General features: G+C 62.3%; 47 protein-coding genes and 2 pseudogenes. 21 read left to right on the top strand and 28 right to left on the bottom strand.

Annotated elements, in window-relative coordinates; all coding sequences use genetic code 11:
- Positions 1-142: 142 nt before the first annotated feature.
- On the bottom strand, positions 143-1,549 hold the full coding sequence (locus ACQQCD_RS12445; protein ID WP_364275826.1) for an IS1380 family transposase: 1,407 nt from the start codon (positions 1,547-1,549) through the stop codon (positions 143-145).
- Between the two features lie 91 nt (positions 1,550-1,640).
- On the opposite strand from ACQQCD_RS12445, the gene ACQQCD_RS12450 reads away from it, so the two are divergent.
- Together ACQQCD_RS12450 and ACQQCD_RS12455 are read left to right on the top strand one after the other, a co-directional pair.
- The gene (locus tag ACQQCD_RS12450) at positions 1,641-2,060 is read left to right on the top strand and encodes a protein kinase domain-containing protein (RefSeq protein WP_430268700.1); all 420 of its coding nucleotides are present in this window, start codon (positions 1,641-1,643) and stop codon (positions 2,058-2,060) included.
- A 195-nt stretch (positions 2,061-2,255) separates the two neighbouring features.
- Positions 2,256-2,939, top strand: a complete 684-nt coding sequence (locus ACQQCD_RS12455) for a hypothetical protein (protein ID WP_364274754.1) — start codon at positions 2,256-2,258, stop codon at positions 2,937-2,939.
- 69 nt (positions 2,940-3,008) lie between these two features.
- On the opposite strand, the gene ACQQCD_RS12460 is transcribed toward ACQQCD_RS12455, so the two are convergent.
- The 6 genes from ACQQCD_RS12460 to ACQQCD_RS12485 form a co-directional block, all read right to left on the bottom strand.
- Entirely contained in the window at positions 3,009-5,492 is a 2,484-nt protein-coding gene (locus ACQQCD_RS12460; RefSeq protein ID WP_364274751.1) for a DEAD/DEAH box helicase family protein, read from the bottom strand.
- Positions 5,489-7,246 carry a site-specific DNA-methyltransferase gene (locus tag ACQQCD_RS12465; RefSeq protein WP_364423107.1) on the bottom strand — a complete coding sequence of 586 codons (1,758 nt, stop codon included), beginning with the start codon at positions 7,244-7,246 and terminating at the stop codon, positions 5,489-5,491. Before ACQQCD_RS12465 ends, ACQQCD_RS12460 begins: the two co-directional genes overlap by 4 nt.
- A gap of 349 nt (positions 7,247-7,595) precedes the next feature.
- Positions 7,596-7,910 carry a hypothetical protein gene (locus tag ACQQCD_RS12470; protein ID WP_364275770.1) on the bottom strand — a complete coding sequence of 105 codons (315 nt, stop codon included), beginning with the start codon at positions 7,908-7,910 and terminating at the stop codon, positions 7,596-7,598.
- A complete protein-coding gene (locus ACQQCD_RS12475; RefSeq protein WP_364275772.1) occupies positions 7,891-8,223 on the bottom strand; it encodes a hypothetical protein in 333 nt (110 codons plus the stop codon). Before ACQQCD_RS12475 ends, ACQQCD_RS12470 begins: the two co-directional genes overlap by 20 nt.
- Before the next feature lie 205 nt (positions 8,224-8,428).
- Positions 8,429-9,445, bottom strand: coding sequence for an ATP-dependent DNA ligase (locus ACQQCD_RS12480; protein ID WP_364275774.1), 1,017 nt, complete (start codon positions 9,443-9,445; stop codon positions 8,429-8,431).
- Positions 9,446-9,491: 46 nt separating this feature from the next.
- A complete protein-coding gene (locus tag ACQQCD_RS12485; protein WP_364275776.1) occupies positions 9,492-9,797 on the bottom strand; it encodes a hypothetical protein in 306 nt (101 codons plus the stop codon).
- 758 nt (positions 9,798-10,555) lie between these two features.
- On the opposite strand from ACQQCD_RS12485, the gene ACQQCD_RS12490 reads away from it, so the two are divergent.
- Together ACQQCD_RS12490 and ACQQCD_RS12495 are read left to right on the top strand one after the other, a co-directional pair.
- Complete coding sequence (locus tag ACQQCD_RS12490) at positions 10,556-11,653, top strand: IS110 family transposase (RefSeq protein ID WP_364423094.1); 1,098 nt, start codon at positions 10,556-10,558, stop codon at positions 11,651-11,653.
- Positions 11,654-11,841: 188 nt separating this feature from the next.
- Positions 11,842-16,281: an RHS repeat-associated core domain-containing protein gene (locus tag ACQQCD_RS12495; protein WP_430268701.1), complete on the top strand. Its 4,440-nt coding sequence runs from the start codon at positions 11,842-11,844 to the stop codon at positions 16,279-16,281.
- Between the two features lie 254 nt (positions 16,282-16,535).
- Here the strand turns inward: ACQQCD_RS12495 and ACQQCD_RS12500 are convergent, their stop codons facing one another.
- Positions 16,536-16,676, bottom strand: a complete 141-nt coding sequence (locus tag ACQQCD_RS12500) for a hypothetical protein (RefSeq protein WP_430268702.1) — start codon at positions 16,674-16,676, stop codon at positions 16,536-16,538.
- 388 nt (positions 16,677-17,064) lie between these two features.
- Between ACQQCD_RS12500 and ACQQCD_RS12505 the strand changes: the two genes are divergently transcribed.
- Both ACQQCD_RS12505 and ACQQCD_RS12510 read left to right on the top strand, forming a co-directional pair.
- Positions 17,065-17,661 (top strand): recombinase family protein, encoded by a 597-nt coding sequence (locus tag ACQQCD_RS12505; RefSeq protein ID WP_166841821.1) that lies wholly within the window; start codon positions 17,065-17,067, stop codon positions 17,659-17,661.
- A 451-nt stretch (positions 17,662-18,112) separates the two neighbouring features.
- Positions 18,113-18,793: pseudogene (locus ACQQCD_RS12510) on the top strand (DNA-processing protein DprA); the annotation flags it as partial.
- Positions 18,794-18,833: 40 nt separating this feature from the next.
- On the opposite strand, the gene ACQQCD_RS12515 reads toward ACQQCD_RS12510, so the two are convergent.
- From ACQQCD_RS12515 to ACQQCD_RS12525, 3 genes are all read right to left on the bottom strand, one after another.
- The gene (locus ACQQCD_RS12515; RefSeq protein WP_430268703.1) at positions 18,834-19,406 is read right to left on the bottom strand and encodes a hypothetical protein; all 573 of its coding nucleotides are present in this window, start codon (positions 19,404-19,406) and stop codon (positions 18,834-18,836) included.
- A gap of 86 nt (positions 19,407-19,492) precedes the next feature.
- Positions 19,493-21,658 (bottom strand): tyrosine-type recombinase/integrase, encoded by a 2,166-nt coding sequence (locus tag ACQQCD_RS12520; RefSeq protein ID WP_430268704.1) that lies wholly within the window; start codon positions 21,656-21,658, stop codon positions 19,493-19,495.
- Between the two features lie 221 nt (positions 21,659-21,879).
- Positions 21,880-23,082 carry a tyrosine-type recombinase/integrase gene (locus tag ACQQCD_RS12525; protein WP_430268705.1) on the bottom strand — a complete coding sequence of 401 codons (1,203 nt, stop codon included), beginning with the start codon at positions 23,080-23,082 and terminating at the stop codon, positions 21,880-21,882.
- A gap of 80 nt (positions 23,083-23,162) precedes the next feature.
- On the opposite strand from ACQQCD_RS12525, the pseudogene ACQQCD_RS12530 reads away from it, so the two are divergent.
- A pseudogene (locus ACQQCD_RS12530) lies at positions 23,163-23,399 on the top strand (DNA-processing protein DprA); the annotation flags it as partial.
- Between the two features lie 607 nt (positions 23,400-24,006).
- On the top strand, positions 24,007-25,362 hold the full coding sequence (locus ACQQCD_RS12535) for a ParB/RepB/Spo0J family partition protein (protein ID WP_400635662.1): 1,356 nt from the start codon (positions 24,007-24,009) through the stop codon (positions 25,360-25,362).
- Positions 25,363-25,481: 119 nt separating this feature from the next.
- Here ACQQCD_RS12535 and ACQQCD_RS12540 read toward each other — a convergent pair whose 3' ends face one another.
- From ACQQCD_RS12540 to ACQQCD_RS12550, 3 genes are all read right to left on the bottom strand, one after another.
- Complete coding sequence (locus ACQQCD_RS12540) at positions 25,482-25,619, bottom strand: hypothetical protein (protein WP_430268706.1); 138 nt, start codon at positions 25,617-25,619, stop codon at positions 25,482-25,484.
- A gap of 151 nt (positions 25,620-25,770) precedes the next feature.
- Positions 25,771-26,079: a hypothetical protein gene (locus ACQQCD_RS12545; RefSeq protein WP_364274843.1), complete on the bottom strand. Its 309-nt coding sequence runs from the start codon at positions 26,077-26,079 to the stop codon at positions 25,771-25,773.
- 17 nt (positions 26,080-26,096) lie between these two features.
- The gene (locus tag ACQQCD_RS12550) at positions 26,097-26,351 is read right to left on the bottom strand and encodes a helix-turn-helix transcriptional regulator (RefSeq protein ID WP_364274841.1); all 255 of its coding nucleotides are present in this window, start codon (positions 26,349-26,351) and stop codon (positions 26,097-26,099) included.
- Between the two features lie 420 nt (positions 26,352-26,771).
- Here ACQQCD_RS12550 and mobC point away from each other — a divergent pair, with 420 nt between their 5' ends.
- The 3 genes from mobC to ACQQCD_RS12565 are packed head-to-tail and all read left to right on the top strand — an operon-like array spanning position 26,772 to position 29,529.
- Positions 26,772-27,164 carry a plasmid mobilization relaxosome protein MobC gene (gene mobC / locus ACQQCD_RS12555; protein ID WP_364274839.1) on the top strand — a complete coding sequence of 131 codons (393 nt, stop codon included), beginning with the start codon at positions 26,772-26,774 and terminating at the stop codon, positions 27,162-27,164.
- Entirely contained in the window at positions 27,164-28,723 is a 1,560-nt protein-coding gene (locus tag ACQQCD_RS12560) for a relaxase/mobilization nuclease domain-containing protein (protein ID WP_364274837.1), read from the top strand. The genes mobC and ACQQCD_RS12560 overlap by 1 nt, the downstream gene beginning before the upstream one ends.
- A 17-nt stretch (positions 28,724-28,740) precedes the next feature.
- On the top strand, positions 28,741-29,529 hold the full coding sequence (locus tag ACQQCD_RS12565; protein WP_364274835.1) for a hypothetical protein: 789 nt from the start codon (positions 28,741-28,743) through the stop codon (positions 29,527-29,529).
- 206 nt (positions 29,530-29,735) lie between these two features.
- Here the strand turns inward: ACQQCD_RS12565 and ACQQCD_RS12570 are convergent, their stop codons facing one another.
- On the bottom strand, positions 29,736-29,879 hold the full coding sequence (locus ACQQCD_RS12570) for a hypothetical protein (RefSeq protein WP_430268707.1): 144 nt from the start codon (positions 29,877-29,879) through the stop codon (positions 29,736-29,738).
- 64 nt (positions 29,880-29,943) lie between these two features.
- Between ACQQCD_RS12570 and ACQQCD_RS12575 the strand changes: the two genes are divergently transcribed.
- From ACQQCD_RS12575 to ACQQCD_RS12590, 4 genes are all read left to right on the top strand, one after another.
- Complete coding sequence (locus ACQQCD_RS12575) at positions 29,944-30,639, top strand: DUF6338 family protein (protein WP_364274833.1); 696 nt, start codon at positions 29,944-29,946, stop codon at positions 30,637-30,639.
- A 254-nt stretch (positions 30,640-30,893) separates the two neighbouring features.
- On the top strand, positions 30,894-31,379 hold the full coding sequence (locus ACQQCD_RS12580; RefSeq protein ID WP_364274831.1) for a TIR domain-containing protein: 486 nt from the start codon (positions 30,894-30,896) through the stop codon (positions 31,377-31,379).
- On the top strand, positions 31,360-31,809 hold the full coding sequence (locus ACQQCD_RS12585) for an HIT family protein (RefSeq protein ID WP_364423112.1): 450 nt from the start codon (positions 31,360-31,362) through the stop codon (positions 31,807-31,809). The genes ACQQCD_RS12580 and ACQQCD_RS12585 overlap by 20 nt, the downstream gene beginning before the upstream one ends.
- On the top strand, positions 31,806-32,306 hold the full coding sequence (locus tag ACQQCD_RS12590) for a hypothetical protein (protein ID WP_364274827.1): 501 nt from the start codon (positions 31,806-31,808) through the stop codon (positions 32,304-32,306). The genes ACQQCD_RS12585 and ACQQCD_RS12590 overlap by 4 nt, the downstream gene beginning before the upstream one ends.
- Positions 32,307-32,362: 56 nt before the next feature.
- Here the strand turns inward: ACQQCD_RS12590 and ACQQCD_RS12595 are convergent, their stop codons facing one another.
- Positions 32,363-32,950, bottom strand: coding sequence for a hypothetical protein (locus ACQQCD_RS12595; protein ID WP_364274825.1), 588 nt, complete (start codon positions 32,948-32,950; stop codon positions 32,363-32,365).
- 196 nt (positions 32,951-33,146) lie between these two features.
- Positions 33,147-33,788, bottom strand: a complete 642-nt coding sequence (locus ACQQCD_RS12600) for a plasmid pRiA4b ORF-3 family protein (RefSeq protein WP_364274823.1) — start codon at positions 33,786-33,788, stop codon at positions 33,147-33,149.
- Between the two features lie 344 nt (positions 33,789-34,132).
- Between ACQQCD_RS12600 and ACQQCD_RS12605 the strand changes: the two genes are divergently transcribed.
- From ACQQCD_RS12605 to ACQQCD_RS12620, 4 genes are all read left to right on the top strand, one after another.
- Positions 34,133-35,092, top strand: a complete 960-nt coding sequence (locus ACQQCD_RS12605; protein WP_364274821.1) for a hypothetical protein — start codon at positions 34,133-34,135, stop codon at positions 35,090-35,092.
- A 91-nt stretch (positions 35,093-35,183) separates the two neighbouring features.
- Positions 35,184-36,614, top strand: a complete 1,431-nt coding sequence (locus tag ACQQCD_RS12610; protein WP_329864246.1) for a beta strand repeat-containing protein — start codon at positions 35,184-35,186, stop codon at positions 36,612-36,614.
- A gap of 590 nt (positions 36,615-37,204) precedes the next feature.
- Positions 37,205-38,014 carry an HAD-IIA family hydrolase gene (locus ACQQCD_RS12615; RefSeq protein ID WP_329864309.1) on the top strand — a complete coding sequence of 270 codons (810 nt, stop codon included), beginning with the start codon at positions 37,205-37,207 and terminating at the stop codon, positions 38,012-38,014.
- 110 nt (positions 38,015-38,124) lie between these two features.
- Entirely contained in the window at positions 38,125-38,562 is a 438-nt protein-coding gene (locus tag ACQQCD_RS12620; protein ID WP_364274819.1) for a MaoC family dehydratase, read from the top strand.
- 73 nt (positions 38,563-38,635) lie between these two features.
- On the opposite strand, the gene ACQQCD_RS12625 is transcribed toward ACQQCD_RS12620, so the two are convergent.
- The 5 genes from ACQQCD_RS12625 to ACQQCD_RS12645 all read right to left on the bottom strand — a co-directional run bounded on the left by ACQQCD_RS12625 (position 38,636) and on the right by ACQQCD_RS12645 (position 42,699).
- Positions 38,636-39,097 (bottom strand): 6,7-dimethyl-8-ribityllumazine synthase, encoded by a 462-nt coding sequence (locus ACQQCD_RS12625; RefSeq protein WP_430268708.1) that lies wholly within the window; start codon positions 39,095-39,097, stop codon positions 38,636-38,638.
- A 216-nt stretch (positions 39,098-39,313) separates the two neighbouring features.
- Positions 39,314-40,309, bottom strand: coding sequence for a dihydroxyacetone kinase subunit DhaK (gene dhaK, locus ACQQCD_RS12630; RefSeq protein WP_329864153.1), 996 nt, complete (start codon positions 40,307-40,309; stop codon positions 39,314-39,316).
- Positions 40,310-40,356: 47 nt separating this feature from the next.
- A complete protein-coding gene (dhaL, locus tag ACQQCD_RS12635) occupies positions 40,357-41,004 on the bottom strand; it encodes a dihydroxyacetone kinase subunit DhaL (RefSeq protein ID WP_329864155.1) in 648 nt (215 codons plus the stop codon).
- 19 nt (positions 41,005-41,023) lie between these two features.
- Complete coding sequence (locus tag ACQQCD_RS12640; protein WP_329864156.1) at positions 41,024-41,818, bottom strand: HAD-IA family hydrolase; 795 nt, start codon at positions 41,816-41,818, stop codon at positions 41,024-41,026.
- On the bottom strand, positions 41,815-42,699 hold the full coding sequence (locus ACQQCD_RS12645) for a class II fructose-bisphosphate aldolase (protein ID WP_329864158.1): 885 nt from the start codon (positions 42,697-42,699) through the stop codon (positions 41,815-41,817). Before ACQQCD_RS12645 ends, ACQQCD_RS12640 begins: the two co-directional genes overlap by 4 nt.
- Positions 42,700-42,851: 152 nt before the next feature.
- Between ACQQCD_RS12645 and ACQQCD_RS12650 the strand changes: the two genes are divergently transcribed.
- Positions 42,852-43,589, top strand: coding sequence for a GntR family transcriptional regulator (locus ACQQCD_RS12650; protein ID WP_329864160.1), 738 nt, complete (start codon positions 42,852-42,854; stop codon positions 43,587-43,589).
- A gap of 96 nt (positions 43,590-43,685) precedes the next feature.
- Here ACQQCD_RS12650 and ACQQCD_RS12655 read toward each other — a convergent pair whose 3' ends face one another.
- From ACQQCD_RS12655 to ACQQCD_RS12680, 6 genes are all read right to left on the bottom strand, one after another.
- Complete coding sequence (locus ACQQCD_RS12655) at positions 43,686-43,985, bottom strand: antibiotic biosynthesis monooxygenase family protein (protein WP_329864162.1); 300 nt, start codon at positions 43,983-43,985, stop codon at positions 43,686-43,688.
- Positions 43,986-44,231: 246 nt separating this feature from the next.
- Entirely contained in the window at positions 44,232-45,164 is a 933-nt protein-coding gene (locus ACQQCD_RS12660; protein ID WP_329864164.1) for a transketolase family protein, read from the bottom strand.
- Positions 45,161-46,015 carry a transketolase gene (locus ACQQCD_RS12665; RefSeq protein ID WP_329864166.1) on the bottom strand — a complete coding sequence of 285 codons (855 nt, stop codon included), beginning with the start codon at positions 46,013-46,015 and terminating at the stop codon, positions 45,161-45,163. The genes ACQQCD_RS12660 and ACQQCD_RS12665 overlap by 4 nt, the downstream gene beginning before the upstream one ends.
- Positions 46,012-46,461, bottom strand: a complete 450-nt coding sequence (locus ACQQCD_RS12670) for an RpiB/LacA/LacB family sugar-phosphate isomerase (protein WP_329864168.1) — start codon at positions 46,459-46,461, stop codon at positions 46,012-46,014. Before ACQQCD_RS12670 ends, ACQQCD_RS12665 begins: the two co-directional genes overlap by 4 nt.
- A 524-nt stretch (positions 46,462-46,985) precedes the next feature.
- The gene (dhaL, locus tag ACQQCD_RS12675) at positions 46,986-47,615 is read right to left on the bottom strand and encodes a dihydroxyacetone kinase subunit DhaL (RefSeq protein ID WP_329864169.1); all 630 of its coding nucleotides are present in this window, start codon (positions 47,613-47,615) and stop codon (positions 46,986-46,988) included.
- Positions 47,616-47,774: 159 nt separating this feature from the next.
- Entirely contained in the window at positions 47,775-49,040 is a 1,266-nt protein-coding gene (locus ACQQCD_RS12680; RefSeq protein ID WP_430268709.1) for an MFS transporter, read from the bottom strand.
- Between the two features lie 310 nt (positions 49,041-49,350).
- Here ACQQCD_RS12680 and ACQQCD_RS12685 point away from each other — a divergent pair, with 310 nt between their 5' ends.
- Positions 49,351-50,757 carry an IS1380 family transposase gene (locus tag ACQQCD_RS12685; protein WP_364275826.1) on the top strand — a complete coding sequence of 469 codons (1,407 nt, stop codon included), beginning with the start codon at positions 49,351-49,353 and terminating at the stop codon, positions 50,755-50,757.
- Positions 50,758-50,899 lie beyond the last annotated feature (142 nt).

The raw sequence follows: 50,899 nt of genomic DNA on the forward strand, positions 1-50,899 counted from the left end.
AGCCTCGATCCACCGATGAGCCTTCGGCTGGCCGTCCTGGCGTGACCGGTGCGAGATGATGCGCCGCGGGCAGGGGTGTGTTCCGGGCGTCGCATCCCGGTCGTCCACTTGGTCCTTGGTCGTGCCGCGGGCGCGGCGGTGGTCAGCTGGTCGCGGCCGGTGGTGGTGCGTGCGTCGCGGTGAAGAGCTGCTCGAACGGGGCCTGCCAGGGCCAGGCCTCGGGCAGGTGCAGTGTGACCCGGCGCGCGGACCGCGCCAGCCGCGCGGGCACGGAGATGAGAGTGCGGCGGATCGTCGCGGTCGTCGCTCTGGCGAGCCGGCCGGCGTGGTCGGCGATGATCCCTGCTGCGCGGGTGAGGTTGAACGCGATCACCGCGAGGACGAGCCAGGCGCTGTTCGCGGTGAACACCCCGGAGGGCAGGTGAGCGAGCGGGCCGCTCTTCAGGTCGGCGTGGACTTGCTCGATGATCGCGTGTGCCCGGTGGGTCTTGTCCGCCACCACGGTGCCCATCACTGTCTTGTCGGTGGTTGTGAAGAACGCGTGGTGCCGGTAGATGTCGAACAGTGTCGGCTGCTCGACCTGCTTCGGGTTCAGGTCCGGGATCCGCCGCACCACCAGACGCCCTTCGATCCGTTCGGCGATCTTCCGGGACCGGAACGCGACGAAGGGCACTTCGGCGACTTCTGCTTTGGAGATCAGTCGCCCGGTGGCCTCGTCACGGATCGAGTCGGTGTACTCGATCATCTCCCACGCATCCTCGGGGATCGTCGCGATCGCCGCCTTCACCGCGGGGTCCATCCGGACGGTGACCGATACGTCCGCGCCGGCCTTGATCGCCGTGCCGATGGTGGCGTGTCCGTAGAACGCGGAGTCCGCCCGCAGCAACGGCCGGGAACTGCTTCCGGGGTTCAAGCGGCGCAGCGTCGCGAGAGCGTCGCCGACAATCCTGGCGGCACCCTTCGGGGAACCGGTCTTCCCCTGCCGCAGCCGCTGCCCCACGATCACCGGCGCCGACTGCGATGTCGACGCCGTGGCGAACAGGGCGTTCAGGCCGCGGACGCCGGAGTACCCGAACGACGCGCCCTGCTTCTGGTATCCGTGGACTTCGATGATCGTGTCGTCCAGATCCACCATCACCCGCTCACCATCCCGGACCTGCAGCAGTGGCGCGGATTGCGCGACGTTCACCAGGGTCCGGGAGGCGACGGCGTCGAGCTGGCGGACGTGCCCGAACCGGAACTCCCGCAGGAACGAGCCCAGCGTCGACGGCGCATACGTCCGATCGAACAACCTGCCCATCCCGCCATGACGCAGCACGTTCATGTCGTCGATCGAGTCCGCCCCGGCGAGCATCCCCGCCACCAGCGCCATCACCTTGCTGCCCGCGTTCGCGCCCTTATCCGACGGGACCGTCAACCGGACCTGCGCGAGCTGATCGAGCCCTGCGGTGCGGGCCAGGCGGAGCATCGGGACCAGCCCTGCGGCCGACACAAGATTCGGGTCATCGAACTTCGCTGACACCGCAGCGGGAGCATGCTTGAATTGCACCTACGAGATGCCTCTCGGATCGGTCGAACAGCGGTCTAGACAATCACTATTCTTCCTGATCAGAGGGGCATTTCTGCGTCACGGCACCCGCTTGTCACCCAAGCTCATCGGTGGATCGAGGCTAAGCGACCAAGGCATTCTCCACCGCGACTTGAGCCTGACGAACGTCTTGGTCAAGGAGTACGACGCTGGTTTGGTATCACTCAAGATCTCCGACTTCGGCCTCTACAAGGACAAACAAGTAGACCGAACCCGCACAGGCACAGAAATCAAGGGTTCACTCATCGATCCCGCTCTCGAGAACTACAAGGACTACGCGCTGGTCAACGAGGTCTACTCCATCGGCCACGTCCTTGCCTTCATCTTGACCGGGCGTCGAAATTTCAGCGGCCTCACTACAGAGGAGCAGGCCATAATTTACAAGTGCACTAATCCCGACGTTGCCGCCAGATACCAGTCGATAGCGCCCATCACGAGGGCAGTCAGCAAGCTGTCACGATCATCGGAGTAGGCACGCGCTCACCGCTTCAACACTGCTAGAACCGTCTGCTCAGATGAATCGTGGCACCTACACACGGGTGCGTCAGTGCAGAGGCCTTGAACATCGGCCGCGGACTAGAGCAATACCTAAGTGCATCACGCCCCTGCTACGAAGATCATCCTTCGCCGCTAAGCTCGTCGGCAGAGACGACAGGGGAGGAAAGACATGAACGGGACAACATACGCGGCTCAAGAGAGGGAACGTGCGGCATCCAGGGCCCTTTACGAGCAAGAAAACTTTTTGCGGCGCCTAGGCCACCTCAGCGATGAGGAGCTCACCGAGCAACTCGTGGCTACACTCCGGAGCGAGAAGGCGACTGTGGAGCGGTGGCTCGATTCTGGTGATTGTTTTATCCTCTCGTCGGCCGGCAAGGTCCATCTGCCGCACTGCCCGAGCATGCGTCAGTTTATGGACCGTGACGCAGCTTGGGCTCCTTACCTCAGGCACCTAGAGAGAGTGCGTGACTGGCACGGCAGTGACAACGCACCTGCAATGCCCACCATGCTTACCCGCGCCCAGGTTGAGGGCATGAAGACCTACAAGACTTGCCCCTTATGCGCCCCGACGTTGGACCACACGGATAAGCGTCGTGGCATCCGAGGCTGGACGACTTTGAAGGCAGGCAGCTTGGGGACCAAGCACTTTGGGAAGGACTTCAGATTGGTAGACGGCACCAAAATTGGAGCGCTGACCAAGATTTCAAGAGTAGAAACGACGGACGGCCTGGAGTTCAAGGCGGAGTTTGACGGCCTCGACTTCCCTGTCACGGACCCATCTATAGAAATGATGTATTCGACACCCCGCGCCGAGCCAGCGCTAGACCCAAAGTCACAGCCTTGGCGCGTTTGATTGCAGGGGACAAATGCTAGGGAGCACGGTCCTCGCGCTAGTTCCTGTAAATCTAGGTCGGACCTTGCGCTATTCCGGGTTAGTTACCGTCAGCAGGCCATTCCAGGAGCCAGATGACCGCTTGACATCTGTCTCAGTGACGAACATGTAGCGCCACAGGCCAAACCGTTCGTCATCTTCATCTCGGACGGAACGTGCCCACTCCTGAGCTGCATGCTTCTTATGGAGTACGGCCGGATCGTTGGATTCCTTATCGGATTTTCCTTCGATAACCCAACGTGTCCCTTTGGCGTCGATGACTATGAAATCAGGGAAGTACCTTCCTGCCTCTTCAGTCGGAATCCACACTGGGCCCTGCGATTCAACCCGCAACCACCAGGCAACCCCGGGATCGTTGTCGATTATGTGAGCAATTTCCCATTCTGTTGACTTCGCGTCGAAGGAGGCAATTGGCATGATGTTCCGTCGCCATCCTTTGTACTGTGCGCGGCGGATGAACCCGCCGTCATAAGCACCCGGAATTGAAGGATCAACCAGCACCGGTTCCAGGGGAAGTGCCACCGCTTCCAATGTGCGCTGCCGCTCCATGGTCCGCCGGCTCACTGCGTCCCGGATCAAACCCCGCAGTCCCTCAACTGCCATCTTTTTGCGGTTTTCAGACCAGGAAGCGGTCTCATCCCCGTCACGCGCACCGGCCCCGACCAGAAAAGCCTCGACAATGCGCTTGGCAGCACCACGCTGTGCCCGCGTGGCCTCGACCTCTGGCCGAGCCATCACTGCGGCTATGAGTTCTTCCCGAACGGTATCCAGCGCTGCCATGGCTTGTACGGCTTCCACGTGTTCCTGGGGAGTCGCGATGACGCCGACGTTTTCGCCGCGGCGCTCCGCTTCCAAGGCAACACGACGCATGAATAGCGGAAGTTCACGTGAGTACCTCTGACCGAGGGATCTTGCGTCCTCGTCTGCAACGGATGAAAGCGTAAACCTCGACTGAACCAGTCGTGATCTTTCCAGGGGGAAGTAGAGTGTCGGTGCGCCTGCCACCCTGCCCCTTTTCTCGGGACCAGGCGTCGCTAGTTTTCTATCCAATTCACTGGATTGCAGTCCACTGCCAGGGGTAGCTAAGGGATCATTTGCAGGCGGAGAACTTTGACTGGGTAGTCCGGCCCCGGGGGACAGCGGAAACAACGCGGACTGTCCGGCTGACTCATAATCTGGCAGGTCCTCCGGGACGGCAGCAGGCTGTTCCTCGGGCGGCTTCGACCAATCGAACGGCAGGGTCTTTTCGAGCTCCTCGCGTGGCTTAGGTTGCAGCCTGGCGTTGAGTACATCCTTCTTGGCCAGCAGCTTTTGGTAGGAGTCGTGGGCTACAAGGTCGACTTGATCAATTTCAGCGACTCCGGTGCGCTTGCCGAAAGGTAGGCGCAGTCCGCGACCAAGAACCTGTTCGGTCAGCATTTCGGAATCGAGTTTCCGCAAGGCCGCGATAACGGCAATGTTTTTCACGTCCCAGCCTTCGCGCAGCATGTTCACTGAAACGATCGCCCTGATGGGAGAACCCGGATCCTCAACTGCATCCAATGCTGCCAAGGCTTCGTCGGAGGACTGGGAAGTTATTTCCAGTACGGCTGCGGGGTCCCCGATAAATTCGGGACCTGCCAGCAATTGGCCGACCTCACCTGCATGGTCAATGTCCTGGCACACAACAAAGAGAGCCGGCTTCACAACTGCCGCGCCGGGAAATTCATCCCTGTATAGCCTGTAGGCGCCATCTTTGCGCCGCAGTAGGTGACATGCGTCGGCCAACCTAGTGCGTTCGTCCTTCATGCCGTCTTGGCGATAGACGAGAACGGGAACCTTCACCAGGCCGTCAGCAATAGCCTCGGCCAGGGTGTACTGGAATATCACCTTGTCTTCGTCGGCCTTTGCCGGCGTTGCCGTCAGGCCAACTAAAGCGCGGGGCGAGAGGCTGCGGATTGCGGCAGAAAAGGACACCGCTTTGTCATGGTAAACGTGGTGCTCATCAGTGATGACGACAAGATCTTCTTGGCTTTGGAGATGATCGTATAGGGCATCACCAAGGTTTTCGTCGACCTCGTAGACCCGGCGAGAGTTGGTGGCTTTCGGGCGAATGAGCTGCTGGACGTTGAAGACAAAGAGCTTCAGCTGGTCCTTGTCGTGGAGTGCTGCCCCCATGGTGGACGTGCGGAAATTGTCCGGGGTGATAACGAGTGGCGCGTAGTCTGCGCCGGCAACAAACTTCGGGGACGCACGGTCAAAGTTTGCAAGTGTCTTCTTCTGGATGGTTGATCCCGGAGTTACCACCAGGACGTTGCGAACACCCTGTGCTGCAAGATACTCCACCAAGGCAGCCATTAGAAATGTTTTGCCCACGCCCGTGGCTAGGTCGTTGACGAGCTCGACGTACTCTCCGTCGGCGTGGGCAAGATGTTTGACTGTCGCCGCCAGGCCGGTGCGGTTGGGCAATCGCAGATCGAACCGAGAGGAGATGTCGTCCAGAAGTTCCCTGTTGACGGTGATGGAAGGGTTCACTTCACTGTCCCCTTCATAAAGATGTCGTCGGGAGCCTTGCGGATTTTAGATCCTGGGGACAACTCACGTAGAAGCGCTGCTGCGCCATCCTGAATGCCCTTTGCTACCACAACCGCCCTTTCATCTTCCCCCAGTGAAGACACAACGGCCCGGACCACCCGCTCATCTGCCATCCCATCAACGACAGCCAGTCGCATGCGTCCTTTACGGCCGCAGAAAACGGGCTCAGTGGCGTCTTGTCGGAAACCAAGCTGGCCACAGACGGCGCGCGCGAAGGTCTCACCTACTGCCATCTCGGAGAGGTAAATTGTTCCGTCTTCGTCGTCGACTTCGTACATGGACGGCCCCACACGTGCAACGGTGAAGCCTCCACCGCCCTCCCATCGGACAGTGGTGGTTTCCTTCGTTCTCGTGGCCGCACGAAGGGCTTTCATCGTCGTTTCGTCCAATCCCTGAATGGTTTTGGACAGTTTTCCGATTACAGAAGTGAACGCCTGCGCTTCATCGGCAGAAATACCGTCTGCAAGCTCGTTTGCTGGGACACGTGTCTTAGCCGATGTGATCCCCCCGGGATCCCGGCCCTCCACAACCTTGGTGAGGCGAGGGATTATGAAGTCCGTAACTGTGGATTCTTGCAATTCAACGGATACCCAGCGGCGGTTCATCTTGTGAGCTGCTGCGGCAGTCGTGCCCGAGCCGGCAAAGCAGTCGAGTACTAGGTCTCCTGGCTTGGAACCTATGTGCAGGACCCGCTCCAGGAGGCGTTCGGGCTTGGGGGTAGAGAAGGAAGATACGCCTGGGAACAGCGCACGCATTTCATTCTTAGATGATCGGTTGCTGCCGACTTCGGAATGTTTCCAGAGTGTTCTGGGAACCATGCCTGATACGTCGTCCAGGAAACGTTTGATGCTCGGTCTTGCATCTCCGGCTGGGCCCCACCAGATTCGCCCGTCGCTATCAAGTTCACGGAACTTGGATTCACTGATCCGCCAGTAGCGCCCTGGCGGGGGAGCGAAGAAGCGCCCGGTGGGACCTTCTACTTTGTATAGACCCAGGGAGTAGGGCTTGTTAGCGAAAGGGTCTCCCGCGTACCAACGTCCGCGAGGATCCTTATCGGGGTTTTTGTATATTGCGTCGACGGCCGCTGTGCGAGGGAGCTTATTTGGTCTCCACAATCTTTTGTCTTTTGCATAGACAAGTATGGTGTCGTGGTCAGTGCTCAGAAACTGCGCGCTGTTGTTGGGGGAATCCGCTTTTTCCCAAATGACTTCGGCAATGAAGTTGCCTGCTCCTAGCAGTTCGTCCATCAAGGAACGCATTCGGTGAACCTCGGCATCATCCAGGTGGACCCAGACTGAACCGTCGTCACTTAGGAGAGGGATGATGTAGCGCAGTCGATCCCGCATCATCGTGAGCCAAACGGAGTGCTCCAGTTGGTCGGCATAGTGCTCAAATGACTGTTCAGTATTAAAAGGCGGATCGATGTAGACCAGTTTGACCTTGCCAAGGTACTGGTCACCCCACTCGGGATTTGTACCGAGGGCGCGCAGAGCATCGCCTGAATCGCCGGTAATTAGCAGGTTAGAACTCGACTCTTCACCGACAGTCCGGACTGTCTCGATAAGTTTCACTTCCGTTGCGCGAGGATCGCGGGGGGAAACCCATTGGTAGTCGTAGCTGCCTTCCGTGGACGGAATCAAGGCCATGTCCTTGCCCATCCACGTCAGCTCCAGCCGCCCCTTAGGGTTGCCCATGTCTCTAGTCCTTTGTCTCTCCCACGAAAATCGGCCTTCCCGAGTCTATCCGGGGAGGTCATCCAGTCCTGAAGCATTAGCAGCGGGGGCAAGACTCCGGGGGCGGAAAGGAATTTGAACCGCCCCAGTAGCTCAGACAGGCTTCATGTGCCCGACCAGAACCACCAAAAATGCACAGTTGTACCCAATTGGTAGCTGATGGCTTGGCAGACTCCTTGAATCAGCGCTTCTGAGCCGATGCGGATGTGTCGTGCCAGCAAGCTTTCGGGCCTGTCCATGGGGTTCTTGCACATGCATTTCTTAGTAGCCGAACCCCCTTTATGCAGAAACGACGGCGCTCCCTGGGAATTCAGTTGTCCGTGATAGCTTCCAGCAACCACTGTTCCGACAACGGATCCCGGCGCAGCTCAAAGGTTCGTAGCGCCGAGGTAGAGGCCCCGAGGCGGACCTGGAGACGCCAATGCTCGATATCAACGACATTCCCAACACCCACAGGAACCGTCCGCTGGGTCTCCCACCAGGAGTCCCTGGTGAACCAGTGCAGTGGCTCCGCCGCGACCGCCCATACGCGCCCGTCGTACCGGACGGCCAGAGGAGTGCCGGCCGCGGTGAACCGCACGTCTACGGGGGCGTCGAGGGTTGTTTCACTTACTGTTGCTGTCACGGTTGGTCCGCTCTCCCAAATTCCTGTTCATCATTTCTTCCCGGCGGGTGACCGCCGAACTCCACACCCACGTCCGGTACGTCACCGGCCCGTCCTTCCACGTCACTTCGGCCGCTTTCCTTGTCCATGCGAATACTTCCCCGTCCACCAGTTCGGCGCAGTTCGGGAACCGGATCCAAGCTTTGACCGGGATCCCGGGGTACCCGTTTTTGACCGGGAAGTGCTCGAAATCGAGCTCTTCCACGGTCAGTCCGATCGGGCAGGTACGACGCGCGTACTGCGCCTGCAGCGCGGCAGCTTGTTCCGGTCCCATATCACAACCTTAGAACATATATTCGAATAGACACGCCAAGAAAAAGCGGCTACTGAGCCGCAGGTTTCATTGTGGGGGAGGGGTACGACAAAGGCGGCGGCAGCGCTAAGTGCCGGAGCGGGTTATGCCCATTGTGGGCAGGTGGAGACCGGAGGATGAATCTCAAAGCTGTCCACACTGGGTATAACGCGCCGCTGCACCGTCGTCAGCGGTGCCTGTTGTTCAGTTCAGGGGGAACCTTGACCTCTCCGGGGTCCAGCTCCGGCCTGACGCGCTTCCAAGTGATGGGGTGCCGAAAGGACGTGCGGGACCAGGCGACGTCGGCTGATACCTCGACCACGACTGGTTCGACCAGTGTCAGCCGCACGGGGCCTTTGTCCTTGCTGAATCTGTTCAGGGAGGACTCGCTGATCTCTTCGGGCCACGGATGCCCGGGCCCGGCCGGGTGGAGGTGGCGGCCCAGTTCACGCCCGGCCTTCGTGGACAGGATGGTCGAGCGGCCGACAATCTTCAGTTCGCCGCCCATGGGCAGGCCGGCGATGATGGCCTGTGGTTGGGCCATGGACCCGATCACGGCCGCGCACACCACGTCCCAAATATCCTTGTGCTTGAGCTTTAACCAGATCCTGGCGGCCTCGTAGGGCTGGGAGCCTTTGAACACGAGGCCTTCGATTCCTGTCGCGGGAAGATCCCGCAGCCAGGTCTTCGCCAAGTCCATGTCCCTGGTGATGGGGGAGAGGTGCAGTGGTGGGGCCCAGTCCCGGGCGAGCTCCTCGAGCAGCTGCCGGCGCCCGGTGAACGGCACACCCCGGGTGTCCTGCCCTGCAACGGCCAGCACATCGAAGGCCACGAACGAAGCGGGCAGCTCGTTGGCCAGGGCGGGAAGCGCGGCCCTGGAGGTGACCATGCGCTGCTGCAGCGCATCAAAATCCAGCCGGTCCCGGTTCCAAATGACGGCTTCGCCGTCCAGGACTACCCCGGCAGGCAACTGCTCTGCGAGAGCGGCAGCTGCGTCCGGCAGGATTCGGGTAAGTTCCTTGCCCTGTCTGGACCAGAGCGTCACCGTGCCGCCGTCATTGAAGGCGGTAGTGCGGAAACCGTCCCATTTGGGTTCCGCCCATAGGCCGCCAGGCAGTGCGTTGGGGCCGGGGAAGGTCTTGACGAGTTTCGCCAGTGCAACCGCGACCGGTGGGTGCAGTGCCGGCGGAAGGGACTCGGCCATGGGCCCAGCCTAAAGGAGAAACCAGGACGAACGTCCGTGGTGGCTCTTACTTGGCCGTAGGACCTTCCGTATTCGCCTCCTCCGCGTCGATGCGGCGGAGTAATGCCGCCATACTCCGAACGGCTGCCGGGTCTTCCTGCCAGGGTTTCCCGCCCCGTGAGCAGGCATGAAAACCGGTGGCAGCTGACTCTTTCGCCGCCTCGGCGAGTTCGGCCCACGCCGCTTTCAGATCTGCCAGCTGTTCAGGAGTCCACGGCTCCTGGTCTTTCGGCTCAATGGCCGCTGCGAAGGCGCGACGACCGGCAGCCGTTGCCGGCTTGCGCCGACGGGCGAACCAGCTCCACAGACCCATCGGCTTCCCTTCGTTTCAACACTCCAATGACCGTCCAGGCACAGCAGAGGGCCGGAACCGGTGGGAATGGGCCCTCTGCCCTGGGGTGTAAACATCCTGCTGCTTACGGTCTTCGAGCATGCCATACCGGTAGGTGATGGTGCATGCTCGCAGGGCTCGCACCCGTGTGGGCGTCCGCTGGCGCGGCCGGCTGTTTGCTCCAGGGCGCGCCGTCGCAGAGCTCCGGACCCCCTGGCCCTGTGTTGTCTGCGACGCTTTTTGGCTGCTGTCCTGACGGATTGTACGTGTCCGCTCCGGCCCCTCTAGCCCCTCCTTCGTCGGGGCCTGCGGTGCAGGAAATGTCCCTGCGGCGCTCCTTCGTCGCTGATTTCCTCCGGGAATTTCCCGCCCCTTGCCCTTACGGGTAGACAGGCCTCCGTCGGCCACAGCTCCGCAAGCTTCGCCAGCAGCCAAAACAACTGTGAGTCTTGGAGTGGTTGGTCTGGGACTAGCTGGCAGTGTTGATGCCGGTCGTTCTGCCTGGCGCGTGACTCGAAAAACAACTTGCCCCCTTGAGGGTGCGTTTCCCCCGACTTGTCCGCGCTGGGTGGAGCGGCCGGCGTTGACCTGTCCCACGTCGGTGGCTTGATTAGAAGCTTGCCCAGCCTCTGGAGGTTGTGGCTCATCACAGTTTTGCCTCGAGGTGACTCTTCCCAGGTTCAATGCCGGCCGTCATGCGGCCGTTCTTTGTCCGTTCCAAAGGAAGGAGGGTGTCAGCGTTGACTATCGTTGCGCAGACCCGCCCGTTCGTCATCGGCGTGGACTGCCATGCCCGCACCCACACGTTCGCCGTCATAGAGGCCAGCACCAAGCGACAAGTCGCGAGCGAGCAGTTCCCGACCACCCCGGCAGGGATTGCCCGCGCCCTTGCCTGGGCAGGTCGACGGACAGGCGGCGATATGGGGTGTTTGTGGGCAATTGAGGGTGTCGGCACTTATGGGGCACGTCTGGCCAGGGCCGTAGTCGATGCAGGCTACGATGTCGCCGAAGCGCCACGTATGAACGCCCGCGGCCGCCGGGGGCTGGGCAAGTCCGACGCGTTGGATGCGGCTGCCATCGGAACGGCCGTCTTGAGCGTGGAGGAGTCCGAGCTCCGGGCGCCGCGACGGGATGAAGGAACCCGTGCTGGACTGAGGATCTTGAGCGCGGCGCGGGATCAGCTGACCCGGGACCGAACATTGAATGCGAACGCACTCCTTGCTTTGCTCCGGGCCCATGATCTAGGAATCGACGCCCGTAAACCATTGGTTCCCGCTCAGATCGCGACGATCGCCAGATGGCGGGACCGACAGGAGAAGCTAGAAGTATCAATCGCCCGCGAGGAAGCGGTTCGGTTGGCGCGCCGCGTCCTCGAAGCAACTTTGCAGCTGGCTGCGAACCAGAAGCGAATGACGGAGCTGATCCAGCAAGGCCCAGCTGCACCGCTTCTGGAAATGGTCGGCGCCGGGGCTGTCACGGTCGCGACTGTCCTGACAGCCTGGTCTCATCCAGGAAGGGTTCGCAGCGAAGCTGCCTTTGCTTCGTTGGCAGGGGTGAATCCCTTGCCAGCTTCAAGCGGTAATACTGTCCGGCACCGGCTCAACCGGGGCGGTGACAGGCGCCTCAACCGGGCCCTGCACACCATCACGATGACCCGCATGACGCATGACCCCGGAACACGGGAGTATGTCGCTAGACGCACTCACGAAGGCCGCAGCTACCGCGAAATCCGAAGATCCCTCAAGCGCTACATCGCCCGAACCCTCTACCGCCAACTCAACACCCTTTACGCCGCCGCCGAACCTGCCGCGTCCCCGGCTATTGGTACGGCCCCATAGCGAGAACAGGAGCGCACGAAGAACGCTGCCCAGGCTGGTGGGTATCTCCTCAGGTTTGTCCAAGGTTTTGATCAATATCATTGCCGCCTTATCCGGGGACGGTTAGCGTCGGGGCATCACTCGTTGGGGGTTTGGGCGTTCGGTGAACTGGGGATTGCCGCGGATCATTCGTAGAAAGTTCTTGGGGGATGTCTACTGTTCCGAGCCTGATCCGGCCTGCCCTTTTCCGGCCTGTTTCAGCTGGTTTTACCGCTGTCAGGGTTGTTATCGCTGCTGTTGTTGCTTTTACGGTCACTGTTGCCGGGTTTAGCGCCCCGGCGTTTGCCGCTCCTTTGGTCGCAGCGCCCGCGTCGGTGGCTTCGGCGTCTGTACAGGCTCCATCGGTTGTGCCGGCTCAGTCGACACCTTCGGTGCAGGCCGGCGTTTTTGTCCCGGTCCAGGGACGTGCGCTGGACACGCGCTCTGGGCTGGGCGGTATCACCGGGCCGGTGACGGCGCAGACCTGGCATCCCTTCCAGGTTCTGGGCGCCGCAGGGGTGCCGACCAGCGGTGTGGATGCGGTCCTGGTGAGTTTGACGGTGGTGAATGGAACGGGTGTCAACGTCGCCCAACTGGTGCCCAACACCGCCCGGCACCATGACACGACGAACCTGTATTCCGGGGAGAATGACACGATCTCCAACACGGTGGCGGTCGCGGTCGGAACCGACGGGAAGCTGGCGCTGTACTCGACGTCCTCGCAGCAGTTCATTGTCGATGTCCAGGGCTATTTCACTGCAGGTGACACTCCGGCTCCGGGCGCGTTCGTTTCCGTCCCTCAATCCCGAGTAGTAGATACCCGTAACGGCACCGGGTACCCGGCCGGTCAATGGTCAGGGGCGGGGATCAAGAGCCTGGCCTTGAAGGGCAAGGGAGGGGTTCCGGATACGGCGACAGCGGTCTTCGCGAACATTACGGTGCTTAATGACAATGACACGGCCGAGCTCACTTTCACGACCCAGCCCGGGGGTGGTTTCGACGGCGGCGCTGACCCTGGGACCACGATCAATTTCCGCGGCTCGGCCACGACGGCTGTCTCGGCGGTTCTGAATCTGAACGCAGCGGGCGTGGTTGATATCAAGCACAACCAGCCGTGGGCCACGGGTTTCCACGTCCTGGTGGATATCCAGGGCTATTTCGATGGGCAGGTCTCCGACAGCGCGTTCACCACTGTCGAGTCCCGGATCTATGATTCCCGTGTCTCAAACACCCCGGTCAGCGGTTTCAGCTCGGTGGAGGTGCAGATCGCCGGGGTGGGTGGGCTGCCCGCGGCCTCGACTAGCCTGGCGGGTGTGGCCATGAATATCACGCCCATCACGACCGGGACCGGCAACTTGACCGTATGGCCCTCCGATGAGACTCAACCCGGTACGAGCACCGTGAACTACACCGCGGACTCGGTGTCCAACACCGTCGTGGTACGGCCCAGCACCGTCACCGGAAAGGTCAAGATCTACAACGCCGGGCCCGGTAACGTCCACGTCATCCTCGACTCCCAGGGGTGGTTCAGCAACGCGAACCTGCTGCCACCGGTCACCGTGAACGGGGCCGAGTCAGGCTCGCGGGGCAAGGCCTCAATGGTCGGACACACGCTGACCGACGCTGCGAAGCTGGCGCTGAACCCGACGAACGGCAACGCGGTGTTCACGGGCCGGCTGTTCAATCTCCGGGGCATCGGGCAGGACATGAACGTCGCCTGGCGGTACAACTCGAAGTACGACCACCGCCCCACGCTCTCGATGGGCCGGCTGGAAACCGCGCTGCGGGTCGACCCCGCCACCGGGAACATGATGTACACGGCCCCGGACGGTGGCTGGTACACCTTTATCAACACTGAGGGTGTCTTCACGATGGCGCCGGAGCTCAACGCCTCCCTCACGAAGGTCTCCACCACGGAGTATTGGCTCCGGTTCAACGACACCGGGGTCACCAACGTCTATCAGGACGACGGGACGAACTTTGCCCTGGTCCGGTCCGTCGATGCGAACACCATCAACCCGAACACCGTGACCTACACCTATGGCAACGGCCGGCTGACCCAGACCACGGACACCCAGGGCCGCACCGTTTCCTACGTCTATAACGACACCCGGAACCTGAACCAGCCCTCCGCGATCACCGATAACTCCCTGAACCGGACCGTGAACATTGAATACGGCGGCGGTGAAGGCCGGATGTCCAAGATCACGGACGCCACCGGCGCGGTCACCACCCTCGCGTACACCGGCGGGAAACTCAGCTCCTTGACCGACGGGCGGACCAACACCACCGCCCTTACCTACGCAGCGGACGGCTGGGTCAACACTGTCACCTACGGCCAGGGTTCGTCCGCGGCCGCGACCTGGACCCTCACCCACAACGCCGACGGCAGCCTGTCCTACCTGACCGACCCGAACAGCAAACAGACCACCTACACCCTGGATGCGAGCAAAACCCGGGTCCTGAAGGCCACGGACCCGAACGGCAATGAGTCCTCGGGCACCTTCGATGGGCACGATAACCGGATGACCACCACGAATGGTTTGGGCCAGACCACCACGGCGGCTTATAACGCGAATAATTCGCTGACGAAGATCACCTCCCCGCTGGCCGGCGCCTCGGGCACGGCCGGGGATGCCTCCTTCACCTATCCGACCGCGGTGGGGGATCCTTTGCTGAATTACCGCCCGGACACATCCACCAGCAGCGAGGGAAACACCAGCACTATCCAGTACGACCCGAACACCAAAAACCCCTCAGCGATCCTGACCCCTGACAACCTGGGCGGCACGCCCCGGCGCTACTACCAGGGTGACGCTGCCGGGACGGTCTGCGGGGCGAAATCCGGGTCGTTGTGCCGGTCCACGGACGGGAACGGCAACGAAACCACCTACAGCTACGACGCGGCCGGGAACCCGGTCACGGTGACCCGACCAGCTCCGCTGGGTTCCCTCGCGTACACCTATGACGCGGCCGGCAGGGTCGCGACGGCCAAGGACGGTAAGAACCAGACCGCCACCTATACCTATGACAACAATGACCGCCTGACCCAGGTCCGCTACGCGGCGACCTGTGTCCCGGCGACCTGCGTCGCGTACACCTACGACAATGCCGGGAACCTCACCACCCGGGTCGATGCGGCAGGGACCACCACCTACACCTGGGACGCGCAGAACCGGCCCACAGGTAAAACCATCGGCGGGGTGACCACCACCGTGACCTACGACGGGGCCTCGAACATCCTCACCAGCGTGGACCCGCTCGGGACCGTGACCTACCGGTATGACGGGGCGAACCGGCTGACCGCCCTGGCCGAACCGGGCGGGTCCTGCCCGGCCACCCCGGTGTTCCCGAACAGCACCAAATGCACCGGCTTCGAGTACGACAACGCCAACCGGCGCACCGTCACCAAGTACCCGAACGGGGTGAAAAACACCACCACCTACGACGGGGCAGGGAAGATCACGGACATCAGCGCGACCAACACAGGCGGCACGGTCCTGGAAAAGCGCGCCTACACCTACACCCTCAACGGGGCCAAGGACGGCGGGCTCCGGAAGACCATGACCACCGATTCCGGCTCGGTCACCACCTACGGGTACGACAAGCTCAACCGGCTCACCTCAGCGGTCAAGGGCACCGTCACCGAATCCTGGACCTACGACGCCAACAGCAACCGGCTCACCGACACCGAGACCGGGGCCGCGACCGTGTACTACGCGTACAACGCCGCGGACCAAATCTGCTGGCACGCCACCGCGACCGGGACCTGCGCCGCACCACCGTCCGGCGCCGTGATGTACGGCTATGACGCGAACGGCAACACCACCCTCGCCGGGTCCGCCGGGACCACGCAGGCCTACAACGTGTTCGACCAGTTCACGTCCAACACCAGCGGCTCCACCGTAACGAACTACACCTACGCCGGAACACGCAACGACGAACGGACCACGGCCGGGTCGACCTCGTTCCTCAACGGCTCCCTCGGCCTCACGCAGCAAACCAAGTCAGGGGCGGCCACCTCGTTTATCCGGGACCCCGACGGTACGCTCATCAGCATGCGCACCAGCACTGGGGCCAGCTTCTACTACACCACCGACGCCATCGGCTCAACCGTCCTGCTCACCGACAGCGCCCAGGCCAAAGCCGTCGAATACAAATACGACTCCTGGGGCGTCCACACCAGCTCCAGCGGAACCCAAGCCGCAACCAACCCCTGGACCTACGCCGGCGGCTACAACGACACCACCAGCAACCGCATCAAATTCGGTGCCCGCTACTACAACCCCTCCCGCGGCCGCTTCACCCAACCCGACCCCTCAAACCAAGAACAAAACCGCTACCTCTACGCCGGCGCCAACCCCATCAACAACACCGACCCCACGGGGCTGGTCTGCTACTCCTTCAATAGGGACACGCCGGAATGCGGCTGGTACGGACCGCCGGCTCCAGAAATGACCCCTTCTTGCAAAGTCGACTCGATTGTCTTTGGTCTTAGTTTTGTGGCATCAGGCGGTTTCAGCGGATGGGTTACCGCCGCTATTGGTTTGGGAGGTTTCGCAGGCACACTGACTGCTTGTTCTGGTCAGTTTCCAGAGTATTCCGGCTGAATGGAAATCAGCTCCCACTCCTTATATCTAGAAAGGTGAACTATGCAGAAGCGAGCGTTTCCCAGTGCGGGCGGCATATTCGCAGGGGCGGTCATCCTCATAACGGCAGTTATTGCCCAGCCCGATGCCCCCGCGTGGATATCCGTCAAGTTCGTACTTATCTCCATTGGTGGCCTTCTCCTTATCGCCAACATAGTGGGACTGATGCTCATCAGACGGCAGAAGGACCGGCAGGAGACTGGGAGCGAGTGACTCTACAGGTACGTGGCTACACCATATTCGAGAATGAGCACGTCATGATGGATGACGGCAAGCAAACCACCACCGAAGCTCCATAGGACAACGTTGCGGGCGGTAGGCAAAACCGCCCAGGAAGCAGGGATCAGCACAGGCACCGCCGGAGACCTTACAAACTGTCGGCGCTCCTCCGTCACGAGACATGACGCGAAGACTCCTGTTTTTTGAAGGGGCCTGTGCGGGTTATCTACGGAACTGCATTCAGAACGAAGCACGGCACCCCCTGTCGGGCATCGATACCGGGCCGAGTGACTCTGACGTTGAGCTAACAGCGGCTACGCGCAGCACAGAATCTCCGGCTTCTGTGGGCGACTGGTGGTCTGCGGAGGTCGCAATAAACAACAGCTTTTCAAGACACCCGTTCGGGGCAGGGATGGGCCGGTCGGGTCTGCGGGAAAGCAGGGCTGCCTGCGTCTCGGAAACGCGTCTCGCCACTAGTCGTCTCGCCGAGGGTACATCGGGGACTTTTCGAGTCAGAATGGCCTGGTGAGGCAACTTGGTTACACGCGCGTCAGCACTTCCAGTCAGGATGCCCAGCTGCAGCTGGACGCGCTGGTCACCGCTGGCGTGCAGAAACGCGACGTCTTCGCTGACGTGTCTTCGGGCAGCAAGACCGCCATCGAGCGGCCCGGAATGAGAAGACTTCTCGAGTACGCCGAGGAGGGTGACACCGTTGTGGTGTGGCGGGTCGACCGGTTGGGCCGGTCGCTGATCGATGTGCTCAACACCGTAACCCTGCTGCGCGACCGCGGCATCCACGTCCGATCCATCTCAGACGGCATCGACCCCGCGACCTCAACGGGCAGGCTGATGCTGAACATGCTCGCCACCCTCGCCGAGTATGAGCGCGAGCTGATCATCGAGCGGGTCAACGCCGGCATCACGGCCGCCAGGCAGAACGGAACCCGCTTCGGCCGGCCGGTGTCCGACCCGGCCGTCATCGCGGACAAACTCGCGATCGCCCAGGACGCCCGCTCGAAGGGCCGTACCGCGGAAGACGCGGCCCGGCTCGTGGGCTGGAGCCGTGCAACGCTTTACCGCCACCAGCAGGCCCTCGCTGCGCGCCAGAACAGCACCCTGTAGGTGCTCCTGAAGAGCGGGTGACGGCTGACACCGTTTCCAGCCTCGCCCATGCAGCGCTTGCGTTAGGGGATCGGTCCTCGCTGCGCTCGGGCTGTAAAAGCGTTTTCTGTTTTTTGCTGCTGTCCTGCGGATCGTACGTGCCCGCTCCACCGGCTCAACCGTCCTGCGGACGGCTGCACAGCCGATGCCTTGTGTCGGCGCTTCGCTTATTTCCTCCCACAATCCATCCGCTGCTTGCCCTTCGGGTTGCCCCGGCTCCGTCGGGTACAGCTCCGCGATGCTCCGCCAGCAGGCAAAAAACGCCTGGGGAGAGGGGACGCCGGTGGTCAGCACCCGCAGCCACTTTCCATCCGCTTGACAGACATAGAAGCGTCGGGGGGAGAGGGGACGCTGGCCGGTCACCACAGGCCGGCCCACCCACCAACCCTTTCGGCAAAAAAGGAGCAACACCATGAACGACCGCATTGCCCGCGCAGCCCTAACCCGCCTGTTCGAACCCAACGACACCATTGGGCGGACCCTTGTGGGCCGGCTCGGAGCGTACGCCGCGCTGCGGCTCGCCACCGGCGCCCAACCCGCCCACACCCTCCCGGAGGTGACGGCCGAGGAACTGGCGGCCGCGCTAAAGCGCTGGGCCCCCCGCGTGCCGGAGCTGGACCCGGAAAAGGACCTGGCCACCATCGAACGCCTGGGCGGCGGGTTCCTGATCCCAGGGGATGAGCACTGGCCCACCGGCCTGGACGACCTACCGGACGCGCCCCTGGGCCTCTGGTATCGAGGCAACATCGGCAACGGGATCCCCGACCCCTCCAGCTGCGCGGCGCTGACCGGATCACGTGACTGCACGAGCTACGGCGCAGCCGTCACCGGCGACATCGCCCACAGCCTGGCCCAGCGCGGAATCTGCGTCATCGCCGGACTCGCCTACGGCATCGACGCCCACGCCCACCGCGCCGCACTGGCCGGAAGCACCGGAGAAGGCCCCGCCACCATCGCCGTCCTCGCCGGAGGACTGGACCGGGACTACCCATCCGGAAACGCCGACCTCGCCGCCGCGATCCGCGCCACCGGACTCACCCTGTCCGAACTGCCCCCAGGATCCGCGCCCACCCGGTACCGCTTCCTTATCCGGACTACGGAGGCTGGACCTGCGAAACAGTACTAGGTAGGACTCAAAAAATGCGCGCCCTCAGACGGAGACCGCCCACTGTCTTTGTATAGATCGACTCGGGTATGACCGCTTGCTCCGTACCAAGCCACATGAATACCCGGTCATGGTGTTCGCAGGCTATTCCCGTCGCGCCGTTCGCGAACAGGGCCCAACCGAGGATGGGGTGGTCGTCGACGTTCAGGCTGTGCGGGGTGCCTTGCGCCAAGCTGATAGATCTGAGGGTGTCGGCGAGACCTGAAAGCAACCGCGCCCTGGCAAACTCGGTCAGCTCGTTGGCAAGGGCTGTCATGAGGAATGCGGCGTGATAAGGGCCGGATCGGTCGGGTTTAAAGGTCGCCAGGCACTCGGGTGCGTCGGCTCCGGTGCCCGGTCCTGACGCGATGGCGAAGCGGGCAATAACTGTCTCTCCGGTTGCACCTCGCCGTGCGGGTGTGGATACGCTGCCAGGCTCGATTCCCTTTGTGTCGGTGCGGACTGCATAGGGGCCAAAGGCTTCGAGTTCCGCCCTCATGCGGTCACGGAGGGAGGAGTGGTTCGGGACGGAGTCCCTGCGCTCATACATCGATCCGCCCATGGCGCTATTCTCCACCGTTCGTTGGGTGATGAACATTGATGCTGGCCGCGTGAGCGGTCATGCCGCGTTTGGCTCCGGGCCCTCGGTCAGGTTTCACGATTGAAAGCCGACCGAGAGCGGGGGATGCCTAGGTCGACGGCTTCCGATTTCTGATGGCTCTGCAGTTTGAACATCTGGGCGAGCTTCATTTCGGCACTGTTGAGCGTGACGCGAAGCCCTTCAACATCACCTAGCCAGCCGTGCTGTTCGGCTTCGGTGATGCGTTCTTCAAGGTTATCGATGATGTCTTGAAGCCGGTTGATCTGGTTGGGATCGGGACGGAGGAGAGCGCAGCGCAGACATGCGTGTTCGTGTTGGCAGCCTGTGCCGTATGCGCGGCCGCAGCTGCCTAGGCTGAGTTTGCGCTGGACGAAGTGTGCCTCGAATTCATCCCATTCGGCGGCTGTTGGTTCGCGGTATTCCTCGGTAGGGCGGGTGACGCGCCGTTTCTCGATGAAGGTGCGGTGGTGCCGGATGACGTCTTGGGGGTAGATCGCTGCGTATCCCTGTGTAGTGGCCAGGCTGGCGTGGCCCATCAGCACTTGAACGATGTGGGGCGGCAGGCCGCTGGAGAGGGCCTCGGTAGCGAAGATGCGTCGGAAGTCGTGCGGGGTGAACCTGACTTCGGATCCACCGACTTTGATGTTCGCGCGCTTTGCCAGATCATTGAGCAGCGCTGCGACGGTGGCCGTTGACAGAACCCGGTGGGGCCCGGCGCCGTAACGGCGTATGAACAGGTGAGGCAAGGGCGAGCTGAGCACTTTCTCGGCTGGGTCCCAGCGTTGTGTCAGAGGAGCGCTGCCGGTGGCCTTGGTTATCCGCGAGAGGATCCGGTAGAGGACGTGGACGAGTTCGGGACTGGCCACCATGAGCCGCTCGGTGTCTGTCTTGCTTGGGGCGACGTGCAGCAGCGGGATGGTTTCCCCGGTTGCCGGAACTTTGTAGGGCTGAATGCTCATGTGGACGAGTTCGAGGACTTCTTCGATCCTTGCCCCTGTGTGGCGGAGTGTTTCCATTAGTGCCCAGGCCCAGAACGCGTTGTCTTCCTCGAAGGAAACGTCCCGATCCTTCCCGTCACGACGTATCCGTACCGGTGCTTGGTCACTGGCCTGGAAGACTTTCCAGCTCTCACCGGCCACGTCGATAGTGTTGCCGGCGCCGGCCGCGGTGGCAGCAGCCAGGGTTTCCTCGGCGGCGCGGAGGGCCTGTTCGGCGGCCTCGACCAGGCGGGGCAGGACGGGAGCCAGTTCCCGGGTTCGTTGTTGCATGGTTGCCGTGGTGGTGCGTCGAAGCTTCAGATAACCGCGTGTTTCAGCGTAGGTTATGGGGGTTGGGGCGGCCCATTGCGCCCAGAACGAGTCTTCAAGAGCCCACTGGCTGATGTCTAGATAGAACGCCCGGACGGCGAAGTAGATGGCGTGAGCGTCACGGCGTGGCGTCCCATCGGCCTTGAATTTCACGCGGCTCTTCCAGTCAGCGGCTTGCTGCGGTGTTAAGGCGAACGTGTGTTGGTCAGGGAAGTGTTTCAGGATGTCGGAGAAGAAAACGCCAGCCAGGTTTCTGGCCAAACCATAGGCCGAGGAGTAGTCCAGGCTGGCCGAGCGCACCTTCAGGTAATGGATAAGTGGCTCCCGGCAAGGGCCGGTGATGTCGTAATAGTCGACCAGTTCCTCCACGGTTCGTTGTCCCCGTCGCCTCCGTGAGGGCATGGCCCCGGATTCGTGGCTTATCCATCCCAGACCATGCAGCGCAGGCCAAACGGCGTTCAGCCCGCTCCGGCTAAAGTTGATCATCCTTCCCGGCATTTGTGCGGTCAGTTCGAGGATGTCTTCGGCGGTGATCTGGCGAATGGACTTGCCGGTATGGGCTTGAATACGCCCCAAAGTAAGCAAGCCGTTATTCGCCTGAACCGCTGAACTCGTGGCCCGTACCAGGGCTTGCTCGACCTCAGCAGTATGAACAGGGTCCCGGAAGCGGCTGAGCGCCTTCCAGAACGCGAAGCGCTGAGCAGTGATCCACCCGTAGGAAGGGCGCATGACGTCCAAGGCAAGCAGGGGACCCATCGCTGCATGGAGTGCCTGGATTTCGTTGTGACCCCCAGGATGCGGTGATTCGGCTGAGAGCCTGACCCGCCACTTCAGAGTGTCATCACCAACCTGATCCTCGAACAACATCCAACGGTCCTGCCAGGACTCGCCCGGCAACTGGCTCAAGTGACCGAGGATTCGCCTGATCCGTGATCGATGTCGTTCAACCCGCGGCCAATAGGGGCCGCAATCGACCAGGCGGCCGATGATGGTTTCAACGGGGGCCGTGTTCAGAGGACCTGGCGGGACCAGTTCAGGTGCAGGTAGGGCTTGCTCCTCTGGCGGCAACGGAGTGAGGTCATTCCAGCTTCGTCGAGCGGCGCGGGTCCCCTCGGGCGGCGCGGCTTTCACTGGTTCCCCCAGAGCACCCGCAACTCGTCAGGATCATAGGGTTGCCCGGCCGGTGATCTATCGCTGGAAGTAGGAGCTTTGGTGGCCATTTTGGTGCGGTAATGCTCGATGACGTCCTCCATGTGTGGGGCAGCATAAACCGTGGTCGTATTCAGTGACTGGTGCCCCAGCAGTTCCTGGACCTCGTGAAGGCCCATTCCTCCCTCGAGCGCCCGGATCGCGAACGTGTGCCGTAAATCGTGCAGGGTCCAGTTCGCTCCGAGTATGTCGTTGCAACGCTTCAGGACAGCCCGCATGGCGTCGTAGTTCAAAGGTCGTGGCTCGCCCCGCAACATGAGCCAAACTGGCTCGTCCGGACCAGCAACACCACCTTCGAGTTGATAGAGCCGAAGCCAGACGAAGGCATCAGGAGCGGCAGGCAACCACTGCAGTTGACCTCCCTTCCGATAAACCCCGATCAGCTGGTCCCCGACGTTAACGCGGTCCCCGGTCAGGCCGAGCAGTTCGCTGGCCCGTGCTCCGCTGCTGACGTAGAACGCCACCAAGGCACGGTCCCTGTTGGACCGCAAACGGCGAAAAAGCTCGTTGAACTTCCGGTCTGGGATTGACCGAGGCACCCGGTGTTGTTCACGCTGACGCAAGGGTTGCCGCCTCCCGATCATGAACTCCTGATCAGGGGCGTGGTGCGCATGAGCGCGCCCGCGGCGAAGATCAAAGGGATTCACGATGGGCCCACTGCCCACGCGAAGCTGATAGGCATAGAAAGCCTTGCAGACAGTCGTTGTGTGGTTGATCGTGGCGGGGGAGTAGCGCATCCCCAGGTGTTTCTTCCCGGTGACCAGGTTCCTGCTCCCCCGTCGCTGGGGATCGTTCCGGTTCCCCACAAACTTCTCTGCCTGACGGGCCCACAACACGAAATCGCGCGCTTCGACGGACGTGGCCCGGTCCCAGCTGACATCAACAGCCCATAAGAATCGAAGGAACCGTAGCAGCGACAAGGCATAGGTTCGAAGCGTTTGCGTCGAATAGTCTGTCGCCGCAAGTTCGAGCAGGTACTCCGTCCCTGGCCCGAACTCCTTCTCCAAGGCGTCAACAATGACGAATCCCGGGACTCCGGAACGGGAAACAACACGTCCAAGATCGCTGACGTCCAGGTCCTCTACGCGGCGGGGCGCAAAGTCAGACTCTGAGAAATTCATGAGCAAATCATGCGCCTCCCAGACATGGTTGGAACCCACGACACACACCGTGAACTGGAGACTTAGTCCGGTAAATACTCCTGCAGAGGAATCGCATCATCGCAGCGCTGGCCGGCGTGACCTGCGTCGTGGAAGCCCGCTGGCGCTCCGGTGCCCTGAACACCGCCCACCACGCCGAAACCATCGCCCGGCACGTCGCCGCCGTCCCCGGCAGCGTCCACAGCGCCAACTCCGCAGGATGCCACCGGCTACTGAAAGAAGGCGGCGCGGCGCTGGTCACCGACGCGGCCGAACTGACCGAACTGCTCGCCAGCTAACCCACAAAGGGTGGCCGGTCTTTCGGGGCCGGTCACCGCGGGCGGTCCGCCGCCCGTGGCCGGCTTTCGCGGATGGTTGCCGGCGGCGGACCGCCCATCCCGCAGCAACCAGGTGCCGGGCGGCGGCCGCCGGCGGCATCCCTGGGCAGCTGGCCGGGTGAGGTTATCCGTGGATCCCGGGGGGTGAAAGGCAGGCTCGCAGGGCTCGCCCTGGTTTCCGCTGCGCTGCAACTAGTTGAAGGGCGTCCGCTGCCGCGGCCGGCTGTTGGTGCTGCCGGCCCGTCGCAGAACTCCTGCCCGTCATCACCTGCTCTGTCTGCGACGCTATTGGCTGCTGTCCTGACGGATTGTACGTGCCCGCTCCGGCCCCTCTAGCCCCTGTCGTTCCTCCAGCGGCCTGCGGTGCAGGAAATGTCCCTGCGGCGCTCCTTCGTCGCTGATTTCCTCCGGGAATTTCCCACCCCTTGCCCTACGGGTAGACAGGCCTCCGTCGGCCACAGCTCCGCAAGCTTCGCCAGCAGCCAAAACAACGGGGGAGAGGGGACGCTGGCCGGTCACCACAGGCCGCCCCACCCACCAACCCTTTCGGCAAAAAAGGAGCAACACCATGAACGCAGCACCCACGCTCGAAATGCTCGACCCCGCCACCCTGACCGTGGACATCAACGTCCGTAAGGACGCAGCCCTGACCGCTGACTTCATCGCCAGCATCAAGGAACACGGCGTGATGGAACCGGTCATCGCCCACCGCAAGGACGACGGAATCGTGCACGTCCTGATGGGCCAGCGCCGCACCCGCGCCGCCGTCGAAGCAGAACGACCCCTGATCCCGGTGATGATCATCGAGTCCCCCGAGGAAGCAGAACGCATCGTGACCCAGGTGGTGGAGAACATCCAGCGCGCCGAACTGACCGAAGCCGACGAGGCCGACGCATACCACCAGCTGTCCCTGATCGGTGTATCCGCAGCCACGATCGCGAAAAAGACCGGACGCACCAAGACCACCGTCGAGTCCGCATTGAAGGCCAAGTCCTCCGACGCGGGAGCCGCCGCCCTCGGCAAAGGATGGACCATCGAAGAAGCGCTAATCATGGCTGAGTTTGAATCAGACGAAGAGGCCTCGGCCGAGCTCGAGTCGGTCATCAAGGACGAACCTGACCAGCTCCTGCACGTCGCCCAGCGCCTGCGAGACCGGCGCGAAAGCGCAGCCGCCCTCGCCGCGCTGATCGCCGAACTCGAAACCCAGGGCAAGACCATCGTGGAAGACGCTGGACACTACGCCGACGACGACAACCTCTACGTCACCGCCGCGAAGCGCGCAGACGGTGAGCCTGCCACCGAGGATGATGCCAACGCCGTCCTGATCACCACGGACTACCGGGGCCAGCACCGGACCCACTCCGTGATCGCGGGCTGGAAGGAGACAGGTTTTGAGCCGAAGTATGAACGCTACGACGGCGGCCGCCCCGCGCAGAAAGGACCGATGACCGAAGAGCAAAAGGCCGAGCGCAAAACCCTGATTGAAAACAACAAAGCGATGCTGTCCGCGCAGGTGGTCCGCCGTGAATTCGTGACCGGCCTGCTGGCGAAAAAGCAGGCGCCCAAGGGCTGGCAGTACTTCACCGTCCGCGCGATCACCCACCACCCGGAAACGGCCAGCGGCTACGACGGCGAGGTAGCCGCCAGAATGGTTGGTGCAAAGGTGGATGAAGCCAAGACCTGGGCGTGGAACCCGCTCCGGACCCATGTAGCCAAATCCACGGCCCGCCCCGAGTTTTCCCTGATCGCGCTCATCTGCGCGGGCTACGAAAAGACCATCGCCAAGGACTCGTGGCGTTCCCCCTCACAGACCCACCGGGACTACCTGAACCAACTGGTCCACTGGGGATACAAGCCATCAGTTGTTGAACTGCTGATCATCGACAGCGGTAAACCAGCAGAGGAAGAACTCGAGACGGCATAAGAACCCCTTGCCGGGCGGAACCCCACCGCCCGGCAAGGCATCCGCCGATCACCACGACAGGGCCGGGAACCTCCCAAAAATCGGGCGGTCCGCAGCCAGAGGCGAACCACAGCAACTGCTCACCAGCGGCGGACCGCCAATCCGCGCACCCCGCCACGCCCCTCACCAAAGTGCCGCGCATACCAGGGTGCAAGCTCGCGTGCTGCCGGCAGCTGCTCAGCGTCGAAAAAGGATGCCGTTGCTTGGTTACCAGGCATACCACCATGGGTGGGCTAGAGTGGATTGAAGATTTCCTTTTGCCGAAGGACAAAAAAGGACCGGATTGCTCCGGTCCTTTTTTGTGTCCAACAGCCTTTTTCGGGTGTCAGCTCCACGGATCTTGTGTCACCCAAGGCATGGATGTGGGGGTCACTGTTCGGCGAAGGATGAGCCGGTGTCCTGGTCGCTGCCCTGGTCCGACCCTGTGGAGCGCTTTGCCGTCCGCCGGCGCTTTGCAGCCGCCGGTTCGAGGCCAAGCTTTTTGAGTTCATCGGCGCTCCATCCGTCCCGCGTGGCTTGCACATAGGCGCGCTTGTCATCGCGCTCAGCCGCGACGAGCTGATCCCGCAAATCATCGATGCGCTGGCGGCTCTTCACCAGGGCGGTGACGGATTCAATGCGGGAGTCCAGCAGGGCGCGGGCTTGGTTGCGTGTCTGTTCAATGTCGAGGGTAGCCATAGGATCCAGCCTAACGATTACTCGGCGGCTGTCCGGCGCCTGACGCGCCCCTCGGCGCACAGCGATTCACGCGCCGCTTCCGTAACACCGGCCAGAACGCCGGCGTTACGGGGATCGCTGAACCAGTCCCGCAGATACTCCTCAGAGTAGCTGACGGTTCGTGCCGTGAACTGGAAGTATTCGGGGCCGATGCCCCGCCGCCGCCACTGTCGCAGTTGCGTCGATGAGACGCCGTATTGCCTGGCCACTGTGGTTGGTGAGATGAGAGCCAAAACTGTACCTTCCGCTATCCCTATGCCGCGTTCCTTTCGGCACGCTTGCCGAAACTTGGCCGGTGAAGGAATTGGCCAGTCGGAGTGGCCGGACCGTGGAATACCGGAGCGGAGCGAGGATATGCCGCGAAAGCCGGCCGTGGAGACTTGCCAAGGAAGGACCGGGCAGTAGCCTCACCAGCCGAAACGGAACGACGCAGTCGTTGTGAACAAGTCAGACGCGAAGCGTCCTGCAGGGCAGTACCGAGCAATCACCAAAGCGCCAAATAAGGGCGCAGCTGAATTTCCGGAGCAAGCTAGATGGTTATGTGCCATAACCCGCGTGTCGATCCACAGCCTGCGGGCGCTGATCGGCGACACTGAGGTGTCGGCCCGGAAATTCCGGGGCGCTGCGCTGGGCATGTGGGGGAGGGGCACGGGATGAGCGAAGAGCCGAAGTCTCCCCGCCGGTTCGCCCGCCGCCGCCGCGCGAACATTGACGGTGACACCCAGTACGTGCGCGTGTCGATGTCGGAGTTCGAACGGGCGCAGCTGAAGGTCCTGGAAGAACGGACCGGGCGCAGCCCATCGGAGATCCTTGTCAGCGCGGCCCTGTACGCGGAAAACTCCGAGTCGCTGGCTGAACGCCGGGCGATTGCGGTGGAATTCATGGCCGCACGCCGCTACCTTGCAGCCCTGTCGAACAACGTCAACCAGCTGGCCCGGCACGCCAACGCCACCGACGAGTTCCCGGAAGCTGCCCGCACCGTGTTGACCCGTGTCCGGGCCGTCGGCGACCGGCTCAATACGATGCTGGATTCGATGGTGCGCTGATGATTCCCAACATCACCAAAGGCACCCGCATGCACGGGCTCATCGCCTATCTTGCCGGTCCCGGGAGGGCGAACGAGCACACCGACCCGCACCTGGTCGCAGGTTCACCGTCGATCATGGCATGGCACAACGATGACGAACTGAACGCCGACGCCGCCGGGGCCATTGCCAAGGAACTTGACCGCGCCCGTAGCGTCCTGGGTGTCGAGATTCCCGGCGGACACGTCTGGCACTGCTCACTGTCACTGCGTGCCGAAGAAGGCGACCTCACCGACGAGAAATGGGCGGCCATCGCCCAGGACTTCATGGACGACATGGGGTTCACCGAAGCCAGCGGCCGTGCACCGGCACAATGGGTAGCCATCCGTCACGGCCACAGCAAAGCCGGGAACGACCACATTCACATCGCAGCGTCCATGGTCCGCGAGGACGGCACCAAATGGAGCAGCTGGCGGGACTTCCCACGCGCACAGCAAGTAGCCCGCGCGCTCGAGAAAAAGTACGGCCTGGAAGAACTCTCACCCACGCATTCCACCCGCGGTCTGCGTCCCGGTGAACGCGAAGCCTCCGCACGGCGCGGCGCACCCGAACCGGAACGCCGGTCCTTGGAACGCAAGGTCCGTGCCTGCGCGACCGCGGCCCAGGACGAGGCAGAATTCGTCCGCCGTGTCCGCCGTACCGGTGCCTTGGTCCGGCCACGGTACGCGTCCGGACGCGACGACGTCGTGGTCGGCTACAGCGTGGCCGAACGTCCCCCCAAAGGTGGCCGGCCGGTCTGGTTCGGCGGCGGCCACCTCGCCAAAGACCTCGCGCTGCCCAAGCTCCGCACCGAATGGCAGGACACCCCGCAAGGGGCGACCGAAGCCGTCGCCGAATGGCAGGCAGCAGCCCGTGGACGCCGCCCGGTCACCACCGGCCGTGAAGCCCACGAACCGGACCCCCAAATGTGGGAGCAGTACAGCGACGAAGTCGCCCGTCTCCGCGAAACCCTGCGCTCCGTTCCGCTGGACGATCACGCGACTTGGGCGCACGTAGCCCGCGAAACGTCGGGTGCGTTTGCTGCCTGGTCGACAGCCACCGAACCAACGCCAGGACCACTCGCAGCAGCAGCCGACGAGCTGTCCAAGACAGCACAACTGCGGCGCTACCCCGTCCGTCCCATCCGCAGCGCAGGACCATCTGCCCGCGGAGCCTCGCTCATGCTCATGGCAGCCACTATGGGCGGGGCCGGAACCGCCGCGCAGGCGATCATGCTGCGCCAGCTGCTCAACGTCGCCAAGGCCGTCCACGACATGCACAAGGCATCAAATGATCTGCGCCGAGCACGCCAGATCAGCTACATGGTGAAGCACCACCTGAGTCACGTCGCGGCCGCACTACCCAGCGTCCCAGCGACAACGCCCACAGCGGATAGCGAAGCGATCGCCGCGGTACGCGCGAGTGCAGCCGGCCAGGTTGCCGGTCGGTCCGCGGGCTCCGTGCTGCCGCCGAAATACGTGCAGGCACGCACCCACGCGGACACCCGAAACGGGAGTGCCCGCCCGGACATTGAGAGATAACACCAAGGAGGGGAACCATGAGCGAATCTGATGGCATTGATGAGGCTCTTGAGGGAATGTCGCGCGTTGCGCTGACTGTCGCCGGCCGGCTCGGTGAGCAGCTTGCCAGGCTACACGAGCAAGAGATGCGCCGCGCCCAAGCTGCCGAGGAACAACAAGCCCGCGAGCTGCAGGCCCGGTTCGATGCGGAGCGTGCGGCTGCCCGTGCACAGCTCGCTCCGGTCATGGATAACCGGTGGTGGGACACGGCCACCGGCCGTGACGTCGAAAGGGTCCATGAGGCGGCCATCGCGTGGAAGGACCATGACCCGGCGGCGCGCGACGCGGCCGAGGTGATCCGTGACCAGGTGCAGCGCCGCTACGGTTTGGACGTGGACAACCTCGGTGCCAATGAAGCAACTGTGGCGGAGGCTCTGGCTAAAGCTGAACGGCACCGCGAACAAGCGGAACAGGAACGCCGTTCCGGCCGTGATGAGAACGCCCAGGCTGTGCAGCTGCTGGCCGAGGCCAACCGGGAAGACCGGGACCGTGAACGAGACGTCACCGAAGAGAACCAACGGCCGGAAGCGTTGCGCGAAGAGGCCGGCATCAAATACGACTCAGCTGAACGTCGTCAGGAATTCGCCGCAAGCTTGGACGGCGTAGCCGACCGCGAAGCCGTACAGGCACGACTCAGCGCCGACCAAGACCAGGGCACCCCGCCCACCGCGGCTGTCGCCAAGACTCCAGGCCGCAGCCCAAAGGCTCGTAAGACGCGTGGAGCCAACGGTCAGACAAAGCTTCTACAAAGAGGCGTTAGCCGATAAATGTGGAGCTGAACTCTAGAGTCAGCCTCATCCCGGTCTCGTCTAACCGTGGAGCCTCGTGGACCCTGCGCGAAACAATCGGTACCGAGGCACAGTCGAGCCCTGCCTGGGTGAGTCGGATGCACGACCGCAGTCGCCCCGCATCGTCGGCGAAAGCTGCAGCCAAGAACCAGGTCCCGACGGCGGCACCCGCGGCGACCGGTGGGTTACTTTTTGGGAGCGGCTGGTGCGGAACCAGGCTTCATCGTCTGCGGTTGCACCGAGATGCTGGCTGGCTTTTGCCCCTCCGATAGCTTGGTGGTCCTGCCGCTGCCGCTAGAGCCGGGGTTGTTAGATTTGTTTTCAGCCATTTCATGCTCCTTGTCGTTGTCGTTGCCCCATTATCGCGGCCGGGATCCTCCTTAAGGAGTCAACGTGCCCACAGAACCCATAGCTGCATTGCTCTATGTCTGTCTTCTGCTGCCGGGGATCGCGTTCATCTGGCGGTACGAGGGACATGGCTCCGTGGTCAAGCGTTCTGCGTTCCGTGAGACGGCGGCAGTGGTTATTGCCAGCGCGGCGTCGATCGTGGCAGTTTTCATCATTCACTATGTGCTGGCCTTCTTTTTTGAGCCGGTCCGAAGCACATTGCGGCAATTCTTCATAGATCCAGGTGAGCTCTTCCGACACGACTCCCAGCTGTTTTTCGGCATCATCCTTGTAGACCTTGCGTTGGCGGTGTCGTTCGGCGCCTTTTTTGGAAGCGCAAGCGCTTCGCGGCTGCTGAAGTGGTGTTGGGCACGGTGGCTAAAGCTAAGGAAGAAAGAACCGGCGGCCATCGAGCGAGGTCAGTCAGCCTGGAACACGGCCTTCGAAATGTTTCCAGACCACAAAGTCATAGTGGGAGTCCAATTGAGAAGCGGCGCGTGGCTCCAAGGTGCTTTGAAGTCCTTTAGCAGAACGGGCGACGAAACTCCGGACAGGGCTTTCACACTAACCGGTGAAATCTGGTACCGCAGAGCCGACGGAGAAGACATCCATAGGCTGGAATCGCACGGACTTGTCGTTATTCAGGCGCCGGAGGTTGACTACCTGACCGTGGGCTACGAAGAGCCCGAAGCCACAAGCTAAGGGGCGTGAAACTCAGGCGTACGGCTGCCCAATCGACGTGGACCATCCGTCCACGGTGGGGCATCGATTTGCCGCTTACGAAGGAAGCCTGTCAGTCAACACCTAGTCGGCTTCGCCCAGCTCGACGCCTCTAGTTGTCCGTGAGGCATGTCGGAGGTGCGTACTACAGTTGTTGGGGACACGTCATGAACGCCTGTGCTGTCAGGCCCTAGTCAGCGTCCTTCCAGCTGAACCGAACCACTCTAGGAGCGCAGATGGCTAAGTCCGTTTTCTACAGCTTTCACTATGACCAGGATCATTGGCGGGTGCAACAGATCATCAACATGGGCGCCGTGGAAGGGCAGCAAATCCTCAACGCGCAGAAGTGGGAGGAAGTTAAGCGTCAGGGCGATGCGGCGATCAAGAAATGGATACACGAACAGATGGCTTACAAGTCAGCTGTTGTTGTACTTATCGGCGCCGAGACGGCAAACCGGCCGTGGGTGCAGCACGAAATTGCCCATGCTTGGGACAACCGTAAACCGCTAGTAGGCGTTCGAATCCACGGGCTGCTGGACAGTAATGGGTATGCAGCGGCGCAGGGTGCTAACCCATTCTCGAAGGTGGGCCTCGAAGGTGGAGGCACCGTCGGAGATTACGTACCTGTCTATACGCCGTCCGGCTTTAACAGTCAGATGGTTTATGCCGACGTTAAGAGAAACATCGCTGGTTGGGCCGCTAATGCATACAAGCGAAGCTGACTGCCCATTCTGCGAGATCGTGCTGCAGACGGAAGATCCCGAAGCAAGGGAGCTATACCGGGACGACCATGTGGTGGCGTTTTTTCCGCTTGAACCTGCGACTCTCGGCCATACGCTCGTTGTCCCGCGTCAGCACATTCCTGACATTTGGACGTTGGATGAAGATACCGCTGTGCAACTCGCCCGCGTGACCGTCCGATTGGCAAACTTGATGCGTAATGCACTCCAGCCGGAAGGCCTAAATGTGATCCAGTCCAACGGACGAGTGGCGACCCAAACGGTCCCGCACTTGCACGTGCACTTGGTGCCGCGATGGACGGGGGACCCGATGGGCCACATTTGGCCGAGGGAGACGAACTACTCCGAGAACCAGAAGGACTCTGCGTTGGAGAAGCTGCGTGCCGCTTGCCAAGAGGGGATGGCATCGTGAGCTTCCCCGACAGCCTGTCGGCTGGGGGTGATCAGATTTCGCCAGATGACCGTCGTAAGCATCTGGACTTCATCCAGGCAACCATTACAAGAATGTCGGCAGCAGCCACCACAACAAAGAGTTGGATGTTGCCGGTTGTAAGCGCAACCTATGGGTACGCATTAGTCCAAAAGGCAACGTCCGTTGCGGTGCTTGGAATCGCGACGGTTTTCCTCTTCGCGTATCTCGACGCGAACTACCTACGCCAGGAGAAGCGCTTTCGGAGGCTCTACATGGCCGTCGCCGAGGGCAAGGACAGAATTGCCGTCTTTTCCCTCAACCCTGACGACGCCACACAGCCTGAGAACGGCAAGTCGTCGGAGGAATGGGCGAAGTGGATGCCGCGCTGGATCAATCGACTGGTGCCGGGCCCCGCCGTCTGGACTTCGTGGTCGATCGGACCGTTCTATGCAGCGCTACTCGTTGCCGGCATTGTCGTGGCGGTCAGAACAGGCTGAGTACGTTTAGCGGCGGGCCGGCCTCACTGCGATTTGGAACTCCATTGGGTCTGTATTTATTTGTCTTCGGCTCGGTCGGCCGCAGCGGCGGACAAAGTTTCCCAGCGTTTTTGGGCCCCTTGCCGGCTGATCCCGAATGCTCGTCCGATCTTGTCCCAAGAGACGCCCGCCGCCCTTGCGTCTGCGACGGCGTCTTCGAGCTGGGCTTCGAGGTCCTTCAGGTTCCGGCTCAGGGTGCGGATGGTGTGCAGCGACAGGTCCGGGGCGACATGCCGGTGCCACACGTCCAGGAACAGCGGCTCCAGGTCCTCCCGGTCGCTTATGTCAGCGGCGCTGGCCGGGGGTCCGGCATAAATGTGCCCGGTGGCGAGGTCCTCGTCGGAAGGGTCCCAGACCCGTGTCCACAACGGGTCCAGGATGACGTGTTCCCGGAACGGAACGCAGCTGCAGGCGACCCGCCAGCCGACCACCTGCGACGGCGGCCGCCATGCGTCACTGCCCGGCTCATTCTCACTCGCGACCGGCCGGCCGTCGGGCGTCATCAGGTTTATCTCCATGTACCTGCCACCGGAGCCGTACATACCGTCCGCGAAGACACAGACCACATAGCCTTCATGCTCGCTTCCCTCGGTAAACCAGCCCATCGTGCTTCCCCTCATCGACCGTGAATTGCTACAGTGACAGTATGAGCGCTAGCAACTCTGGTTGACAATTGGGGAAGCCACGGCAACCTTAGTTGACATAAGGTACGATATCGGCCTTTCAAAACGGGCGGGGGAGCCGTAAAAGAGGCACTTTCCTGCCCGTTTTTCGTGGAGTTTCCCGGCGCAAGTCCCAGCGTCAGAACAATTTAGCCAGCGTCCGGTTCACGTCGGCAATGTCCAGAAAGGCCGGGTCAAAAGGCTCAGTGGAGCCGGTCATATCGGCCACCCAGGCAGAGTACTCGTCATGGTCAGGATGAGACGCGTCGGCCAAGGCGTCCATAATCTCTTCGTACCCGGGCAATCCTCCAAAGTCCTCCAACGGGCCGCGTCGGGCGCCGGCGACCAGCCGGGCCGGCGGCGCGCCTTCGTCGGCCGGCCTTTGGGATACCAGCTCGAGCCGGTGAAGCCAGCTGTCACCAAAGTCGTACTCGTAAAAGGCCACTCCGGAGCCCACCGCGAACAGCTGCTCCAGGGAACAATCCTTCTCGGGCTTGTCCGACGGTTCTTCGCAGTCTTGCCGTGGAAGCCACTGCGAGGCTTCCGGAACCTCTCCGTCGACTGGGCGCAGCGGCGCAAACGGATCACTCGATGTAAATCTGTGCAGGTGCGCGTCCTCCCAATCAAACGCCGCCTGGAGCACCCGATGGACCTGATCCAGCGTCAGCGTGCTTCGGATCTCGAGCTGGCGCCAGATCTCCGGGTCGCTGTCGACGAGCTCCACACGGACCTCCAGGAATGCGTCCTGTCCCGACCCAATGCCAGCCTCAGATTTGCCCATGTGGCCCATTCTTACAGGCGCCACAGCCTCCTACTATGACGGGGCGGCTTCTCCCCTATCGAAGTTGTAGCTTGACGAAATCTTTATTATCGGCGTTTCAACTGAGCGCTCGTTAGATGCGAGATTCGCGCGTCCATTAGGTGTAGCGGAGCGACCCGTGAAATCCATTTGCCCGGTAATCCTGCTGGTGGTTTAGAGCGAGAATGGCTTGGCGTATTCGCGCAGGCGACAGCGTGGGATGGTCCAGGTTTTTGTCGATTTGTTTGCGTAAGTGCTGGACGAATCGCGATTGCAGGTTTTAGGCTGTTGCCGTCTCGAATGCATCAGTACTGGGGGTGGTACGCATGGGTGAATCTCGTTCACCGTGGCGTGCCCTGCGGCCGGTGTTGCTGGCTGGAGCCGCTGCGTTCACCTGGCTGACATTTTCTTCTCCGGCGGCATCTGCCGATGCGCTGCCGGACACTTCGTCGCTGGTGGGATCCGTGACCAGTTCTGTGCAATCGGTGGCCGAAAAAGTGGTCCCGGCCGCACCCGCGCCGACCAAAGCTCCGGCTGCACCGCCATCCGTCGGCCTGGTGCATCCGGTGGTGAACCAACTCTCCGCAACTGCTGATGACTTGGTCTCGTCCGTTCCGGTGATCAACCAGGTGGTCCCTGCCGGCACAGTGTCAGAAGTGACAGCTCCGGTTGCCCGCATTGCTGACGGTGCAACCACGGCCGTCGTGGAAACCGTCGTGCCACCGGTCACCGAAACGCTTCCAGTGCTCGAACCGGTGCTGCAGCCTGTTGCCGATGTTGTGACCGGGTCCGCTCCCCTGCCTATTGATGTCCCGGAACTGCCCCTGGCGGCAGCCCCGGAACACTCAGAACCCGCCCTTCCCTCGGTGCCGGCAGAGACGGGCAGCGCCGAAGCTGCGGCTGCCGATCAAGCCGTGACAGGCCCTGCAGCAGTGATTCCAAGTGCGCCGGAGCCCGCAACATCCGGCACGCTCGAAGCCACTCCCGCCGCCGCGGGCCCGGCTGCCCTTGCGGGCACGTCGGTCTTCCCGACTTTGGCCCATGAGCGGCCATCCCTCGGCAGCGACCAGCCCGGAACCGCTGACCCCGCCTACCCTGCCCAGGCCCCGGCTGCGCCCGGTTCCGGCGCAGGCAGCGGCGGCTCCTCGGGCGGCTCTCCCAGCTCGGCTGCGTGGCTGAGCGCTTTCGATCTTGACCATGCAGTTGCCGGCACTGTCCTTGCCGGCGGGGCCTCTGAGCACGCTCCTGCACCGGTGTCGTTCGACCCCGGTTCCTCTCCTGACTAGTTGAGCCCCACCCTGCCGACCCAGGCAGCACGTGGCCATTCGGGCAGCTGACCAGCGCCCTCATCTCAACTTTTTTCAGGAGAAAATCACCATGAGTTCCAACCTTCGCAGGGGGCTGCTTGGCACCCTCTTTGCCGGCGGGCTTCTAGCCCTCGGCTGCAGCGCGGCAAACGCCGCGGATACGACCAGCGGATCGGATCTTTCCGCTTCCGCCCTCATCTCGGCGGCGGCGTCCGCTGATACGACGTCGTTGGGCCTGCTGGGTGACCCAACGCCGTCCGACTCAACGAACGTCGCCGCCGTAGTGGACGTAAACCTCGGGCTCGGCAACGTGACCGGAGCCGAGGCTGACGGCACCATCGCCGATGTCGCAGCAGCGGCCGACATCAACCTCGGCAACGTCACCGGAACCGGAGCCAACGGAACCATCGCCGATCTTGCCGCAGTTGCGAACGTCAACCTGGGGCTCAGTGACCTGGGCACCAACGGCACCGACGCGGGAACCGCAGACGTAGCCGTTGACGCAGCCGCAGCCCTCGGCGTCGGCAACATCACCGGAACCGGCACCGACGGCACCATCGCCGATGTTGCCGCAGTTGCGGACATCAACCTCGGGCTCGGCGACCTGGGCACCAACAGCACCGACTCGGGAACCGCAGACGTAGGCGTTGACGCAGCCGCAGCCCTCGGCGTCGGCAACATCACCGGAACCGACGGCACCGCCGCGGACGTTGCGGCAGTTGCGGACGTCAACCTCGGACTCGGCGACCTGGGCACGAGCGGCACCGACACGGTGGACGCTGCCGTGGATGCCGACGTCGCGCTGGGCCTGGGGAATGTCACCGGTTCGAACGGACCCAGCGACGGACTGGGTGCCGCCGTTGACGCAGCCCTCGGCCTGGGCGACCTCGGAACCAACGGCACCAACGCAGTCGACGCAGCAGTTGACACCGATGTAGCGCTCGGCCTGGGTGACGTTGCCGGCACCGACGGGACCACCGGCGGACTCGACGCAGCAGTGGACGCCAACGTGGCACTCGGACTCGGAAATGTCACCGGCACCGACGGCACCACCGGCGGTAACGGGAGCCTGGACGCTGGTGTGGATCTGGGGATTGACCTCGGTATCGGGCTGATCGGTGGCGGCAACGGCACCGAAACCCCTGGCACCGGGACTCCCGGCGATGGAAACACCGGCGGAGTTGGCACTGTCGATCCCGGCACCAGCAACCCAGGCAACGACACCGACAATGGCGCCGGCACCGGAGACGGTACCGGCAACGGCACCGCGGGCACGGACAACGGCAGTGGCACAATCAGCACCGGAAGCTTCCCGGTAGCTGCCGCCGGATCCACTGCTGTAGGCGGCGCGATTCCGGCGGTCTCCACTCCCCGTAACACCCCTACGCAGAACGGCGCCGCTGCACTCGCGAACACCGGTGTTGACGCCTCACTGGTCCCGCTCGCCCTGCTGATGCTGGTGGCCGGCCTGCTGATGCTCCGCAAGCGCAAGGTCTCCTAGCCACCTAGAACGCATCCGAAACGCCTGTGCATTGAGCTGAAGCGGCTGCAAACCAGCAGGCTGAGGAGAAGGAGGCGAAACATAGGAAACCGTAAACAGAAACCGGAGAACATGTCTTCAGCACACATGTCCTTGTGACCGGTGGTCCGGTGGCGAAACACTCGCCGCCGGACCGCCGGTGTGCCCGCATCCTCATTCGATGCCCTTAGACGGTGCCAAGTTACTGCCTACATTCCGTCCAGAGTGTCCTCGCTACCACCATCTCTGAACTCTCTCCCCGAGCTTGACGGAATCACGGCTATCGAGCGTGGAACACTTGTTGATTTTGGGAGTACGAATGTCCCGCTAGACGACGGGGGACGTGCCGCCGGTGCCGCTGCTGCGCCAATGCAAGGCTGAGGACGCTGCGCAAGCGGTCCTTGCCCCCGCGCGGGCATTTGCGGCGTCAGGCTGAAGCGTGTGGTTTATCGACTAGGTCGATGCTTCCGGGCAACGGGGTATGGCGAAACGAGTTCCGTCCCCGGCGCTCGGGCGGCTGCTGGATGCTACTGGCTCCCCTATCAATACAATGGCGGGATGGTGATGGAGCCGTGATCAACTTTGAAAACCAGCCCTGGCCGGATCCGATTGAGGGGTTGGTCCTCGATCTGGACGGAACAATTTACCGCGGTGATGTCCCCATTGAGAGCGCGATCCAGGCGCTGCATCAGTTCCGCACCAGTGCGGTCCCTACGGTGTTCATGACAAACAACTCCACAAAATCGCGTGCCGACTTCGCCGCGAAGCTGACCAGGATGGGCTTCGCCGCCGACCCCGAGCAGATCGTCAACACTGCCTATGCCACGGCACGCTACCTCGTGGAAAACTACGAGCAGGGCCTAATCGTCTACGTAGTGGGAGCGCCCGCACTTTCGCGTGAAATTGAGGAAACGGGATTCGTCCTCTCAAGCCACAAGCCGGACATCGTTGTTATCGGGCTCGACCGTGAACTGACCTACGTGAAACTTCGCACGGCCGTACGAGCGATTCTTGCTGGTGCTCACTTCATCGCTACGAATCCAGACAGGCTGATCCCTGAAGGCGGAGAACTGGATCCGGGCGCGGGCACCTTGGTCGCGGCAGTCGAAGCCGCCACGCGACACCTCACCACGCCCGAAGTGATTGGGAAGCCCGAGTCACACATGCCCCGGATTGCTCTGGAAATGCTCGGGAGCCGCCCCGACCGCACAGTTGCTGTCGGCGACCAAATTCTTACAGACGTCGCGGCAGCTCAACGAGCCGGTATGTTCGGGGTCTTGGTCGAGACAGGGGTTCCTATCCACGCGTTCGAGGACGTGATTCCCAGCCGGGTGATTTCGAGTCTCCTCGAGATACCCGTCGGAAACCCATTCCGGCCCTAGGCAGCATGCCCCGGAGCTTCGGGTGGGGCAGTAGCAGCACCGTCCGTTGCGGGCCCTTATCCCGCATAATTTACAGCCCGCCTTCCGGGGCCGTTCACGAAAGGTTGACCATGGAAGCTCATCCCAATCGTCCCAGACCCATCGTTGGGCAAACCGCTCATCTGTCGCGCAAAGTCACCCACGAGGACATCTCGTTGTTCACCCAGATCAGCGGTGACCGCAACCCCCTACACTACGATCTCCGGGCTGCCCAGACCTCACGGTTTGGCGAGATTATTGTCCAAGGTGGTGTAACTAGTGCCATCCTGAACGCCGTCGTGGCTGAGGAGCTGCCGGGACCCGGATCCGTCTTCCTGAGCGTGAACTGGAACTTCATGGCTCCTGTTCGTCCTGGTGACGTTATTACCGGGCACGTCGAGGTAACTGAAGTACGTGCAGACAAGCCTGTTACGACGTTACGTACGTGGGTGGTTCGTGATGACGGAACAGTTGTTCTCGAGGGCACAGCTACTTGTTACACAATGGAGCTTGGCGGACCGCCGGACTAGGGCTTTTTGTTCTTGAAGGCCCCGGAAAGACACATGTGCAGGTATCACCACGTTCTGTGGGTCTGTGTGTCCTTTAGGCCTCCTGGAGGGACGCCAAGGTTGTAAGAGTTGAGGTGAGAGCGTCGGCCAGTTCCTTCCCCTTGGCTACAAAATGCCGGGAAAACTGGTTGCGATGTTCTTCATGCTCGTGGAAATGGTGAGGAGTTAGGACTCCGGAGAAAACTGGTACGTCAGTTTCCAATTGCACTCTCATAAGGGCGTCCACGACGCTTTGTGCGACAAATTCGTGGCGATAAATGCCCCCGTCAACCACGAGGGCAGAGGTGGCGATTCCGTCGTAATGACCGGATACTGCGAGGCGTCGGACGAGTAGCGGGATTTCGAAGGCGCCAGGCACTTGGTGGACATCCACGTTGGTAATGCCGGATTCTTTCAACCGTGCCTGAAAGCTTTCCACGGCACGATCAACGATGTCTGCATGCCATTGGGCGCTTACAACCGCTACGCGGACGGAGGACATAGCCTTAGGAGACAAGTGAAATGCCTTTCTTTTGGAGCTCACCGGAATGCTTGCTGCTTCCGCCCGGTGGTCTCGCCTCGGAGCTGGTTATTCGTCAGGGGAACGGCGGCTTGTAGAACTTCAACTAGGGAGTCCGAACTGGCCGCCAGGAGTCCCTGCCGGCCAGTTCAGAGTACTGCCATGACGCTGGTGGTGATGTAACTCTTCGGAATATCGGAGGGTGCCGATTGGTCAGAAGATGCGGGCAGCGATCTCAGCCGGGGCTGCCAGCAGTTCCTTGATCTCGTCGTCGAGCTTCACGAGAGTCAGGGACATTCCAATCATGTCCAGCGCGGTGCAGTATTCGCCTACATAGCTCCGGCTTACCGTGATGCCTTTTTCGGCAAGACGCGTGTGTGCGCTGCCGTTCAGAATGTAGAGCTCGCTGATGGGCGTGCCGCCCAGTCCGTTGACCATGAGGGCCACTTCGTCACCGTCTGCGAATGGCAGGTCGGGGACAATTGCGTTGAGCAGCTCGTCCACAATCTCGTCGGCCGTGGCGATTTTGACGCGGCGGCGGCCTGGCTCGCCATGGATTCCAACGCCGATTTCCATTTCGTCGTCGGCCATCTCGAACAGCGGGGCACCCTTCGCGGGAGGCGTGCACGCGCTCAGTGCAACGCCCATCGTACGGGTTGCGGCGTTCACCTTCTCGCCGATACGTACGACCTCGTCCAGGTCGGCGCCGGCTTCGGCGGCAGCCCCGACTGCTTTCATGACGAAGAAGTTGCCGGCCACTCCTCGGCGACCAATGGTGTAAAGCGAGTCTTCGACCGCGACGTCGTCGTTGATAAAGAGGGTGCGCACATTGATGCCCTCAGCCGCGGCGAATTCGGCGGCCATCTCGAAGGCCATCTTGTCTCCGGTGTAGTTGTTCACCAGGAGGAGCACGCCTTTGTCGCTGGCGAGGCGGCGGGTGGCCTCTACGACGTAATCCGCTGGCGGCGCAGCGAAGATATCGCCGGGGCAGGCGCCGTCGAGCATGCCCTTGCCGACCGCCATGACGTGCGCCGGTTCATGTCCCGAGCCGGATCCCTGAATGATAGAGACTTTGTCCTGCCGTGGAGCGTCGGAGCGCATGATGAGGTTGTACTCCGGGACGTACGTCAAGGTCTCCGGGTTGGCCAGAGCGATGCCCTTGAGCATCTCGGGGACGAACGCTTTGGGGTCGTTAATGAACTTTTTCATTGCCGTCTTTCTCTGAATCGTTGTCGTTGATCCTGCGCTTGAATTCGTCACCGGGTACCCGCAATCCGCTCAGCCAGTACCGCCATTGCGATCGCTCCGGGGTCAGGTGAGCCGACGCTGCGCTCACCCGTGTAGGACGCGCGGCCGCGGCGGGCTGTCAGCGTGCTCGTGCGCTCAGCAGCATCACGGGCGACGACTGCAGCACTCTTGGCGATGGCTTTGGGGTCAGATCCTGCCCTGACTCCGGCCTCGATAGCATCAGTGAGGGGTACGAGCGCGTCAAGCAGGGTCTTGTCTCCCAGGCTGGCGCCGCCGCGGGCCATGATGCCCTCGGTCGCGGCCCGGAGCATGGCAACGACGTCGGCACCTTCGAGCTGCTGCTTGCCGCGGGCGACGGAGGACGCGCGAAGGAATGCGGTTCCCCAAATCGGGCCTGAGCTTCCTCCGATCCTGCTGCTCATCGTTAGGGCCACGCCGCCCAGGAAAGAGCCGAGGTCGGATCGGTCGTAGCCCTCCCAGGATTCGAGCACGATCTCGAAGCCGCGGGCAAGGGAATAGCCGAAGTCGCCGTCGCCGGCGACCGCGTCGAGATCGCAGAAGTACGTCTCGTTTTCAACACAGGTCTGCGCGATCGTCTTCACGACGTCTTCGAGACGAATTGTGCCTTCTGTAACGGAGGCGGTGTCGTTTTGCATTTCAAGGCTCCTTAGGAAATCAAGAGAAGGTTGGGATGGACGTTGCATTTAGGAGGTCAAGAAGATTCTTCAACGACACTTCGCCGTCGACGCCGACGGCGTGCGGGTCGGAGACCACGGCCACGGGATGGTCCGGCAGCTGGCCGAGCGAGTCGACAACCAGCGCCGCCCCCGTGAAATCTTCATTGATGGTGTAGCTGCTGCGGGTGACAACGGTGGTCAGGCCGGCAGCGAGGGCGGCCCTAAGGCCGTTAGCGCTGTCCTCGACCACTACTGCCTGAGTGGGCTGGATGCCGAGTTCCCTAATGGCAAGGTGATAGATGTCGGGCGCGGGCTTTTTGTGTTCGACCATGTCGCCTGCAAAGACTGAGAACTGCCTGGCCAGATCGGTTCCAACGACATGTTCGAGGACTGCCCGGACCGATTCCTCGGCTGAGGTTGATGCCACTGCGAGTTGCCAGCCCGCGTCAGCGGCCTCGGCCGAGATCCGGGCGATTCCAGGGCGTGGGGGCAGCTCTCCGGCGCGTACCATCGCCGTGTAGCGGGCAGTCTTTTCGCGGTGCCACTGTGCGATCAGGTCGTGCTGGGCCTCCCGGTCCTCGGGAAGGCCTGCCTTCGCGATGAATTCGGGTGTGAGCAGTTTGCCGAGCCGCTCCTTGCCGCCGCCGATGGCCAGCATTTGGGCGTAGTCTTCCTGAGACCAGTGCACCGGCAGTCCGAAGTGCTCGAAAGTCGCGTTGAATGCCGGCAAGTGGCCATCACGCTCGGTGTCGGAGAGGACGCCGTCGCAGTCGAAAATCAGGGCATCGCTCATCGGGAACCTACTGCCTCGTTGGCGTGCTGTGCGCGGCCAGCCGCACCGAACTGCTCGATGTGTTCCACAATTTCGTTCCGGACGGCCGCCGAGACATCCCGGAACAGGCTCGGTGGATCCCACCGGTCGTTGAGACGGGCGCCGTCAAGGTGCTTAGCGGCTGCCTGCATGTAGGAATGCTTGACGGCTGTGGAGATGTTGATCTTTGACACGCCCGCGTCGATGAACAGCTTGAAGTCTGCTGCGGAGAGGCCGGTGCCGCCGTGGAGGACGATCGGCCTGTCGACGAGGGCGGCGAGCTCGCGCACGCGACTTGGCAGAAGCTTCGGGGGGGTCTTAAACGCCCCGTGACTGGTGCCCACCTGGGGTGCAAGCATGTCAGCGCCGGTACTCTTAGCGGCCGCCGCGAGTTGCTCGACGGTGTAAGAGTGCAGTGCGGTGTCGGAACCGACGCCGTCCTCAACGCCCAAGATGTTTTCAATCTCGGACTCCACGTCCACGCCGGCAGCGTGGGCCTGGGCGACAACCTCGGTAGTTTCCCTGACGGCGGACTCAAAGTCGCGGTCGGAAGCGTCGAAAAGAACCGAGGACCAGCCCGCGGCCACGACCTCGTCAATGACGGTCCGGTCCGGACAGTGGTCCAGATGCAGTGCCACGGGCACGGTGACATCTTTCGTCACGGCTTCGAATGTCGCGCTGAGAAGCCGTGTGCCGGCGGTGCGCACCGTTTTGACCGACACCTGCACAATAAGCGGGGCAGAGCAGGCCTGGGCGGCCTCGACTACGGCCCGCATGCTGACTTCATCGAAGACGTTGACCGCCGGCACGGCGTATCCGTGATCGCGTGCGGTTCTGGTCAGTGTTGCTGTCGAAACGAGCATCCTCGTCCTTACCTTTCAGTGGTTCCTTCCAAGTTGCCCGCGTCGGATTACTGTGACGCGCACCATAAAACCTGAAACTAACGTAGACGATACAAGTATGTACCGCGCTATACAACACCGCGGCGGGCTATAATCGGCTAGGAGGTGCCAATATGACTGATGTGCTTGAGCGTGACTCTTCTGTCCCGCTGTACCTGCAACTTGAAGAGATCCTGCTGGCCAAGATCACGAGTGGCGAGTGGGCGCCCGACCAGCGGATCCCCTCCGAGAACGAGTTGAACAGGATTTACGGACTGAGCAGGATGACGGTCCGGGGCGTGCTCAACAAGCTCACTGCCGATGGGCTGCTGATCCGTGTCGCGGGCAAAGGCACGTACGTAGCCCCGCGGAAGATCAGCGCAGTGTCGCCGGCCTATAAGGGCATCCGGGAGCAACTCGAGGCCCTCGGCTACCACACCTCGACACAGCTTGTCTCGCTTGACCTGGCTGCTCCGCCCGCCAGAGTGCGGGAAAGGCTGGGGCTCGGTCCAGAGGACCAGGTTTTCGCGATCGTTCGCTTGCGCACCGTTGACGGCAAACCCTTGAGCTTGCACCGCTCGTTCATTCCGGCCCGTTTGGCGCCCGGGTTGGACACGCACGACGTCGTCAACGAGCAGCTCTGCGTGGTCCTCGAGGAGAACTACAGCCTCCCGATGAAAAGTGTCAGGGAAAACCTCGAGGCCGTGGCTGTGGATGGCAATGAAGCCCGGCAACTTGGCTTGCGCCGGGGAGACCCGGCGCTGCTGCTCACTGACGTCATTTCGGACCCGGCGGGCACGGCCTTTGAGTACTCTTCGATCGTCTTCCGTGGTGACACCATGCAGCTGAAGTTCGACTACCAGCTCGATTGAACCAGGCTCCTGCTCCTGCTGAGTGGTAATCATCTGCACAACGCACCATGAAAGATCCGCCAGATGAAGGCCGGACCTCCCATGATCACAGCGGGGTCAGAAGCCAAGGTAGGCCTGCTGGGTGTGTTTGACCTGGGGTGGCTGCGCGAAGTGAGGTCCTGCGAGTTCCCGCCACCTGGTGAATGCTGTAGAGCTGCGAAACCGTTCCGTATGATCTTCCAGGGTTGCCCAGCCAACGATCAGGGTGTATTCGGACATGTTCTCCACGGTCCGGTCCACGCGGAGGCTGAGTGCGCCCGGGGCTTGCTGAAAAAGCGGGACGGCCTGCGAGAGGACGTCTTCGAAAGCGGCTTCGGAGCCGGGCTTGATGGTCAGTGTTGCGACTTCGTAGATCATGCGCACACTCCTTTTGAGATTGCGGACTGGCTGGGACAGGTGCTGGATTGTTCGATCTTCGTAATGCTTGTGCCCGTCGGCGACATGAGTGATGCGGCGGCTGCATCCGATTCCGGGGGGGCATGCTCGCTAGTCAGAGGGCAGGTCCATCCGCGCGATCCTGTCGTCCCGGCTGCCGTATCCGAAGTGGCGGACAGAGGCGGTAATTCGCTATGACGACCCGGTACGCGTCTGGCCGTGCTGAGCTCAGGCCGCAAGCAAGTCTGTCAGCTTCGCGTGGAGTCCGGCAGCGTCAAGTCCGTAGTGCTGCAGCAGCCCTGAGTACGTCCCTGTGATCACATGCTGGTGAGGGAGTCCGATTGCATCATGGCGGACTCCGAGGTGGCGGATCGTCTCTGAGACCGCTGCGGAGAGGCCTCCTCGGATGTAGTGCTCCTCGACCGTGATCACATGGCCGGTGCGTGCGGCCGAGGTAGTGATCAGCTCAGCGTCGACCGGCTCCACGGTCGGCATACCGATCAGGTCCACTCCGATGCCGTCGGCAGCGAGGAGGTCGACGGCGTGGATCGCTTCGGCGGTTACGGCCCCGGTCGTGACAACGGTCGCCTTCTCCCCCGTGCGGATGGAACGCCCTTTACCGATGACGAAGGGCTCTTCCTCAAAAAGGTCGGGGATGGCGGGACCGCCCACGCGCATATAGACGGGACCCTCATGGGTGAGCATCGCATCCACGGCAGCCCGGATCTCGCCGGGGTCCTGGGGAGAGATGATCACAACGCCGGGCAGCATCCGGATGATGGCGTAGTCTTCGAGCGAGTAGTGGGTTGGTCCGAGGTCCGAGTAGGTCATCCCTCCGTTACGTCCGACAATCTTGACGTTTTGGCCCATGTAGGCGATGTCATTACGAAAGGCCTCGTAGTTGCGGTTTGTGACGAAGGCGGCGATGGCGGCAAACACCGGAATCCGCCCGGTAGTAGCCAGCCCTGAGGCGACCCCCGTGACACCGTGTTCCTGGATTCCGAATTCAAAATATCGTTCCGGGTGCCGGCTCTTGAAGGTACCGAAACCCGAGGACACGCCGCTGTCGGCGGAGAGGACCACAATCCTGTCATCGTTCTGTGCCCTGCTGGTTACGGCTTCCCCGAAGGTCTTGCGCGGATCGATCAGGGGTGTGCTCATCGTGTTCCCACCGTTTCTGAGATTGTGGCCAGTCGGTTCTGCAGCTCTGCCTCGGCAGCGTCTAGTTCTTCCGGATTTGGTTTCCAGTAGTGCGATGCTGCAGTTCCTTCCAGAAAGCTGATGCCCTGCGCCTTAGTGGTCCGGGCCACGATGGCCGTCGGTCTGCTCGTGCTAAGTGGTGTCTGGTCGAGGACGGAGATGACTTCGCGCATGTCATTGCCGTCGATCGTGCGCACGGCCCATCCGAAGGCGCTGAACTTGTCCGTGATTGGCTCCATGTTCATTACGTCCGCCGTATGGCCGCTGATTTGCAAGTCGTTGACGTCGATGAATGCAACCAAATTGTTCAGCTTGTGGTGTGCAGCGATGGCGGCCCCTTCCCAGTTGGAACCCTCGGGGAGCTCGCCATCTCCAAGAACTGTAAATACCCGGCCGGCGCCGCCGGAGAGCCGCAATCCGAGAGCCATGCCGCAAGCGATGGGGAGGCCGTGCCCAAGGGCCCCTGTGTTGGCCTCCACTCCGGGAAGTTTATGCATGTCAGGGTGGCCGGCGAGTCGACTTCCATGCCCGGCATACGTGTCCACCAGGTCTTCTGGAAAGAATCCGCGCCGGGCAAGGACAGCGTACTGAGCCATGGCTTTGTGCCCGGCAGAGAGAAGGAAGCGGTCCCGGCGAGGATCCGTCGGCTTGGCCGGGTCGACGTTCATCGTACGGAAGTAGAGTGCAGTGAGGATGTCAATGCAGGAAAGGGCTCCGCCAAGGTGTCCAGAACCGCCCGCGCGGAGCATGCGGAGGACCAGGAGTCTGGCCCTGGTTGCTTCGAGTTCGAGGGCTGCGATGTCGTCGTTCATGGGCGCGCCTCATTCCCGCCCTCGTAGCGATAAAGTTCGGCGAGCTTTGGCGTGCTGCGCTCTGACGGTTCGTATGCCACTGCAAGATAGTCACGCAACAGCCGCTTCGCGGTTTCGGGACCGATGACCTGGGCGCCCATGGCGATCATGTTGGCACTGTTGCTCAATTGGGCACGCTCGGCCTGGTACGAGTCCATAAGCAGCGCGCAGTAGGCTCCCTTGACTTTGTTTGCAGCGATGGAGACTCCGATGCCGGTGCCGCACAGCACTACTCCCCTGTCGACCTCACCCCGGGCGACACTTTCGGCGACATTGATGGCTGTCAGCGGGTAGAGGGGGTCTTCAGATCCAAAATCGCGTACCTCGTGGCCGAGCTCAACTGCATAGCGGGCGAGCACCGCCTTAAGATCGCTCGCGTTTGGGTCACAACCGATACCAATAAGCATGGTTCTCCGATCTATACTTGTATAGGGTTGTATAGATAGTAGGGTTCGCGGGCTGGGAAATCAAGGGTCTACCCTGAAACAGGCTGACTGAGGTTGGAGGCAGTCCGGCCTGGCGGCGATGTGGGAGCAGAGATCGCGCGGACGCTGAGTGCCCGCGGCGGACCGACCGCAAGAGGACCCGTACAGGCACGTTGGCGCCCCGCGGAGATGCAGCGCTGTGATTGCATCGGTGCTTGGGGGTGGGCTGGGCGCAATCCTGATCCCGCGTGCCCCACCCTCGCTTCCCAGACGCTTGGCTAAGCTCAGTGGAGAACAACTGCTGCGGAGCTGTCAGGCTCGGCCCATCAGACATGACGGGGCGCTGTGCCCGGGTGCACGCACCCCTGTACAGGGGCTCTTGTTTAGCAGGCCGACTCGCGGCATCAAGTTCTCTGCTTCACAAGGTAGAGAACAGCCGAGGAGTCTGCCTCATCGGACCTTGAGGGCATCGGCTGGGCCGCTCACATCGGCTGGGTGTGGGGAGATCAACTCCAGGACTCTGCGATGCGTTCGGCCAGGACCGCGATGGCAACGGCTCCGGGATCGGGGACACCCACGCTCCGCTCGCCGCTGTAGCTGGCGCGTCCGCGTCGGGCCACCAGCACACTGGCCGCGTCTGCAGCGTCACGTGCGGTTTTTGCGGCAGAGACCGCAATCTCCCGCGTCTGTGAGCCCGAGGTGCTTAGGTCCTCGACGTTGTCGGTCATGGGAACGAGAGCGTCGAGGAGGGTCTTGTCGCCCACCTCCGCGCCACCACGGGCCTTGATTCCGGCGATCGCTGCCCTGAGCATGGCCACGACGTCTTGGATTTTCAGCTCGTCAACGCCTTTGACGGCAGTTCCGGCACGAAGGAACGCAGTGCCCCAGATCGGCCCGGAAGTCCCCCCAATGCGTGAGCTGAGGCAGAGGGCTACCGACTGAAGGAAGGCGCTGGCGCTTTCTTTTGGCAGGGTGTCCCACTGCTCGATCAGTTTTTCAAAGCCTCGTGCCAGCGAATAGCCGAAGTCTCCGTCGCCGACAACGGAGTCGAGATCGGAGAAGTAGCCCTCCTGTTCGACGCAGGTGTCAGCGATTGTGCGGATGATCTGCTCAAGACGGCCGATGTTCGTGGTCATTTGATGTGGTCCTGACTTTGAAGTTGCTGCTGCGACATGTACATCTCAGGTCCGTAATCCCTGGCATCGTCGTGCGGGCGGATGGGCGCTGGTAAAGTCCTCCAACGCGGTGGAGGGAGGCAACAGCACCTTGCGCCGGGGCTGAGCCTGCTGTTGGTTCTATTGGCCTTCGCCATGATGTTTCAGTTGCCTCAGCACGCTGCGGATTGCCAACACCCCTATGGCCGGGCCGAGGGCGAGGCAGACGAATGCCCATCCCCAGCCGGCGTTAGCCTGCAGTGTGGGGACGAGCCAGACGATGGGAACGGTCACGGTGTAACCGAGGGCCATCTGCAGGGTTAACATACTGCCCACATATCGCTGGTCGGCTACTTGAGTGATGAGCACTGAGAACTGGGCGGAGTCAGCGATGACCCAGAACCCCCAGAGGAGGGCGATGAGCAGGACGAGCCAGAGGGCGCCGGCCGGTATCCAGCCGATTACCGCGGCGCAGGCGCCAGAGAAGATCATGGAAACGATGGCTGACTTTGCGCTTCCGACGCGTTCTGCCAAGCGGCCGCCGACCAGACAGCCAACCGCCCCTATGCTGACGACGACGAAAGTCGCCAGGCTTGCGAACTGCTCTGTAAGGGGCGAGTCGGAGCGGGCAAGCACTGAACTGAGGTACACGGAGAACCATGACCACATGGCGTACAGCTCCCACATGTGGCCGAAATACCCCAGCGAGCTCATGAGTACGGGACGTGCGGTGAATGCCCGGAGTGCCTCTCGCAAGGAGAATTTACTGCGCGGAAAGGTGAAAGGGCCGTCTTTCGCCGCCAACAGCGCAGTGAGCCCGCCCGCAGCGCTTAGCAGGCTGGTGCCAACCACTACGAATCGCCAGTCCAGGCTTCCCGCGGCCGCCACGAGGTGAGGGGACGCTGATCCGACGGTCAGCGCACCAATCATGACGCCAACGGCGGTCGCCCGGGAGGTCTTGAACCACGTGGAGATGCACTTCATCGCCGAGGGGTACACCGCCGCCAGGCAGGCACCGGTTAGGATGCGAAGGGCGATGATCTGCCACGCGTCGTTTGCTGCCAGCATTCCCAGGTTCATGATGCCGGCCAGGGTGGTGCCAGCGAACATGAGATGCCGTGGGCCGAACCGATCTGCGGCACTGGTCGTCGCAAGTACCAGGGCGCCGATGACAAACCCCACCTGTACACCTATGGTCAGCCAGGCTGAGGTCGAATCGGACAATTGAAACTGGCTTGCCAGCTGAGGAACGACCGCGCTTGCTGAGAACCATGTGGCCATGCTGAGCAGCATCGCCACAGCCAGCGCCGCCAGGGCCCGCCAAGCGCGCTTGGGGATCAGAGTGGACTCTAAATCTCCGGTTCCGCCTGCATTCTGGGCGACAACGTCACCTTCGACTTCACTCATTGATGCCTTCATTCGTCCTCGAGGCGTTGCTGGGGTGTTACCTGATACCGGACCAATTTCCGGCCCCGTAGCCGACCATGGAGGCTTCTTCCAGCGTTAGTAGCGCCGGATCCGGGATTTCACCGCTTAGCCTCCTGCCCGGCGTCGTTCCCCGCTTGCTGGAGCTTACGTTGGCAGGGCCAGTCTTAGCCTCGATCCACCGATGAGCTTGGGTGACAAGCGGGTGCCGTGACGCAGAAATGCCCCTCTGATCAGGAAGAATAGTGATTGTCTAGACCGCTGTTCGACCGATCCGAGAGGCATCTCGTAGGTGCAATTCAAGCATGCTCCCGCTGCGGTGTCAGCGAAGTTCGATGACCCGAATCTTGTGTCGGCCGCAGGGCTGGTCCCGATGCTCCGCCTGGCCCGCACCGCAGGGCTCGATCAGCTCGCGCAGGTCCGGTTGACGGTCCCGTCGGATAAGGGCGCGAACGCGGGCAGCAAGGTGATGGCGCTGGTGGCGGGGATGCTCGCCGGGGCGGACTCGATCGACGACATGAACGTGCTGCGTCATGGCGGGATGGGCAGGTTGTTCGATCGGACGTATGCGCCGTCGACGCTGGGCTCGTTCCTGCGGGAGTTCCGGTTCGGGCACGTCCGCCAGCTCGACGCCGTCGCCTCCCGGACCCTGGTGAACGTCGCGCAATCCGCGCCACTGCTGCAGGTCCGGGATGGTGAGCGGGTGATGGTGGATCTGGACGACACGATCATCGAAGTCCACGGATACCAGAAGCAGGGCGCGTCGTTCGGGTACTCCGGCGTCCGCGGCCTGAACGCCCTGTTCGCCACGGCGTCGACATCGCAGTCGGCGCCGGTGATCGTGGGGCAGCGGCTGCGGCAGGGGAAGACCGGTTCCCCGAAGGGTGCCGCCAGGATTGTCGGCGACGCTCTCGCGACGCTGCGCCGCTTGAACCCCGGAAGCAGTTCCCGGCCGTTGCTGCGGGCGGACTCCGCGTTCTACGGACACGCCACCATCGGCACGGCGATCAAGGCCGGCGCGGACGTATCGGTCACCGTCCGGATGGACCCCGCGGTGAAGGCGGCGATCGCGACGATCCCCGAGGATGCGTGGGAGATGATCGAGTACACCGACTCGATCCGTGACGAGGCCACCGGGCGACTGATCTCCAAAGCAGAAGTCGCCGAAGTGCCCTTCGTCGCGTTCCGGTCCCGGAAGATCGCCGAACGGATCGAAGGGCGTCTGGTGGTGCGGCGGATCCCGGACCTGAACCCGAAGCAGGTCGAGCAGCCGACACTGTTCGACATCTACCGGCACCACGCGTTCTTCACAACCACCGACAAGACAGTGATGGGCACCGTGGTGGCGGACAAGACCCACCGGGCACACGCGATCATCGAGCAAGTCCACGCCGACCTGAAGAGCGGCCCGCTCGCTCACCTGCCCTCCGGGGTGTTCACCGCGAACAGCGCCTGGCTCGTCCTCGCGGTGATCGCGTTCAACCTCACCCGCGCAGCAGGGATCATCGCCGACCACGCCGGCCGGCTCGCCAGAGCGACGACCGCGACGATCCGCCGCACTCTCATCTCCGTGCCCGCGCGGCTGGCGCGGTCCGCGCGCCGGGTCACACTGCACCTGCCCGAGGCCTGGCCCTGGCAGGCCCCGTTCGAGCAGCTCTTCACCGCGACGCACGCACCACCACCGGCCGCGACCAGCTGACCACCGCCGCGCCCGCGGCACGACCAAGGACCAAGTGGACGACCGGGATGCGACGCCCGGAACACACCCCTGCCCGCGGCGCATCATCTCGCACCGGTCACGCCAGGACGGCCAGCCGAAGGCTCATCGGTGGATCGAGGCT

This window comes from Pseudarthrobacter sp. J1763 (genome assembly GCF_050490295.1).
Taxonomy (GTDB): Bacteria; Actinomycetota; Actinomycetes; order Actinomycetales; family Micrococcaceae; genus JBNPEO01.

Coding starts and splice junctions, on each gene's coding strand:
- ACQQCD_RS12620 (WP_364274819.1), top strand. CDS start 38,125: ATGGAAGCTCATCCCAATCGTCCCAGACCCATCGTTGGGCAAACCGCT.
- ACQQCD_RS12455 (WP_364274754.1), top strand. CDS start 2,256: ATGAACGGGACAACATACGCGGCTCAAGAGAGGGAACGTGCGGCATCC.
- ACQQCD_RS12655 (WP_329864162.1), bottom strand. CDS start 43,985: ATGATCTACGAAGTCGCAACACTGACCATCAAGCCCGGCTCCGAAGCC.
- ACQQCD_RS12670 (WP_329864168.1), bottom strand. CDS start 46,461: ATGCTTATTGGTATCGGTTGTGACCCAAACGCGAGCGATCTTAAGGCG.
- dhaL (WP_329864169.1), bottom strand. CDS start 47,615: ATGACCACGAACATCGGCCGTCTTGAGCAGATCATCCGCACAATCGCT.
- ACQQCD_RS12495 (WP_430268701.1), top strand. CDS start 11,842: ATGTCTACTGTTCCGAGCCTGATCCGGCCTGCCCTTTTCCGGCCTGTT.
- ACQQCD_RS12605 (WP_364274821.1), top strand. CDS start 34,133: ATGGGTGAATCTCGTTCACCGTGGCGTGCCCTGCGGCCGGTGTTGCTG.
- ACQQCD_RS12665 (WP_329864166.1), bottom strand. CDS start 46,015: ATGAACGACGACATCGCAGCCCTCGAACTCGAAGCAACCAGGGCCAGA.
- ACQQCD_RS12535 (WP_400635662.1), top strand. CDS start 24,007: ATGAACGCAGCACCCACGCTCGAAATGCTCGACCCCGCCACCCTGACC.
- ACQQCD_RS12650 (WP_329864160.1), top strand. CDS start 42,852: ATGACTGATGTGCTTGAGCGTGACTCTTCTGTCCCGCTGTACCTGCAA.
- ACQQCD_RS12525 (WP_430268705.1), bottom strand. CDS start 23,082: ATGAATTTCTCAGAGTCTGACTTTGCGCCCCGCCGCGTAGAGGACCTG.
- ACQQCD_RS12595 (WP_364274825.1), bottom strand. CDS start 32,950: ATGGGCTGGTTTACCGAGGGAAGCGAGCATGAAGGCTATGTGGTCTGT.
- dhaK (WP_329864153.1), bottom strand. CDS start 40,309: ATGAAAAAGTTCATTAACGACCCCAAAGCGTTCGTCCCCGAGATGCTC.
- ACQQCD_RS12600 (WP_364274823.1), bottom strand. CDS start 33,788: ATGGGCAAATCTGAGGCTGGCATTGGGTCGGGACAGGACGCATTCCTG.
- ACQQCD_RS12570 (WP_430268707.1), bottom strand. CDS start 29,879: ATGGCTGAAAACAAATCTAACAACCCCGGCTCTAGCGGCAGCGGCAGG.
- ACQQCD_RS12560 (WP_364274837.1), top strand. CDS start 27,164: ATGATTCCCAACATCACCAAAGGCACCCGCATGCACGGGCTCATCGCC.
- ACQQCD_RS12465 (WP_364423107.1), bottom strand. CDS start 7,246: ATGGGCAACCCTAAGGGGCGGCTGGAGCTGACGTGGATGGGCAAGGAC.
- ACQQCD_RS12475 (WP_364275772.1), bottom strand. CDS start 8,223: ATGGGACCGGAACAAGCTGCCGCGCTGCAGGCGCAGTACGCGCGTCGT.
- ACQQCD_RS12485 (WP_364275776.1), bottom strand. CDS start 9,797: ATGGGTCTGTGGAGCTGGTTCGCCCGTCGGCGCAAGCCGGCAACGGCT.
- ACQQCD_RS12540 (WP_430268706.1), bottom strand. CDS start 25,619: ATGCCTGGTAACCAAGCAACGGCATCCTTTTTCGACGCTGAGCAGCTG.
- ACQQCD_RS12645 (WP_329864158.1), bottom strand. CDS start 42,699: ATGCTCGTTTCGACAGCAACACTGACCAGAACCGCACGCGATCACGGA.
- ACQQCD_RS12640 (WP_329864156.1), bottom strand. CDS start 41,818: ATGAGCGATGCCCTGATTTTCGACTGCGACGGCGTCCTCTCCGACACC.
- ACQQCD_RS12545 (WP_364274843.1), bottom strand. CDS start 26,079: ATGGCTACCCTCGACATTGAACAGACACGCAACCAAGCCCGCGCCCTG.
- ACQQCD_RS12480 (WP_364275774.1), bottom strand. CDS start 9,445: ATGGCCGAGTCCCTTCCGCCGGCACTGCACCCACCGGTCGCGGTTGCA.
- ACQQCD_RS12515 (WP_430268703.1), bottom strand. CDS start 19,406: ATGGGCGGATCGATGTATGAGCGCAGGGACTCCGTCCCGAACCACTCC.
- ACQQCD_RS12610 (WP_329864246.1), top strand. CDS start 35,184: ATGAGTTCCAACCTTCGCAGGGGGCTGCTTGGCACCCTCTTTGCCGGC.
- ACQQCD_RS12585 (WP_364423112.1), top strand. CDS start 31,360: ATGCATACAAGCGAAGCTGACTGCCCATTCTGCGAGATCGTGCTGCAG.
- dhaL (WP_329864155.1), bottom strand. CDS start 41,004: ATGCAAAACGACACCGCCTCCGTTACAGAAGGCACAATTCGTCTCGAA.
- ACQQCD_RS12660 (WP_329864164.1), bottom strand. CDS start 45,164: ATGAGCACACCCCTGATCGATCCGCGCAAGACCTTCGGGGAAGCCGTA.
- mobC (WP_364274839.1), top strand. CDS start 26,772: ATGAGCGAAGAGCCGAAGTCTCCCCGCCGGTTCGCCCGCCGCCGCCGC.
- ACQQCD_RS12580 (WP_364274831.1), top strand. CDS start 30,894: ATGGCTAAGTCCGTTTTCTACAGCTTTCACTATGACCAGGATCATTGG.
- ACQQCD_RS12680 (WP_430268709.1), bottom strand. CDS start 49,040: ATGAGTGAAGTCGAAGGTGACGTTGTCGCCCAGAATGCAGGCGGAACC.
- ACQQCD_RS12565 (WP_364274835.1), top strand. CDS start 28,741: ATGAGCGAATCTGATGGCATTGATGAGGCTCTTGAGGGAATGTCGCGC.